The following is a 57531-nucleotide window of genomic DNA, read 5'->3' on the forward strand; positions in this document are numbered from 1 at the left end:
GGACACTGCAGTCATTCCAGGAGAAATCGAGGTGGTCCGGTGCTGTTGATGGAACAGACGCACGCGGCGCTTCTTCGGCTGGCGGCCGAGCTCGAATCGCGGTCCGTTGCCCGGTTGCCTCCCGAACGCGAACTGGCCGAGCGGCTCGGCACGTCGCGGACGACACTGCGCAAAGCGCTGGATCTCCTCGAACGCGACGGTGTCATCCGACGGACGAAGGGCAGGGCAGGCGGTGCCTTCCTGACCTCGGTGACACCGGGTTCGTCCTCGCCGGAAAGTGCGCAGTCCCTCTGTCAGAGCCGGCGACTGCTCCGAAGCCTCAACACCGTCAAGGGCGTCCCACAGATGCTGCACGAGCAGGGATTTCGAGACGGGACCAAGGTCATCTCGGCGCGCATCGCCGAGCCTAGCCCGGAGGCGGCGCAGGTCCTGGGAGACGGACCGGTGGTGTCGTTGCTACGGCTGCGCTTCGCCGATGGCGACACGCTGTCGTTGGAGCAGATGTATCTCAGCGACAGCATCTGTGGCCGAGTTCTGGAGACTCCGTTGGACTCGGTGTACGAGGCTCTGCGTACACGGCTCGGCGTATCGGTGTGTATGGCAGACGAATCCATCGAACTGGCGACGATCAGTGCGCCCGCGGGCTCGCTGCTTCGGCAACCCGAGGGAACACCCATCCTGAAACTCGAACGCATCGGATACGACCAGTCCGAACGACCCGTCGAGTACTCCGTGGACCTGTTCCGAGCCGATCGAACGCGATTGAGTGTGCGCACCTCGTCGCTGGTGAGTGCCTCGGTCACCGAGACTGCGACCTAGACGCGTAGGCCCGGAGACCGCGGTCCCCGGGCCTGGTCGCAGACAGCTACTCGTCGCAGCAATGCCCGGCGGGCTTCGGCGTCTCCGGTGCCAGATCCAGCATCGGATTGCCGTCGAAGAATCCCGTGGGCTTGAGGTGCAGACTCACATGACTGACCGGCATGACCGGCCAATCCTCGGGGCGCACCACGTGATGTGCAGCGATCGTGGGCCAGATGACCAGGTCGGCGTTCTCCAGGGAACGGTCACCGCTCGTGTACTTCACCAACCCATCGGGTCCCGGATTCTGGGCCACGTACTCACCGGCCGCATAGCGCTCACGTTCGGCGTACGGCGTCGCCCACAGGTGCTTAGTGGCAAAACCGCCTCGGCGAGCCTGCTGCGAACCGGGCTGTGCGAGAGGCAGAGCGACCGCACCGGACGGTTCGATCTTGTACCCGATGTGCCCACCGAGCTTGTTCTTCTTGTCCGCGTTTGCAATCAACCAGGAGCGGGCCCGGAGTGGATCGGCGAGGCGTTGCGCTTCCGACTCGCTGGTGAGGTGTCTTTTGGTCTGACGCCACGCGTTGCCGTGCGGGTTCTCGGGGCCTGCGGGCACTGCCTCGGCTTCGAGCTCGTACAGGTTGTTGCGTGCCCCATCCACGTTCATGTCCAGACGAACACTGAAGAAGTGTTGATGATGCGGCCCATAGAGACCGGGCGCGACAAGAGTGCCGAACTCGGGGACCGTGCCCGGCTCGATCGCACCGGTGGAGATGATGCCGGTCAGCTTGATCTCGAACTCGATGGACCCGTCGAGATACAGATGCCAGTAGAAGCCGTAGTCGTAATTGCCCACGGTGGCGAAGAACGAGACGACGAGACGACGGTTGCGTCGGACCTGTCCCACGTTGTCGCGAAAGTCGGTGTGCTTCCAGCCGATGCTGTAGTCCTCCTCGTGCATGCAGATCGCGTTCGGTAGCTCGATCGGCTGACCGTCCTGATCGTTGACGTACGCGTCGAAATAATGGATCTCGCCGAGGCAATCACAGCCCAGCTGAAGCGAATTGGCGAGAACGCCCAAACCGTACTCGCCCTCGTCGAACACGTTCTTGTTCCACTGGCTGTCGCCCGGATCGCCGTAGGGTACATACATCTCCGACAGGGATGCTCGATGGATGACCGGGCGTAGGGTTCCGCGATCGACGTATCCGACATCGTGCAGCACGAGACCCTCCCGCGGCGTGAAGCCGACGCGCAAGCGCCAATTCGCCCACTCGACGTAATGGCCGTCCACCGTGAACGACGGACCGTCGGGTTGAGTGATGTCGATCTTCTTCATCGGTGCCCGCTGGTGCGCGAACTCCGGGACGTTGCCGGGACGTTCGTAGAATCCGGGCAGATAGTTCCCGGGCGTGTCTGGGATGGGGACGACGCCGGTGTCTGCGACGTCGACGACCTCCATCGTGTCCATATCGACCGTCACGACGAGGTTCTCGACGGGCCGCGCGTAGCCGTTCTCCTGCGCTTCGCTTCGTACGAACGTCAGTGGCCGGGCGAGGCGTCGACCGCCGGGGTTGTCGCCCGCCATCGTGTGGCCGCTGGCCCACTTGTCCACCATTGCCAGCGAGAAATCGGTGACGCCGCGTGCAGTCATCGCCGCCTGCCAGCGCGGGTCGGCCTTGATGACATCCTCGCAGCGAAGGAATTCCTCCAACGTGATGGGCGGCTGGGCGTCGAAGATCTCGGTGTAGCTGATCAGGGCGTCGTGGGTGAGCGAGACAACGGCCTCGAAAGTGGCATGGGCGTCACGGTCACGCAGGACGACGAATGCTCGACGGTCCGTATCCGAATGCTGGAGATCCGTTTTCGTCGACTCCAGCAGTTCGATGTAGACGAAGCGTGCAGCGGAGGTCAGGTTCCGCTCGCGAACGACTATCGCCGACGTCCTCGAAATCTCCTGCGGGCTCAGCGGTTCGAGGGGATGAACTACAACGGGCGCAAAGGTATCGGTCATCGAGGCTCCTGCAGTCGGTGATGGAGAAGTTCCGGCGGAATGCCGCGCGTGCGAACGAAAACCACGACGGCGGCGAGCGTGAGTTCGACCGCCGCGAGAATCGAGGCCGCGGAGGCACCGCTGACAGCGTCGGTCACCAACATGCCCGACGCGCCGCCGACGCCCATTCTCAGATGCAGAACGGCCGACATCACCGCGAGTGCCGATGCACAACGGTTGATCAACACAGTTCGCCACTTCCCGCCGTCGCTGTCCGTTACGACGCTAGGGGTAGACCATTACTGGTATTCGCAGTTCGCGTGAGGAACGTGTAACTCACCGAACGGATCAGACCAGCTCGATGACCTCCAATGCACCGTCGGCATGGGAGCTCCGCAGCCTCTTCTTGTCGTATTTGCCGACACTGGTTTTCGGGACCTCGTCGATGAATGTCCACCGCTCCGGCAGCTGCCAGTGCGCCACTCGGCTGTCGAGGAATTCCTTGAGTTCCTCGGCAGTGACCGATGCCCCCTCGCGAACGACGACGGCTACCAAGGGCCGCTCGTCCCACTTCGGGTCGGGCACGCCGATGACCGCGGCCTCCCGCACGGCCGGATGTCCCATCACCTGGTTCTCGAGCTCGACCGAGGAGATCCATTCGCCACCGGACTTGATGATGTCCTTGGAGCGATCGGTCAGGCGCAGGTACCCGCCCTCGGAGATCGTTCCCACGTCACCGGTGCGCAGCCAACCGTCGTCGAACTTGTCGTCGGCGTCGGCGCGGTAGTAGCTGCCGGTGATCCACGGGCCACGCACTTCGAGTTCCCCGACGGTCGCACCGTCCCATGGCAACACCGTGCCTGCATCGTCGACGAGTCGCGCCCGGACTCCGGCGACGAATCTGCCTTGAGTACAGCGCAAGTCGAATTCGTCCTCCGGCGACAGGCCCGCATCGGGCTTGCCCGAGGTGCCCAGTGGGGAGGTTTCGGTCATGCCCCACGCCTGAGAGATGTGCACTCCGTACTTCTCGTGGAACGCCCGCATCAGGCTCGGGGGGCACGCGGCACCGCCGACCACCACGTCACGCAGGCTCGACAGATCCGCCGGGTGCTCGTCGAGATGAGCGAGCAGGGCCTGCCAGATGGTCGGAACCGCTGCTGCGGCTGTCGGACGCAGCGTCGACATCATCTCCGCCAGCGGTGCCGGCTGCAGAAACCTGTCGGGCATGATCAGCGACGCACCGACCATCAGCGCCGCATACGGCAAGCCCCACGACATCGCGTGGAACATCGGCACGATGGCCAACACCTTGTCGGACTGCGCAATCGCCATCGCGTCGGTCATACACGCTTGCATCGAGTGCAGGTAGATGGAGCGGTGCGAGTACACCACGCCCTTGGGATCACCGGTGGTGCCCGACGTGTAACACATTGCGGCAGCTGATCGTTCGTCGAGTTCGGGCCAGTCGAACTCCTCCGGCTTGCCTCCGAGCAGGTCCTCGTAGCCGAGCACCTCGATGCCGTCGGGTGCGGTGACCTGTGCCGGGTCGACGCCGACGACGATGAGGTGCCGCACGGTCTCGAACGTCGGCAGCAACGGCGTCAACAGGGGGAGCAGACTTGCGTCGGCGATGATGACCTGGTCCTCGGCATGGTTGACGATGTAGGTGAGCTGCTCGGGAAAGAGCCGAATGTTCAGTGTGTGCAGCACAGCGCCCATCGCTGGAATCGCCATGTAGGCCTCCATGTGCGGGGCGTTGTTCCACATGAACGTTCCGACGCGCTGATCGTCGTCGATGCCGATCGACCGCAGACCGTGCGCCAGTTGCGCTGCCCGCCTGCCCAATTCCCCGAAGGTCACCGTGGTCGGACCGGTGTCGGTCCAGGTGGTGATCTCGGCCGAGGAGTGAATGGACGTCCCGAATCGAACCAGCTGGCCGATGGACAATGGGGTGTCCTGCATGGTGCTCTTCATCGATCTCGCTCCTGAAGTCTCGGCATACACATCGTTGTGCTGCGCGTCACACCATGCACGATACGGACTTACTCGGACGCGTGGTCTCGGGTACCTCGGATTCGTGCGTCGACCTCGCGAACGATGTCCTGAAAGATCTCCGACGCGGGGTCGATGACGGCGAAATGGCCCCCAGGTCCTTCGATCGAGGCGACCGAATCCGGGCCGGCCGACGCGGCGGCGTAGTACGCCCGGCTGATCTCGAGCAGATTGGGGTCGTCGTCGAGTGCACTCACCACAAGCTGCGGGACGCCGAGCGGAAGCCTCGAGATGGGCGACGATTTCTCGTACGTCTCCTGCGCACCGGCGAATCGTGCGCCGATCGCGTTCGACACTGCCCCTTCGCCGAGCCACCGCTCGTCCCCGACCCGCAGATCGAGTACCCCGGCCAGACTCACTGCGAGAGCGGGTGTCCCTGGCTTTCCTGAGGAATCGGCCGCGGCTCGCAGTGCGAGTTGACCGCCCGCCGAATGGCCGAACAGAACTACCTGAGACAGATCCAGATCGCCGGGTGCCGTCTCCAACGCTGCGAGCGCGGACGCGACATCGTCGGTCATCACATCCCAGCCGTGTTCGTCGGGTCGACGGTATTCGATGTTCCAGGTGGCATAGCCACGTGCCGTCAGATCGACGGCTATCGCGTCCATCAGATCGAATTCCCATCGCGAACGCCAATACCCACCGTGGATCAGCACGGCGACAGGGAACGGACCGTCGCTCTCGGGCACCCGCAGCTCGACGCGTTGTTCCGGGTGATCCCCGTAGGACAGGATCGTTCCGGGGTGGAAGCGGTGGAAATACACGCTGTCGATCGCGAATCGCAGACCGTCGAGTCCACGGCCGCGAATATGAGTGCGTATGCCCGGTGATCTGTCCGGAGTGCACTGACCCAGATCGACCCGAACTGCACTGCTGTACGGCGACGTATCGATCGGGATTCCGTCACCTGGAACGACGATCGCCTCGTCGGAACTGGTTGCGGCATCGACGATTTCACCGGTCAGGCCACGAGCAGCGAGAGCCCTGTTCGCCAGTTCCTCCGCCGTCGCTAGATCGGCGAAGACTCCGGGAGCGGCAACGATATGGATGTGTCTCGAAACGTCGGTCATGGGTTCACGCTACCCAGAACGGCGTCGACCGAGCCCGGGACGGTGCGTCCGGACTCGGTCGAAGAACGTGCAGTCGAAGAATGCGGATCAGTTGTCGACGGCCTCGTTCAGTTCGCGCAGGCGGGGGAGTGCGCGGTTGGTGAGCAGGTCCTCGCGGGTCGCGGCGGAGACGGCCATGCTGTCCTTCCACAGTGACCGGCCGGCCATCGCGCCGCGCGCGCCGTTCGCTACAGCGACGCGTACCTGCTCGATGAACGTCTCGTGGTCGACGCCTGCGGAGAGCACTGCCCACGGAACACCCTGTGCCGCTTCGGTAACGGCGGCGCAGGCCTCGGCGGAGCCGGGGTAGGGGAGCTTGAGGACCTTGGCACCGCATTCGACCGAGATGCGGGTGGAGTCGGCGATGATCTTGCCGAAGCCTGCCTTGTAGTCCTCGTCCGATTCGCCCTCGAGCTTGTAGGTCAGGATTTCGACGATGAGCAGCAGGCCTTCGGCGGAGCACGCCTTGACGAGGTCGCGAATCTCCTCGGCGACACGGGAATCGACGCCCTGCCGTTCGGGACGCATGTAGAAGAGCATCTTGGCGACATCGCCACCCAGGTCGCGTACGACGCGCGGGGTGACGCCGTCGACGTACCGGGTGTAGCGCAGGCCGTCGGTCTCCTCGAAGCCCGAGGCGTCCATGCCGACCACCAGCGCAGTGCCCCGCGAGAGCACACCCTCGTCGACGATCTTGGGCAGTGCGACCTCCGGGTCGAGCAGGATCGCCGGGGCGTGATTGCCGAGGTAGCGAACCAGATCGGCCTTGGCGTCGGCGAGCTGCTCGAACGTGACCGAACCGGGCCCGTCGGGAGCGTCCGTCATGACCGCCTTCATGCCGTTGCGTTGATCTCCTGCGACGATGAGCATGTTGCCGTCGGCGGTGGAGATGGCGGCCATTCCGCGACGTTCGAGTGTGGTCAGTTCGTTCATTGTTTTCTCCTGGTGCTGGGTTGGGGTCGAGAGCGAGCGAGACAACGTTGTCTCAATGCAGAAATGTGGGCTCAGATCTCTATGAGCGTCAGTAGTCGCGCCGCGAACAACGCTGCGCCGTAGGCGGTGTCCTGGGCGCGGGTGGAGACCGAGACATCGGGGAGCACTTGCGCGCGGGCATCTCGAACGCTGGCCATGCTCGCCCAGCCGCCGGTGAGCAGCGTGGAACGGGCCGGGGCAACCTCCGCGTCGAGGGCGGCGATGAGCCGCGCGATCTCGTCGTTGCCGTGCAACAGAATCGAACGGAACAACTCCGCCGCGTTCACCCCGTCCGTCCGCACGGTGATCGACAGAACCCCGTCGTCGTTGCGGGCTCCGGCGATGTCGATACCGCCGTCGGTGGACGGTCCGCCGGCAGGCAATGCGCACACCCGCTGATCGAGCAGGTCACGCCCGGCGCGGTCGGTGATGTCGCACAACTGCAACGCCCGTCGCATCAACAGCCCGGTCTTGACTCCGGCGACGAGTACGTGTTGGCCCGGAACCACATGCCGCACCGAATTGATCAGATGATCGGCCAGACGGCTTCGTGCATCGGGCGTCAGCGGAGCGTCGAGCACTCGCAGCAGCACCTCGGCGGTTCCCATCGACACGTGATAGCGGTCGTTGGGGATTGCCCCACCCGATACGGCGGAGACGAGGTGGTCATGGCCGGCCACGGTCAACCGTGCCCCCGCGATGGCGTCGGGGAGGGCGGGTCCGGTTGCCGTTCCCAGATCCGTGCCCGCATCGACGAGAGGCGGGATGAATTCGGCCCCGACGCCCAAGTGCGTCAACATTTCCGACCACGGCTCGCCGGTGTCCTGATCGAGCAGGCCGGTTCGGGAACCGAGCGAGTAATCGGCCACCGCGCGGCCACCGAGGGACAGCACGACGAACTCGGGAAGGTTGAACCATCGCAGTCCGGCCAGCTTCAGTCCGTTGTCGCGCAGGTGCGCGATCTTGACCACCGACACCTGGACACCGACGGGAAGGCCTGTCTTCCCGGCGAACCGGTCACGTAGATCCTGGGGTAGTGCGTCGACCTGCTGTTGCCCTCGGGGATCGAACCACGCGAAGGCCGGCGCTCGGACAACGTTGTCTTGATCCAGAAGGAAACCCGTCTCACCCATTCCGGACACTGCGATCGCATCGATGCGCGACGCGGGATCGCCGGTCACCTCGGGCAGTCGGCGCGCGACGGCCTCGAGTAGATTCGCGATGGTGGCGAGCAGGTCCTCGGCCGCGAGGTCGGTGGTACCGCCCGGGCCGTGACGCCACGGTGTCGGACTCTGCTCGATGAGCATTTCGGTGCCGGCATCGTCGGTGACGAGTACTTTGACGCCGGTGCTCCCGAGGTCCAGTCCCGCAACAAGTCTGGGGTTCACGGAGTTGGTCTCATTTCTGTACGGGTAGGGGGAGTGCATGCGAGAGTCTTTCCACCAACGTGGTGGGCGCGACCTGTTGCTCCGGTTCGAGGTAGGGATCGTCGAAACGCTGCACCAGCCGATCGAACGCGAGTGTGCCGATGCGATACGGGTCTTGGTCGATGCACGTCACCGATGGACTGACGGCATCGGCGAGCGAGAAATTACCGAACGAGACCATCGCCACGTCGGTGCGATCCATCTCGTGCAGCACCGATACCACGGCCGTCGCATGACGTGCGTTGGCGACGAAGAAGGCGGTCGGCGGATTGCGTAGTGCCAGTAGCTTCTTCACCACGGGCCGTACCGAATCGGCGGCGTGCGACACCGGGGGAGCAAGTGCCACGTCCGGCTTCTGGCCGAGGTTCGCGAGAACATCGAAATACGCCTCACGGCGCAACTGCGCGGTCTGCAGTCGATCGTCGAAGCCGAGCAACGCAATTCGGGTGTGCCCGCCCTCCACCAGTTTCTCGACGGCTCGTTTGGCAGCGCCGTAATCGTCGACGATGACCGAATCGAATCCCGGGATGGAACGGTCGATGGTCACCGTGGGCAATGTTCGACGCCGAGGCACGAGGAAGTCGCTGTGATCGCCGACCGGCGCGAGAATGATGCCGCGCACGTGTTGACCGGCCAGCAGTGCCAGCTGGTCACGTTCGCGCTGGGCGTCGAACCCGGTGCTGCCGACGATGACGGCGAGTCCGTGTTCGAGTGCCCGATCCTCGACGGCACTGACCAGGGAAGCGAAGAACACGTCGTCGATGGAGTCGACGACGATGCCGATGGTGTTGCCCGATCCCGATTTCAACGAGCGCGCAGCCGAATTGGGGACGTAGTTCAGCGTCTGCACCGCGGCCTCGACGCGTTCGCGCAACTCGGGCAAGACGGTGTCCACGCCGTTGACGACGCGGGAGACGGTCTTGAAGCTGACGCCTGCCAATGCGGCGACGTCTTTGATGCTTGCGCGCTCGGTCACGTGAACTCTCGATCGGAGGGATTGCGTTTCGCTGTAGCAAGGTGCGAGACAACGTTGTCTTGTATGATTCCTGCTATGCCTCATGTCTGTCAAGACGTTTCCGTGATCGATCGGGATCAGCTGCCGGTCCTGCTCGTCGCGGGTGCTGCCGGGAGTGGAAAGACCACCCTGGGACGCGAGCTGGCGCGCCGTTTCCGCATCCCCTTGCTCGACCTCGACACCCTGACCAATCCGCTTCTCGATCAGCTGGATTCGGTGTCGGTCGGCCCGCACTGGAACAGTCCAGGGCCGCACTCGGAGCAGATCCGAGCCGGCCGATATGCAGTGTTGCTCGCCGCTGCCACCGACCTCGTGGGCATCGGTCAGCGGCCGGTCCTCGTGGCTCCGTTCACCCGTGAGCTGACCGGTGGCGCGGAATGGGAGCAGCTGATCGCGCAATTGGCACCGGCCGCAACGTCGGTCGTGCACGTGGACGGCTCGCCGGAACTGCTCGCGCGTCGACGGGCCGCCCGTGGGGCAGAGCGCGACGCACATCGGCCGTCGGATACTCCGGCGGAGAAGCCGCGTGTTCCTCATCTACGGGTCGATGCCGAGCTGTCCACCGAGCAGCAGGTCGAGCTGGTCGCGGGAACTCTCGAGGGCTACGTGCAGCGGTGATCGCTTCCGGGCGTGCACGATCGACGTTCGATCAGCTCGACCCCGAGTATGTTGCGCCGCTTGAAGCGCTTGCCGGGATTCTCGATTCGGCCCAGTAGTCGCTCGATGGCCAACCGGCCCAGCCGAGCAGGATTCTGGTCGATCACCGTCACCGGTGGCATCACGGCATCGGCAAGGGGAAAGTCGCCGAATCCGACGAACGCCAGATGCAGCAAGTTCATCTGCTGCAGAACGGGGACACATGCCATGGCCACGCGTGCGTTGGAGAGAAACAGCGCTGTCGGTGGATCGTCGAGCGCGGTCAGTGCGGTCAGGGCGCTGCGTGCATCGTCGCGGCCCATGACGCCGAGCGCAACGAGGGATTCGTCGAACTCGATTCCTCGGGCCTGCAACGACTCTCGATACCCCTTCAGCCGATTTCGGCTGGTAGGAATGTTGGCACTGTCGCCGATGACCGCGATCCGAGTGTGGCCGAGTCGCAGCAGATGATCAGTGGCCAGCACTGCCCCACCGTGATCGTCGTCGACGAAGCTGTCGGCCTTGAGGCCATCGGGTCCGCGATCGACGAAGACCGTGGGAGTCTTGTCGATCCACCGCTCCAGATAGCCGTGGTCGGCACCCGTGGGTGCAATGATCAAGCCGCTCAACTGCCTCCGCAGCAGTGACTCGACCAGCGCCTGCTCCTGATCACCGTCGTGGCCCAGGCTGGTGACCAGCACGGCCATGTCGTCCTCACGGGCACGCTCCTCCACCGCGCGTGCGATGGAGGAGAAGAACGGATCGTCGATGTCGGGCACGGCCACACCGATTGCCGCGGCTTGACCGTTGCGAAACGACGTCGCCATCGTGTTCGGAACGTAATTGAGCGAGTTCAGGGCATCGGTGACGCGAGCGCGCGTGTCGGGGTCGACGTGCGGGTCGTTGTTGTACACCCGTGAGACGGTCTTGGCGCTGACTCTGGCCAGCGCCGCGACATCCTGCATCGTGGTCATGATCTACCCCCGTCTGCTCGTCGTCCGCTCGTCATCGACTGGTGTAGCCGCCGTCCACCGGCAACGACACTCCCGTCACCATGGAAGCATCATCGCTCAACAAGAAGGCAATCGGCGCGGCAATCTCGTCCTCGGTGGCCCAGCGACCCAACGGCATCTGTGCCAGGAACGGCTCCTCGATCTCCGGACGACCCCAGTAGAACGCGGACATCTCCGTCATCACGACGGTCGGATTGACTCCGTTGACCCGGATTCCGTGGCGGCCGAGTTCGAGGGCCGAGACGCGAGTGATGTTGTCCAGGGCTGCTTTCGAGGAACCGTAGGAGACGTGTCCTGTCAGCGCGACGAGACTGGCCTGGCTCGAGACGTTGACGATCGATCCGACACCGGCGGCGATCATCGCGGGGACGGTGTACTTGATGACGAGCAGAGCGCCGCGCGCGTTGATGGCGATGACCTTGTCGAAGATCGAGATGTCGGTGTCCTGAGGCGTCGCGATCTCGCCGCCGAAGCCCGCGCAGTTCACCACCCCGTACAGCTCCAAGCCGGAGACGGCGTCACGCACGCTGTCTTCCGACGTCAGGTCGAAGGCCAGGGGTTGTGCGCCGGTCTCGTCGGCGAGCTTGTCCAATGCATCCACCGACTGGCCCGCGGCAACGACATCGGCACCGTCGGCCACGAGCCGTCGCACCGTCGCCGAGCCGATGCCTCCGCTGGCACCGGTCACCAAGATCGTCCGGCCGTCGAACTTCGCCATGGGGTCTACCTCTGCTGTTCCGAATGGATATGTCATCGATGTCATCGGCTCGCTGAGCGCACGCGATGTCATCGGTGTCATGGACGGTACCTCAGCACACCTCCGACGGCTCGAAAATCGAACAGATCGAGTATTTCTGCAGCTGGGAGACGGTACCGTGCGGTCCGATAGTGGTTCGACAGTGCGCTACCTTCCATGTGCATCGTTTGTGTCATGTCACCGGTGACATGAATTTTCGCGAAACACGTGACAACGCGGGTTGCGTGGGTCACACTCGTTTACACAACGAGCCCCGCGGGGAGCTCGACCCGCCTCGCAGATCACGTTCACCGACCGAGCTGCACGGGCACCGGTGGGGGTGTCCATCCCGCACCCGAAGGTTTTCGATCCGACCTAGGAGTATCCATGGCCAGCGTTGCACCTGTTGCGACACCGATCCTCGAAGCGAGGGGATTGTCGAGGAGCTTCGGAAACGTGCGCGCCCTCGACGACGCCGATTTCGACATCTACCCCGGCGAGGTCGTCGCCCTCATCGGCGACAACGGTGCCGGCAAGTCGACGTTGGTCAAGGCGCTCTCGGGAAGCCTTGCCGTCGACACCGGAGAGATCCTGTTCGACGGCACCGCCGTCGATCTCGACAGCCCAACGGTGGCAGCGGAACTCGGCATCGAGACGGTGTTCCAGGATCTCGCGCTCGCGCCGCACCTCAACGCCCAGCAGAACATGTTCCTCGGCCGGGAGCTGCCGGCGAGAGGCCCGCTCGGCCGACTCGGTTTCCTCGACGTGTCCACGATGCGCAAGCAATCGCAGGCCGCTCTCGACGAACTGGGAGCCACCGTTCGCAGTCTGACCGTCCCGGTCGGCTCGATGTCCGGTGGACAGCAGCAGGCCATCGCCATCGCACGTGCCGTCGCATGGGCCAAGGGCGTGGTGTTCCTCGACGAACCGACCGCTGCGCTCGGCGTGGTGCAGACCCGCAACGTACTCGACACCATTCGTCGGGTGGCAGATCGGGGAGTGGCAGTGGTCTTCATCAGTCACTCGATGCCACACGTCATCGAGGTCGCGGACCGCGTGCAAGTGCTGCGGATGGGCAGACGCGTCGCCACTCTCGACGCCAAGAACACGACCATGGAAGAACTCGTCGGTGCGATGACCGGCGCGACCACCGGAGCCACACGATGAGCAATCAGATCATCACCCCATCCATCGAACCGTTGCCGCCGAGCGAGAAGCCGTCGAAGCACACGTTCGACCTCGTCGAATCGCTCCGTAACCTCGCTCGCGTCCAGGTCTTCCAGATCGTCCTGGTGTTGGCAGCCATCTGCATCGTGTTCTCGATCATGGCTCCCGGGAGTTTCCCCGAGTGGGGCAACATTCGGCAGATCATCCAGAACGTCTCCATCCTGGCCGTCCTCGGGATCGGCATGACGTTCGTGATCGTCACCAGCGGCATCGACCTTTCCGTCGGGTCGGTTCTCGTCTTCTCCGGTGTCGTCTCGGCCAAGACCATGGCAGCCATCGGTGGCGACGGATGGGGAGTCGCCGCCGTCGGGATCGTGGTGGCCCTGGGATGCGGCCTCTGCTGGGGATTGCTCAACGGATTTCTGATCGGCAAGGCCAATGTACCTCCACTGATCGTCACGCTCGGTACCCTGGGCGGCGCACTCGGGCTCTCGCAGGTCATCACCGGCGGCGTCGACATCCGAGACGTTCCACCGGTACTGGTCGACACGATCGGGTACGGAAATCTACCGGCCACCACCATCCCGCTGATCTCGAGCATCGCCCTGGTGCTGGTGGTCATCTTCGGAATCGTGCTGCATCGCACCAAGTTCGGTCTCTACACGTTTGCCGTCGGCTCGAAGGAACAGTCCGCTCGTCGAGTCGGCATCAAGGTGGACATGCACCTGGTCAAGATCTACGCACTCTCGGGCACCCTCGCCGGACTCGCAGGAATTCTGTCGCTCTCGCAGTACGGCACCACCGCCATCGCGGGTCAGTCGCAGACCAACCTCAATGTCATTGCGGCCGTTGTCATCGGCGGAACGAGCCTGTTCGGTGGCATCGGCACGATGTTCGGCACCGTCGTCGGACTCTTCATTCCCGCAGTGCTGCAGAACGGATTCGTCATCGTCGGCGTTCAGCCGTTCTGGCAGCAGGTCGCCGTCGGCGCCGTCCTCATCGCCGCCGTGTACTTCGATCAGCGTCGTCGTGACGCAGCGAGTCGAGGTCAGTCGCCCAGCTCGCTCAAGAAACTCTGGTCCCGAAGTCCGTAGCTCGGGCCGGCCCACAACTCCCTCCCGCACAGTCCCTTACAAGAAAGTCGACCATGATCACATCACGCACCGCCGTCGTTGCACTGAGTGTCGCTTCGGTCTCCGCCATGTTTCTGGCGGGCTGCTCGTCCGACTCCGGAAGCGGTGACGGCAGCGGCAAGATCGCCTTCATCCAGGGCGTGAGCGGCGACGAGTTCTACATCAGCATGCAGTGCGGAATCGAAGCTGCAGCCGAGGCCGCCGGCGTCACCGTCGCCACTCAGGGCCCGGTCAAGTTCGATCCCACGCTGCAGAAGCCGATCGTCGATTCCGTCGTCGCATCGCGGCCGTCGGCCATCCTGATCGCGCCCACCGACGTCGCGGCGATGCAGGCACCGTTGGCGGCTGCGGCGAACGCGGGCATCAAGGTCGTCCTAGTCGACACCACCCTCGAAGATCCGTCCATCGCGGTGTCGTCGATCTCCTCGGACAACAAGGGCGGTGGAGCGGAAGCATTCAACGCCATCCAGGAGCTCAACCCCTCCGGCGGCAAGGTTCTGGTCATCTCCACCGACCCCGGTATCTCCACCGCCGATGCGCGTGTCGAAGGCTTCGAAGAGGCCGTAGGAGCCAATTCGGCATTCGACTACCTCGGAGTGCAGTACAGCCACAACGACCCGGCCGAAGCTGCCCGTCTGGTCTCGGCCGCTCTGGCCAAGGACCCCGACATCGTCGGCATCTTCGCCGCCAACACCTTTGCAGCCGAGGGCACCGCGACGGGTGTCCGGCAGGCAGGCAAGCAGGACCAGGTCAAGATCGTCGGATTCGATGCCGGTCCCGCACAGGTCAAGCAGCTGCGTGAAGGAACAGTGCAGGCACTGATCGCCCAGCAGCCCGACACGATCGGCACCGACGGCGTCGAGCAGGCCATGGCTGCGATCGACAACAAGCCGGTCACGTCCGAAATCTCCACCGGCTTCCACGTCATCACCGCCGACAACATCGACGGCGACGGTGCGCAGTACGTCTACAAGTCGTCCTGCTGACCTGTAGCACCTCGAACTGCGGTGGTGCTCCTGGTGGCAGCACATGCCCGGGAGCGCCACCGCTCACCAATTCCACCCGAATCGTTCGACCCGAGGAACCTGTCATGACCATGCTTCGCCGCGCGACGTTGGAAGAGCTGCCCGCGACCGTCACGAAGCCGGCCTACGACTTGGACGAACTGCATTGCGGTGTGGTGCATTTCGGCGTCGGCGCGTTCCATCGCGCACATCAGGCGGTGTACTTCGATCGGCTGCTCGCGGCCGGACATCTCGACTGGGCTCTGTGCGGAGTGGGAGTGTTGTCGGGAGACAGGAAGATCGGGGACGTCCTCGACTCGCAGGACCACCTCTACACCCTCGTCACAGTGGATCCGGACGGTCGACGGGACGCCCGGGTGATCGGCTCGGTCGCCGACTTCGTCTACGCGCCCGACGATCCGCAGGGCGTACTCGATGTGCTCAGCTCACCCGCCACGATGATCGTGTCCTTGACCATCACCGAGTCCGGTTACGGCGTCGACGACGCCACCGGAGCGTTCGCGCCCACCGATCCTGCAGTGCTGCACGACCTGGCGGATATCTCGGTACCGTCGAGTGTCTTCGGCTTTCTCACCGTTGCCCTCGCCACCCGCCGGTACCACGGGATTCCGCCCTTCACCGTGATGTCGTGCGACAACATCGTTCACAACGGGTCGGTGACCCGAACGGCGTTGACCTCGTTCGCCCGTCATCACGACGCCGATCTCGCCGACTGGATCGACGCAACGGTGGCGTTTCCCAACTCGATGGTCGACCGCATCACCCCTGCTACGACGGCCGCCGTCATCGAGGACGTGCGCAGCGACTTCGGAATCGACGACGGCTGGCCGGTACGGTCGGAATCGTTCTCGCAGTGGGTGGTCGAAGACATGTTCTCGTTCGGGCGGCCGCCCTTCGACGAGGTCGGAGTGCAACTCGTCGCCGACGTCGCGCCGTACGAACACATGAAACTGCGGCTGCTCAACGGCTCCCATCAGGCGATGAGCTACCTCGGCATACTCGCCGAGTACACCCACGTGCACGAGGTGATGGCCAGCCCCGACCTGCACGAATTCGTGGCGTCGTACATGCGGAACGAGGCCGCACCCACCCTCGCCCCTGTACCGGGAATCGACATCGAGGGCTACATAGACCAACTGCTGCAACGCTTTTCCAGCCTTGCCGTTCGCGACACGCTCGAACGGCAGATCGTCGACGCGTCCGCCCGCATTCCGAAGTTCGTACTGCCGGTGATCCGCGACCTGCTGGCCCGGGATCGATGCGTCGACCACTGCGCGTTGATACTCGCAGCGTGGTGCGGTGTCTACGAGCGCGGAGACGTGCCGATGCTCGACGCCAATGCCGAACATCTTCAGCGGCTGTCCTGGGAAGACCACGACAACCCCGGTGCCTTCGTGGCGAATCCTGCTGTGTTCGGTGACCTCTCGACGAGTCCTCGACTGCGCGGCGCGTACCAGAGGGCCAAACGGTCGCTTCAGGACAGCGGAGCGCGCGGAGCCGTACGGCGCGTGCTGGAACAGTCGGTCGGTCAGGCCTTGTAATAGACCACCTGGTGACTCGTCGCCAGCAATGTCCCGCCCTCGGTCCACAGTTCGGCCGTCTGGTCGAAGTAACCTCGGTGGAAGCGGCGCGCTCGGGCAGTGCCGAGGATGTACCCGTCGGAGTGGCTGACGAGATCCTCGGGCGTCGCGAAGAAGTGGGTCGTCAGTGAGATGGTGCCCGCCGGAACGTAGCGACCGAGACGCTGAAAGATCCTGGGATAGAACACATCGCTGAGCGATGTCAGTGCCGGGAAGTCCAACGGACGCGGCGGTGTGTCTCGAATCCACAGGGTTTCGGTCGAGTCCGCGGATTCCTGGTCGCTCAGAGCGCCTGCCAGGAAACGCATCTCGTAGTTCTGTGCCCAGGCGATCGCATCGGGAAAGGTGCCTCGGGGCGTCTCGGCGGGGGAGGGAACGGTCGGTGCCACTGCCTCGATGGTGTCCCACGTCTCGCGCCTCGTACCGAACACTGCTGTTGCGGTGGTGGCGACGTCGCCACCCTGAGTCAGTTCGAGATACCAGTGTTGATTGCTTCGGTTGGTGCGCACGGCACGCGCCGAGATATCGAACTCACCCTCGGCGACGGGGCCGGCGAAGTTCACCGTCAGCGAGACCGGTGAACCCAGACATTCGGGATGCAGCTCGATGGCACGGACGAACGTTGCGGCGGTGAGACCACCGAACGGGCCGACCATGTTGTTGTACGGTGCCGACGTCCTACCGCGGTAAGTGCCGTCGGAAACGGTCTCGAGTGCCACTGCTGTGTCGAACGGATGCATTGTTCTCCCGTAGGTCTCGATCGGCGTTGGTGCCGATTCAAACTATCCGGCTCACCTACACGGCACGCAGGGTGGCTCCTCACGGAATGATTCGCCGGCTGCGTAGCTCGGCGAAGATCCCGGCGAACATGGCCTCGGTGTCGACGAAGCGGTGAAATCCCATGCGACGGGCCTTGGAACCGTCGGCGATGACGTCGTAATCCCAGGAGAAGACGAAATCACCGAATGCCCAGGAAGAGACGTCGGAATACGGAGTCGACTGCAGTCCGTGTTCGGCGACGATGGAATCCCACAGCGGCTCCTTGTCTGCCATGACGTCCGCCAGGGACATCGGTAACGGAGTTGAGGTGTCGAGGTCGAACAGACCCGCGATGCGCGGCCACATCTCGCTCCAGCGAAACAGGTCGCCGTTGGTGATGTTGAACGCCTGATTGGCGCAGGTCGGCGTGGTGGCCGCCCATACCGTCGCCTCGGCGAGCAACGATGCGTCGGTCATCTCGAGCAGCGCGCCGAAGGCACGGGGCTTTCCCGGAAACCGCATGGGGACGCCCAGTTTCGCGCACATGGTGGCGTACACGGCGATGACGGTGGCCAGGTTCATCGGGTTCCCGAGAGCGACACCGCACACCACCGATGGCCGGATGGCCGACCAGGTCCACCGCTTGCCGAATTGCCGCGCCTCGAGAAACTGTTGCTGATCGACGTTGAACTCGGGCGGCATGTGGGGCGGATCGGATTCTCGCGCCGGGGTTTTGAAGGGCCCCAGGTGTGCGCCGTACACCTTGTATCCCTGCATCAGGCTCACGTGCTCGAGGTCCGGTGAACTGTCCTCGATGGCCGTGACCACGTTGACGAGCATCGAGAGATTGGGGGCGACGAGTTCGGCCCAGCTCGGTCTCTCCTGATACGCGGCGTAGAAGATGTGCGTGACGTCGGTGAGCTCGGCCAGTCTGCGGTGCGTCTCGTCGGCGTCGAGCAGATCCACCGCGATGTGACGGACGCGTCCGTCGTCGATACCGCCGCGGCGTGAGAGCCCGACGATGTCCCAATCACCTGTTCGCTGCAGGTGATCGACCAAGTTACCGCCGATCACTCCGTTGGCTCCCGCTACGACTGCTACGCGTGACATGACCTACTCCTATCTGGATATCGCGATATTACGATGTCCCTAGTAGACCACATATCGGGATATTGCGATATTGGAGTACGCTTCGAAGGTGGCTGACGAACTGGACCCCGCAGAGCTCGCGGCGGTGTTCGGTGCGCTGAGCAATCCCGCGCGATTGGCGATCATGCGGTGGCTCAAGGATCCCAACGACTTTCCGCCCCAGCTCGAGCCCGCCGAGGACGTGGGAGTCTGCCTCAAGCACATTCGATCGCGGGCGGGTGTTTCGCAGTCCACAGCCTCGCAGTACATGGCCGTGCTGCAACGCGCGCAGCTGGTGACAAGCACCAAGATCGGCCCCTGGGTGCACTACAAACGCAACGACGAATTCCTCGACCGACTGGCCGAGACGATCAAGTCCGATCTGTGAAGTCGTCGATCGCCTGATCGATCGAGTTGCTGTCCGTGTGCACATCTCGCGCCCGGTCCCGCAGTGTGTGCCGGTCGGTTGCACGTGCGATGGCCCGTAGGTCGATGCGCTGCAACAGCTTCTTCGTCACCGGTCGCTTGCTGTCCCAGAATGCGAGGGCCGCGATGAGATCAGTCGCTTCCGGTCCGGTCAACAGTGCATGGGCGACGGCGCATGCCGCTGGGTCCTCGAATGGCAGTAGATAGGTGGCGTCGTCGAACACCGCAGGTTTTCCGTCGTAGGGGCCGACCATCCTGAACTGCGGAATCTTGTGGAATCCGGAGATCGCGATCTTGTAGGGCGCAAACGTGTACGGCCCGACACCGAAGATGCAGAACTGGGCGCGATTTCGGTAGATCGACGACTTCCGGCCATCGAGAGCTGTCGCGTTGTCGGTCAGGTACTTCCACAACTTCGGTGCGCTGTCCGCCAACTGTGCGGTGTCGTCACCGGTGTGGGATTGCGGCACGATCATCCATCGCGAGACCACGCTCAACTTGTCGCGATAGACGTCGGTGCATTTGAACAGGGGAAACAGGAAGTCTGTCTCGACGTCGACCGTAGCTCCGAGTTTGGTTCGTGGGCCGTCGTTCTCGGCCAGTTCCATGACGGCAGACGCATCGTGTTTGATGCCCTGACGCCACATCAATGGACTGATGCCATCGAACTGCTTGCTTCGCTCGTAGGCGTCGACGTCCGCGACGAGTTGTCCGTCGACCACTCCGATCCTGCTGCTGGGGTGCAGTGCGTCCATGCTCGAATACATCTGCGCGGTGTGGTCGGTTGCACCGGTTCCGAGTTCGACCACGAACCAGCAGGCATCGACTCCGGCGTCGAACCACTTCTTGGCGTCGATGGGGCGCAGACTCGAACCGGTGATCGGAAGGCCGTGCCGAGCGCAGTGCAACAGGACGTTTCGAGCTACCTGGGTTTTGCAGATCATCGCAACGGTGACCGGGCGATCTGCGAACTCGGTGAGCAACTTGATCCAAATGAACTCCGCAACATCGAAATTCGAGCTTCCGGTGATCGCATCGATGCCGCGCACGTTCCCCGTGTTCGCACGAGCCGGTCTGTTGTTGGAACCCAGAACCGACAGCTGTGAGTTGGTCACCCACGGTGGGTTGCCGACGACGAGGGTCGGGCCCGACTCCGACGTCCATGCGATGTCGCGCGCCAGGTCGAAATCGAAGATCGATGCTGTGATCACCCTGCCGAATATCGATGCTGCCGCGGCGTACTCGGGCTGCACTTCGATTCCGACGCGTTCTGTGTCGGGGTGACGCTCACCGATGACCGACAAGAAGTTCCCGACACCACACGTGGGTTCCAGGACACGAGTCCACTGCCGTCGAGGCAGGGTGTTCACCAACGCACGTGCCAACTCGATCGGGGTCTGGAAGTCCCCGAACTCGTTGTTGGGCATCGATGCCTCCGGCGGTGGTGCGAACAAGTTCCTTCTACGGCACTCAACCACACCACTGCCGAAGGCATTAAAGTCGACTGGGATGAAGCTCTCGCGTGCGGCCCTACTGCTGTCAACTCTGGCGTTCATCGTCGCTCTGATCTGGGTCGCCGTCACTGCGGGGGATCAAGTGCCCGCGCACTTCGACGGGTCCGGTCAGGTCGATCGCATGGACTCGAAGCTGTCCTTCCTGCTCACGATGGGCGGCATCGGATTCGCGATCATCGGGTTGTTCGCGAGCATCGGGTGGTGGTTCCCCAAGGTTCCGGGGTCCATGGTGAATCTGCCGAGCCGGACGATGCACGAGTATTGGACTGCCGCCGAGAACCGACCCGAGCTGAACCGAAAGATGGCCGAGGACCTCGAGTGGATCGGTGCGGCAACGGCATTGCTGTTCGCCTGGATCACCGGCGTTGCGGGTGCAACGACGGGCGACTCGGTCGGCGTCTGGGTTCTCGCCGTCCCGACGGCGCTGTACCTGCTGGCCGTTCTGGGATACGTGGTGTTCGTCGTCAAAGGCGGCCGGTACCGCGTATCGAAGAACTGAATCAGGGGAGTGGTTGCAGCATCGCCAATTTCGATCCGGACTGCACCAGATATCCGCCCTCGGTTGCGTCGACCAACAGCTCGAAGCTCATCGACTCGTCGTCCGGAAACATCATCGACGTCGATGCAGTCCACTCGGTCCCACCGGTGGTCACGTCGACCGCGGAGAGATCTGTTCCGGCCGAGGTCAACACCAGATCGTTGTCGCGCCCGATGATGCTGCCGTTCAGCTCGGCCTGCCACAGGTGCTCGCCGTCTCGCAGGTCGATCGCGGTGGTGCCATTGGATGCCTGCAGCAACCCGACATGGCCGATGACATGCGTCAGGGTGGCGTACGTGCGGGGCTCGTTGAGTTCGTCGCCGGGAAAGTCGTACGACAGGGCGTCGTCGCGCCACAGTTCCTCGCCGGTGTTGCGGTCGAAGGCCGTTTCACCGAGAACGATCGGTATCGCCGTGTCGGTGGGCTCGTCCAGCGAAGGTTGTTGTACCACAGGGCTGTCCGATCGTGCGAGGACCGTGCCGTCCGAACGGAAGGCGGCGGACCCTTTCGATTCCGTACTCGTACCCTCACAATCTCTCAACGACGCAATGGCCAGGTCGCCTGCGGTGCGTCCCACGGCTCCGAGACAATCCTCTAGGCTGTCCGTCTTCCAGAGCTGCCGTCCGGTCGAGGCGTCGAACGTGGAGAAGTCGCCCCCGACGTCGAAGGTTCCGATGTCGTCATCCACCTTCAATGCGGTGGCGTAATCGTCCTCCCATCCGGCCCACGCATGCAGTGGAACCGTCCAGTCGGCGCTCGGATTCTCCAGCGTTCCGCGGTGCAACAGTACGTCGTCGTCCTCGAGGTTGCCCGACGTCGTGTAGATGCGGTCGTTCGCGACAGTGACGGCGAAAAGATCGAGATCAGTGGGGTAGTTTCGTGATTCGCCGGTCTCCGGATCGAAGGTGACGTAGCCCGGCGTCGCACCCCAGATCGGTTGATGGCACACGAGTCGGCCGCCGAGCGGCTGGTCGGCGCACGCGGCCAGGTCCGGAGCGGGCGTCTTCCACAGAACGCTGCCGTCCGCGGTGTCGATTCCGACCATGACTGCCTCGTCGTTGCCGGATTCCGAGGACACGACGGCCAGTGTGAGAGCGGTGTGATCGATCAGAATCGAGCCGGCCTGCCATGCGTACATCGAACCTGTCCTCGGAGAGGCGAAGGTGGCTCCCTCCAGTCCGATGTCCGCCGCATCGACGGACCACGCCAACCCCGGTGCGTCGTCCGAGGAGTCGGTGATCTTCTTGATGGTCGTCGATCGGTCCTGGGTCACAACGGCTATCGCGGCACCGACCGACAGTGTTGCGACGATCGTCGCAACGACCAGTGTGGTGTTCTGGTTCCATCGCATCATCGAAGGTCCAATCCTGCTGTGTTCGCCAGGTTCTCGAGCAGTGCCGGATCCTGCACCGGTTGTGTCGTAGACACCGTGATCTCGAGCCCCGACGGCGTGACGACGGAGACCGAGGAACCCGGCCCATATTCGTCCGGTGAGACGAGCTGGGGCTCCTCCGTTGTCGTCGAATCGGATTGGATGTCAGGCGTGGCCCGGACAACGCTGATCATGAGTTGCCCGGCAATGCTGTTCACCGTCTGACAAAGCCCCGAACCGAATTCACTGGTGTGCAACGCACCCAACGGTGGTGTCGGAGCGAGCGCCGCCGCGTCTGCCCGCCGGAGAGCGTCGTTGAGCATTCGAATCTCTTCGCGAGAGAACGACGGCGTCGGTGAGTCGTCCCAGCCGACACCCCAGCCTGCGTAGCAGTCGGCAGCATTGCCCGGTGTTCCGGCAGGGATGGGAGCAGTGATCCTGAGGGCAGGGTCGGCGGCTATTCGGACCAGTTCGTCGAGCGTCAGTTTCAACGTGGCCGGGTCGTCCCCGCCGGAGACCGAGGCAGAGACGAGGGATCCGTCCGGCGTGTACGCGGTGGCCGTCCGGGAGTAGGATCTCTGACCGTTGGTTTCGCGCCACGTGTCGTCGGTGTCCAGCACCGTTCCGTCCGAGAGACTGCGTCGCTCGTCCACTTGTCCTGCCACACACGGTGGTGGTGCGGCCGAGTCTGCCGGGCCGACACCGACACTGAGATAGTCGGACTCGCTACCCGAGGCCAGTGGGGTGGATGCGTGCGCCGAGTCGAGGACAAAATCCTCGGATTCGCTCGACGCGGGTATCGGGCCGAAGTACATGGACGTGGTCGACGAGATCGCGGAGGGAAGCGCTGCCATCAACGCGACGGACATGAGGTGCGCTCGGGGTCCGCTGTACCAGGGGGCCGCAGGATTGTCGTACGACTCGTCGCCCGTGGTCAAGAAGGCGAGGGATGAGGATTCGCTCGGAGGCTCGACGGTGTCGCACCCCGGAATGCTTGCCGACGCGTCGACCTCCGGGGTGACCACCACGTATTCCTGCTGCGGAGGCTCCGGAACGGGTGTCGCCGATGTCGTTGGTAACGAGGTCAATTCGGGCTCCTCGGCCGGAGCGGTCAGTCCCGCTGCGACTACACCGAGTGCCACTATCGATACGAGGACGAGTGTGTTCAGCAGCGCGGAACGATTGCGTTCGGTGGGCTGCGTGTCCCCGTTCATGACCCTCGCTTCGTTCGCCGCATTCGCGACGAATGTCGCGCAACATTCATACCATTCGTTTTGCTAATCGTGCCGGGTGTAGCAGCCAGATGACATCCTGGCAGCCCCCGATCACCTCGCCGGCGGGATCCGGCGTTCGATGACACACGGCCGGTCGATGCTCAGTGCGTACCGAGTCCGTCGAGGAGAAGTTCACCGACGAACGTCGCGTTGTCCTGTGGGCTGTTCTGTCGTCGGGTGAAGCATCGCATCAGCAGAGTGTTGGTGATTCCGGCAGCGAGATCCACTGGGCTCGAGCTCGTTCGGAAGACGCCGGTGTCCTGTCCTCGCGCGATGACCGGTGCAATGATCGCCGGCAGGTTGAGCTTCTCCTTGATCGAGATCAGCCCCTCCGGCTCGCCGTAGGTGTCGTGTGCGACGGCGACGAGGAGAGCGTCCATGAACTCGAGTTCGTCGGCGGCGAGTTGCGCGCACCGCAGCATGTGATTCCGCAGAATCGTGAGCTCGTCGAGGCCCAGCAACTGGTCGTCGGCCACCGACTCGCGAAGACGATCGACTCGACTCTGCAGTGCTGCAACGATGACGGACGGTTTGGTCGGAAACAGTGTCTTGCACGCCGCCCTCGGCACTCCCGCGATATCGGCGACGTCGTCCATTCGCGTCATGAAGTAGCCACGCTTTCCGAACTCGTCGCGCGCAGCGGTGACGATCGCAGCACGCGGATCGCGGGGCAGCGGCCGCTCCTCGCCCGAGACACCGACTTCCCCCACGACGTCATCGAGGTGCTGATGATGCCCCGACGTGTCGACGACGGCCCCGAGGAAGGCGAGCAGCGCATCGGACAACACATCGGCCGATACGGAAGCGGCGTCGACCTGACTGCGGATGCGAAAGCCGTCCACGACGGCATTGACCGTCACGGCGAACGATCGGGCCGTGAAGGGACGGCGAAAGGCTCCACCGTCGGGAGCGAACAGCACCTCGAATGCGTCGAGCACGGCGTCGTCACGCAGGCGGTACTCAGCGGCGAGTGCCGCGGAAGCGGGTCCGCGGAAAACATGGTCGAGAAGAGACGCGGTGGTGCTCTTCCGGTCGACGATTGCCGGGAAGTGGTCCGCGACGAGCGCCGACACCGATGCGCGAATCGACGCGCCGCTGTTCGTCATCTGCGCGCGAACGATGTCGTGGATGGCGACCGGTGGAGGAGTACGGGACAAATGTTCGACGACCGCGGCGAGGAAGTCGGATTTGGTCTTGAACTTGCGGAAGAACGTCGCCGTCGACGACTCGGTCTCGTGGACGACGTCCTCGATGCGCAGTCCGCGTTCGAGGATCTTGCGCGGATGTGCGATCAGCAATGACACACCCGCCTCGACGAAGTGGGCGGCGGTCGCGTCGAGCTCGGTCATAGAGCCGGACTTTACCCAGGTGGGGCCAAGATCGAGGTCGCGGGCGACAGTATTCACTCTCAGGTGAGAGCGACCTCGGTCATTCCTCGGAGTGACCCAGCGGAGCGGTTGCGGTGTCATTGGCCGTGTTCGCGCCACCGGGACAGCGGCGGTGCCCGACACCAAGGACCTCCATGACAGTGCTCGATATCCGCGTCGGCGACGCACCCGACCCCCGGCTCAGCGCTAGTGAAATCGAAGTACTCACCGCCTGGCTGATCTCGGATTCCAAAGCGGAGGCGTCGCGTTCGCTCTATCTGTCGACGGGAACCGTCAACACACATCTGACTCGCATCAGAGCGAAATACACGGCGGTGGGGCGAACTGCACCGACCAAGGCGACGTTGCTGGTGCGTGCGCTGCAGGACGGGTTCATCGACATCGACGATCTGTAAGCGGCTATTGCACCTCGACGCGTCTGGACTTGATCTTCTTCACCACGAACCAGGCGATCAGCGCGACGACTACGCCGATGACGACGTACTGGAACACCGAGGCGTAGTTCTCCACGTAATGCCAGTTCTCGCCGAGGAAGTAGCCGGCGAGTACGAAGATCGAGTTCCAGATCAGGCTGCCGAGAGTGGTGTACAGGGTGAATTGCAGAATCGGCATCCGGGACACGCCGGCCGGGATGGATATGCCCGAACGGACGACCGGGATCATGCGGCCGAAGAACACTGCCGACCGACCGTGACGGGTGAACCAGTCCTCTGCCTTGGTCAGATCCTCGGTGCCGACGAACGGCATCTTCTCGACGATGGCATACATCCGATCGCGGCCGAGCTTGATGCCGAGCCAGTACAGGACGAGTGCGCCGATCACCGAGCCTGCCGTCGTCCAGAACAACGCACTCAGCAGCGTCATGCCGCCCTGCGACGCGGTGAACCCGGCGAGAGGGAGGATGATCTCGCTGGGAAGGGGCGGGAAGAAGTTCTCCGCGGCGACGGCGATTCCGGCCCCAGGGCCGCCGATGGCCTCCATCAAACTCACTGCCCATCCGGCGATCCCTCCGAGGTCGCTGTCGGCTGCGGCAAGGGAGGAAAGGGCACTCATGGCAACGACTGTACGAAACCGACGCCAGGAAAATCTGCTCACCAGGACAAATGCCCGAGAATTGAGACATATGGAACACTCGACGGTGTGAACCGAGTCTCCCGAGTAGTCCCCGCTGTTGCCGTTGCCACACTCCTGCTGAGTGCCTGCGGGTCCTCGGATTCGGCCGAGCCGGCACCGAGCACCCCGAGCGGTTCCTCCTCGTCGGCGGCAACGCCATCGAGTTCGAGCACCGCAACGGTCTACGACCTGCCCGGTAGCGGAGTGTTCCCCGAGGGCATCACCGCCGCGGACGACACGTTCTACGTGACGTCGACGTCCGACGGAGCGGTGTTCCGCGGAACCGTCGGATCTCCCGATGTGTCGGTGTTCCTACCCGGCGGCGCGGACGGACGCACCGGTGCTGCGGGTATCGATGTGACCGATGACGACGATCGCGCCGACTACCTGGTGATCGCCGGTGGAGCCACCGGCAAGGTGTGGGTGTACGACGCCGAATCCGGTGACCTGGTGGCCACGTTCACCAACGGTCTCGGTGCAGACGCGACATTCCTCAACGACGTCGCCATTGCCGACAACGGCGATGCCTACGTCACGGACTCGCGCAGCCCGGCGTTGTACCGCATTCCCGCCGAACAGATGACCGCCGGAACGCAGGACGGACCGTTGGAAACGTTCGTGAGCTTCGACGGCACTCCGTTCGCGTACGGGGAGGGGTTCAACGCCAACGGCATCGTGGAGAACGACGACGAATCTGCGTTGATCGTCGTGCAGTCGAGCACCGGCAACCTGTATCGGATCGACAAGACTTCCAAGGAGGTCACACAGGTCGATCTCGGGGGAGCGACACTCATGAACGGCGACGGGATGGAGATGGACGACGACACGCTGTACGTCGTTCGCAATCGCGACGGTCTCATCGCGAAGGTGGATCTCGACGACGACGGAAGAACCGGCGCGGTCACCGGCGAGATCACCGACGCATCGTTCGCGTATCCGACAACCGTTGCAGCGATGGACGATCGGCTGTACGTGGTGAACAGTCAGTTCGACAAGCGTGGGGGAGAGCCCGTCGAGCCGTTCACCGTCAGCTCGGTTCCGGAGTAGAGCGGCTGCGCCGCACGTGCACGGAAACTCGTCGCCGAGTCCGAGTTTCCGTGCACAACGATCAGTCGGCGACGATGGCGTCGATCTGACCGAGTGCCAGGGCCATACCCTCGTCCATGCCCATCTCGACGAGTTCTTCGAGCTGGCTGAGGCTGTCGAATCGCGAACGTATGGTCATACGTGTTGTGCCACCGACGTCTTCGAGGGTCGCGGTGGCGTGGGTGACGGGCATCGTCGACAACGGATTGCCGGAGTCGTCGGCGAAACCGTCGTCGAAGGACAGTGTGGTCGGCGCGGAGATCTCGGTGAAAAGCCACCAGCCGGCGGCTTTTTCGCCCTCGGGTCCGGTCATGTAGTACGACGCTTTTCCGCCCGGAACGAAGTCGTGGCTCTCGAAGGTCGCGGGCCACGTCGGCGGTCCCCACCAGCGCTCGAGTTGTCGAGGGTCCTCCCAGATCTGCCACACCCGTTCGACTTTTGCGTCGAACTCGGCGACCATCGTCATGGTCAACGTCTCCGCATCCTTGTGGGAGCTGATGAACGGCATGGATTCAGCCTTTCTCGTCGTGGGAAAGTAGTTCGTCGATCCGGTCGACTCGACGTCGCCAGATCTCTTCGTATGCGTCGAGCAGTGCGCGGGCTCGTGCGATGGTGTCCAATCGAACTCGCACGATCTGCTCCCTGCCACGCTTGTGTTTCGTGATCACGTCGGCGCGTTCGAGAACGGCGACGTGCTTCTGCACAGCGGCAAAACTCATGGCGTAGTGAGCCGCCAATTCCGACACCGACTGTTCGCCGACAGTGACCCTCGCGACGATGTCACGCCGGGTCTTGTCGGCGAACGCCTGGAACAGGCGATCGACCTCGTCGTCACTCAACTCATCTACAACCATTTGGTTGTAGGTTATGCCCGCCTTTCTCTCGGGTCAAGGGGGTACGCCCGAACCTTCAGGCAACATGGAGTGCGGGACGGCGATCGACGCCGTGCGAGAGGGGAGGCGTTGTGCCGATTGGACCGGCCATGATCGGCGCATTGACGATGGTGCTGGGCGCACTCGTGGTGCTGGTTCTCGATATCCACACTGCATGGCATACGCCCTCCCATCTGCGCCGAACGATCAGCGAATACGGACTCGGCGCGCAGCAGTGGGTGTTCTCGATCGGCGTCGTACTGCTCGCATTCGGTTCTGCACTCACCCTCGCGTCCGCGATTCGACATCGTCTCACTCGGCCTGGTGCAGCCGCCTCGATCTTCCTCACGCTGTGGACCGTGGGGCTCATTGCCGTCGTCGCTGTGCCGAAGCAGGACTGGTCGAACGACGCCTCCCTGAGCCTCGGCGGGACGATCCACAGGTTGGGGGCTGCCGTGGCGTTCGTCAGCATCCCGGTCGCGGTGTTCGCGTTCTCGCGGCCCTGGCTTCGGGACACCGTGTGGGCAGTGCGCGCCCGCGTGACCATGGGACTCAGCGCGCTCTCCCTCGTGACTCTGATGCCCATCGCCTACGCGCTGGCAGTGGGAGCAACCGGCTCGCGGCCTTGGTACCGCGTAGTCACACTCGGCTACGTGGAGCGGGTGCTCGTCGTCGCCGAAGTGATCGCATTGATATCGCTGGCGCTGTGGGTGTGGGCGGCAGAACGAAGGAGCCTCACCTCGAAGGCGACTCGGGAGCTGCGAGCCTCTCAGCCTGTCTGAGGGAACCGATCGAGCACGCGTCGCGTCCAACCGTTCAGTGACGTCTGTGTCGAGAGGTTGAACAAATGCGGCTGGTGGGTGGGCGTCTGCTCGCGGTGGTCTGTGCGCCGGCGCTGGTGCTGACAGGGTGTGGGGGCCCGACGCAGGGCAGCCCGATCGCGAGTGGAGACGCCTCGACGAAATCGACGACGGTGGCGGCCGGTCCGGAGCCATTCGATCCATGCACCATTCCGAAATCTGCCGTGACGGCAAGTGGATTGGACGTGAGTACCGAGAGACCGGACTTTGCGGGAATCGGGACTTACCCCGGCTGGAAGAACTGCACGTGGGACGGGCCGTCTGGAAAACCTTGGTACTACTTGGCGGTTATGTCATCGAAGAACTCAATCGACGAGTACCTGAACAGCCCGCAAAACGACCGACAGGTTCCCGTACGCGTCGGTTCACGCGATGCCGTTCGATACCACGCTCCTTACCAGAGCGACTTGCCTGACGGGTGCGACATTGCGCTCGACGCAGGCGGCAACTTGATCATCTTCAAGCTCGACACAATCGGATCTGAAGAGACCGTGGGAGACCCGTGCAGGGAAGTCAGCAGACACGCAAGTGATCTCGAAGCGTTTCTACCGAAGTGAGTTGGTGATTCTGGTGACTGGCAATACGCAGGGCTTTACGGACAATCTCCTCTACTGGCAATCGGTGCGCGACCAGGCTGCTGCGGGTGAACTGCACGTCGAGACTGAAATTGCGCAGGAATGCGACAAAGTCTGCGCGGACTACCTTGTGGATCTGAGCAAGCAACTCGAGTTCACGCAGATGCTGTCATCTCCCGAAGCATTCGGCGACTTGCCTTCGGCCCAGATGCTCGGTGCCAAGTTCCATCGTCTCGCGGTCGGCGAAGAACGCTCCGCGCGCTTCGCGATCAAGCAGCAGATCGAGATCATCAAGACGATGCGGGAGTTCTTTCGACACTATTTCGCCAGTGTCGAGGCGACCGATACAGACACCGCGTCCGCGGTCGAAGCTCTGTCACCACCGCGATAGACGCGGATTCCCGACAACCCAGGTGCTGGGTCGTCGGGAATCGCAGATCGAATTGCTCTGTCAGCGAGCGAGTTCCACGTCCGCTTCCTCGTCGACGAAGGGGTCACCGTTTCGCGGAGCGTTGTAGCGCTCGAGGTCGAGAATTCCCTCACGCTTGGCGACGATGGTCGGCACCAATGCCTGACCGGTCACGTTGACTGCGGTGCGTCCCATGTCGACGATCGGTTCCACCGCAAGCAACAGACCGACGCCGGCCAACGGCAACCCGAGTGTCGACAGCGTGAGGGTGAGCATGACCGTCGCACCCGTTGTTCCTGCCGTTGCGGCGGAACCGATCACGGACACCACGATGATCAGCAGGTAATCGGTGATGGTGAGATCGATGCCGTAGAACTGAGCGACGAAGAGCGCTGCAATTGCGGGGTAGATTGCCGCGCAACCGTCCATCTTGGTCGTCGCCCCGAGAGGTACCGCGAACGACGCGTACTCGCGCGGAACTCCGAGGTTGCGTTCGGTGACGCGCTCGGTGAGTGGCAGGGTTCCGATCGACGAACGCGAGACGAAGCCCAGCTGGGTGGCCGGCCACACTCCCGAATAGAAGTTGCGCACCGAAAGGCCGTGCGCGCGAACGATCAACGGGTACACCACGAAGAACACCACGGCGAGGCCGACGTAGATCGACACGGTGAAGACTCCGAGTGAACCGATGGCATCCCAGCCGTAGGTCGCCACTGCGTTGCCGATGAGAGCGGCGGTGCCGATCGGTGCCAAGCGGATGATCCACCACAGCACCTTCTGCACGATGGCCAAAAGTGACGCGTTGAACTCGAGGAACGGCTCGGCCTTCTTGCCTACCTTGAGTGCAGCGATGCCGATGGCAGCAGAGATGACCAGCAACTGCAAGATGTTGAAGCTCAGCGATGTGGTTGCGGTGCCGCTGTCGGCGACCGTGGTCCTCGCACCGAGCGCGAGGAAGTTGTTCGGCACCAGCCCCGTGAGGAACGACCACCACGACCCGACGCTCGACGGATCGCCCGCCGAATCTGCGCCCGCGCTGGTACGCGAGCCGGGCTGCGCGACCAACCCGATCACGATGCCGATGATGACGGCGATGAATGCCGTGATGGCGAACCACCACAGCGTCTGGATCGCCAGACGGGCAGCATTGGTGACCTCGCGCAGGTTGGCGATGGAACTGACGATCGCCGTGAACACCAGCGGGATCACCGCGACGGTGAGAAGTTTGACGTAGCTCGAACCGATGGTCGACAGGGTGCCGACCAACCAGTTCTCGTTCCCGTCGGCGGCGTCGGGCATCGATCGGGCGATGAGTCCGAATACGACTCCGAGAATGAGTCCGGCAATGATCTGTGGACCGAATGCGGTTGCCCAGGTAGGGACACGGCGCGTTCGGGTAGCGCTGGGCGCAGACATGGATATGCCTTTCGAAAAGGAGAGGTATCGCCAGGGATGGGCGACAGAAGTGCTGTTCGGCCGATGGGCCGAACTTCAGGGGGTTGCGGTCTGGAGGACCGTCAACAGGTAGCGCTGGCTTGCAGACGCAAGTCGACATACCGTCGAGAGGTCAGCAGCGGATTCACTGATCGAACGGTACTCCGCCTCCGAACTGTGCAATCAAGCAGGGGCGGGCTCTGAGGGATCACTGTGGAATCGGTATGGGTGCGCTGCGGCGACCCTCGGTCGCCGTATTCGTGGGTTAGCTTGAGGTTTCCTGACGACGACGAAACGAGATCATGAGTACCGAATCGAAGCCCCGAGGATTGGGCCGGCGACTCGTCGGTGCCTTCTGCGCGGTCGTCGCGGCCCTGGTTGCCGTCGTTCTGGCATCGGCCGGTTGGGTGGCGTATGCGACGGCGGGGAAGGTCTACGACGTCGACGATGCGCCGGACGCGCCGGTGGCCATCGTCCTGGGTGCACAGGTGCGCGACGGCAAGCCGATGCGATTTCTGGCCGGACGGCTAGACACGGCGATTGCCTTGATGGCAGCGGGGAAGATCAAGGCAATCCTGGTCTCTGGTGACGCGGACGGCAACTCCGGCAACGAGATTCAAGCCATGACCGACTACCTGATCGAGCACGGAATCGACCCCAGTGTGATCATCGGAGACGATCACGGCATCGACACCTACGACACCTGCGCCCGCGCAAAGGAGACGTTCGGCGTCGAACGGGGACTGATCATCAGCCAACCCCTCCACGTGTCGCGAGCAGTAGCGTTGTGTGAGGACATGGACCTCGACATCGACGGAGTCACGGCCGAGTGCATCGACTGCAATACCCTTGCGGTGGTGCGTAACTACGCGCGAGAGTTGCTGGCGCGCCCCAAAGCGGTACTGGATCTGTGGTCGGGTCGCGACCCCGTGGTGGTGTCTCCGCCCGTCGATTCTCTTGCGAACATCACCGATCGATGAGTGTGCCCGACGGCGACATCACAGTCCCGACCGTGGTGCGAGACTTGGCGGGACCTGACGATATCGAGCCGGTGTGGTCGAATGAACTGGGCGGGTTGACTTTTCGTCTCGGCACAGGACGCTACGTCAAGTGGACGCCGGTCGCGGCCTCGATCGACTTGGAGGAGGAGAGGCGTCGTCTGCAGTGGGTGATTCGATACAGCCCGGTGCCCGAGGTCCTCGACACCGGTTCCGATGACTCGGGCTCCTGGATGGTGACCGGGGCCTTGCCGTGGGGGAACGCGGTAGCCGATCGGTGGAAGACCGACCCGGCTGTCGCAGTTCGAGGGGCGGCGACCGGCCTTCGGGCGTTTCATGATGCTGTCCCCGTCGCACAATGCCCGTTCGATTGGTCGGTGATCTCTCGCATCGGCGATCGCGACCTGCCGGTCGAACCGCCGCCGATCGATCGACTCGTCGTGTGCCACGGTGACGCTTGCATGCCCAACACCCTGATCACCGACGACGGATCCTGGGCAGCACACGTCGACATGGGCACCATGGGCGTCGCCGATCGATGGGCAGACCTGGCACCGGCAATCTGGAGCACCGAGTACAACTTCGGACGCGACTACTGCGCGGCCTTCTTGGACGCGTACGGCATCGACCTCGACAGTGAGCGCCTCGCTTACTACCTGTGGTTGTGGGAGTCCACGTGAGCAGCAGAATCGAACGGAGCCGCGCGCGGCTAGAGTGAGCGAGCCCGGTTCGACTACTCAGCGGACCCGTGTATTCAGGAGAAGTGGACGCTTGAGCTGGATTCGCTTGAACGACGTTGCCAAGGGATACGACCAGAAGGTGATGCTGCGCGAGGTGTTCTTTCGTCTCGCCGACGGTGATCGCATCGGGCTGATCGGGCGCAACGGAACGGGCAAGACCACCCTGCTGCAGCTTCTTCTCGGGCGTGAGACACCCGATTCCGGAACCGTCGACGTCACCGAGGGCGCACGAATCGGATACTTCTCTCAGTTCTCCGAACTGGACGGCGATCGCAGCATTCAAGCGGAGCTCGAATCGCTGTTCGGCGCTGTCCACGCGATCGAGACCGAATTGGCCGAGGTCGAGGCCGCATTGGGCGGTGACCTGGACGAGAAGCAGATGTACAAGCTCGTCGACCGCCAAGCCGAACTGCTCGACGCCATGGAGAACAGCGGCGGTTGGACCTACCACCAGCAGATCGACACGGTGCTGTCGATGCTCGGATTCAACGCCGAACGACGTGAGCTTCCTGTCGATCGACTGTCCGGTGGTTGGCGCAACCGCGCAGCGTTGGCCAAGATCCTCATCGAAGCGCCCGACGTTCTGCTACTCGACGAGCCGACGAACTTCCTCGATGTTGCCGGAATCGCGTGGCTCGAGCGCTGGCTGCGCGATTTCCGCGGCGCGCTTCTCGTTGTCTCGCACGACCGCGCATTCCTCGAGCAGGTCGTCACCAGCATCGTCGAAATCGAGAACCATCACCTGCAGACGTACGACGGTAGTTATTCGGAATACGTTCAGCAGAAACAGTTTCGACTCAAGAACCTCGAACGTGAGTTCAGCAACGAGCAACAGTTGCTGGCCTACGAGCAGGAGGCGATCAGCGATCGCAAGGAAGCGGTGAAGAACCCCAGCGGGGTGCTCAAGCGTCGGCTCGCGAACATCAAGAAGAGCAAGAGTCCGCGTCCGGTCGATACGGTGGTCACTGCGATCTACGGCGGACTGCACGTCCACGACAACCTGGCCGAGATCACGGGCATCTCCAAAAGCTATGGCGAGCAACGACTTTTCGAGAACATCTCGTTCACCGTCCATCGCGGCGACCGTATCGCCATCACCGGACCGAACGGATGCGGCAAGACGACCCTCGTCGACATCCTCGTCGGTGCCGAGCAACCGGACAGCGGCAAGATCAAATGGAAGACCAAAGCGCCCTCGTTCATCTACTACAACCAGGTGCTCGCCGATCTCGATCTCGATGACACGGTGTCGCACTCGGTGAACGCGATGCCGGGTAGTCTCGCTCTGACGGCGACGAAGAAGGAAGTCCACCGCTTTCTCACGTTGCTGCAGTTCTCCGAGATGGACCTCAAATCGAAGATCGGCGTTCTGTCCGGTGGCCAGAAGGCGCGAGTGGCTCTGGCTCAGTGCCTACTGTTCGGCGCAGGGGTCATTGTTCTCGACGAGCCCACCAACCACCTCGACCTGCAGAGCACCCAGGTTCTCGAACGTGCCCTGATGGCGTTTCCGGGCGCGGTGATCCTGGTGAGCCACGACAGATTCTTCGTCGAAAAAGTAGCGTTCCGGCAGCTGTCGTTCGACGGCAAGGGCGGCGTCACCGAAATCGCGGGCGTGCAGATGGCGTAACGGTGTTGGCTACCCGTTGATCTTCGACGCGGACGTGCCCCACTCGGCGTCGCGCAGCTCCTTTTTTCTGATCTTGCCGGTCGATGTCTTCGGCAGGTCGACGATGAATTCGACGTTGCGCGGGGCTTTGTACGAGGCGATGGCAGATTTCACGTGTGCCACGAGCTCGGCCTCGGAGGCGTCCGCGCCCGGCGCCAGCACCACGAATGCCTTCGGTCGCTCTCCCCACTTGTCGTCGGGTACCCCGATCACTGCGACGTCGGCGACGGCGGGGTGGCTGGCAAGTGCCTGTTCCACCTCGATCGTCGAAATGTTCTCGCCGCCGGATATGACGACATCCTTGGCTCGATCGAGTAACTGAACATAGCCGTCCGGATGCATCACCCCGAGGTCGCCGGAATGGAACCAGCCGCCGGCGAAAGCCTTTGTCGTGCCGGCGGTGTCGTTGTAGTACCCCTTCATGACGTTGTTGCCGCGCATGACGATCTCACCCATCTCCACGCCGTCGGGTTCCACGTCGATGAGCGTTCCGCCGACACCAGCTTTGTCGCGTACTACACGCAAACGGTCGGCCGTGAGCATGCCGACTCCCTGCCGAGCCAAGCGTCGAGCCTGCTCGTCGCCGTCCAGTTCGAGCCATTCCTGCTTCGCCTCGCACACTGAGTACGGACCGTAGGTCTCGGTGAGTCCATAGACGTGCACGAGCGTTGCGCCCAACGCACGAATCTTGCCGATGATCGTCGGGCTCGGGGGAGCACCGGCCGTGACGATGGTCAGGGGGCGATCCAGCGAATGTGCCTGCGCTGCAGTGGCAAGAGTGGTCAGCACGGTCGGCGCACCGGCAAGGTGATCGACGCCGTTGTCGATGGCGGACCAGATCGCATCGCCGCGGACGCCGCGAAGACAGACGTGCGTGCCCGACGCGGCAGTGACCGCCCACGTTGTGCACCATCCGTTGCAGTGGAACATCGGCAGTGTCCACAAGTAACGGGTGTCGATGTCGAACCCCTGGTGGTGCAGTTCTCCCAGCGAATTGAGGTAGGCGCCGCGGTGGGTGTACATCACGCCCTTGGGCCGACCGGTGGTGCCCGAGGTGTAGTTGATCGTGATCGTCGAGGTCTCGTCGTCGACCTCCCACTCCAGCGAATCGTCCGAGCCTCGCTCCAGGAAAGCGTCGTAACGAGTGGTGTGCGGCAGCTTCGCGTACGTGCCGTCGACGGCGGGTGTTTCGACGATCTCACGGACCGAGTCGGCGATCGGATCCGTTCCGAGTCCGGTCAGCAGCTCCGAATCACCTACCAGCAGAACCGAACCGGAGTGATCGCAGATATAGCGAACCTCGTCCGGTGAGAGTCGTGTGTTGATCGCGACCAGAACGGCACCGGCCAGCGGTACCGCATAGTGCGCGAACAGTAGCTCCGCCGAGTTCGATGCGATGTACGCCACCCGATCTCCATGGCCGACACCCGACGCGCGCAGTGCGTGCGCGAGCCGAGTGACAGTGGCGGCGAACTCCTCGTAGGTGAATGTCCTCGGCCCGTCCACCACGGCGGTCTTGTGGGGGTGGACCTCCGTTGCGCGTTCGAGAAAGCGCAGGGGCGTCAAGGGAGTATCGAGACCGGTCATGGCAGTCAATGTAGCGCGCACTACGAGGCCAGATCGGATTTGTCGATACGTTCGCGCCCACCGGTAAGGTCGGCGCGTTCGGCGGCAGCGCGGCCGGCATACGATCCCGCCGCATTGTTGCTGCTGAACCTGATCGTTTTCGTCGCCGGGTACCGGGCGGCGTACACACGATTCACGGCATCGGATCGCTTCGCCAGGATGGGCACCAGTGCAGAACCGTGTTGCTGTGTTGCCGCCGCCGTGGCTCGCTTGCGTGCGTCCTGGAGTCGTTCGCCGACTCGATGGGCGTATGCGATCAAGAATGCGTTGCGGAAGCTGCGTGTGCGCGTAGTCGGAGATCCGGCGACCTCGTCGAGTGCACGTGCCGACTGGACCAGCAGCGAGGTGTACAGCAGCTCGCACAGATCGAGATCGACGGGCATGCCGATGACGCTGGCGAGCAAGTACTTCTTCTTCCATAGCGTCCTGGTGCCATTTGCATGACATACGCAGTGCAGCAGAAGCAGTTTGGCTTTCGAGTACGGATTGCTCACCATGATGCGACGGGTGACGACATCGTCGATCAGGCTGCGATGGTTCCCCGCGTCGAGAAGCGCACTGTCGATCGCGTAGCGGGTCATCAAATCCTGGGCCTTGGCCGATAATGCCTCGGCCTCAGCGGGGAATTGCGTCGACTCGGCTTTGGCCAGCAGCCCTCGTATTCTGCCGAGCATCTTCGAGTCCGTGGCTTGTCCGGGGCCGCTCGCAGCCGACTGTGAGGTCCATCGAGCCGGAGGGGGCAGGAGCTTCTCGAGGGGCAACAGCCACGTCGCGCAACCGAGTACGAGCAACAGCGTGTACCAGGACTGCGCCGACGATCGTCGGTTGTACGACCGCCACCGCCGAAGGCGCTCGGCCGTCGTGCCCCCTGCGTACTCGATGTGCAGCTCGGACAATTGATCACGCCAGGAACCCGGAGCGAGGCGCTCCGCCGAGCTTCGCGCCGCGTGTGCGCCGATAGCCTCGACCATGACCACTGTGGCGTCGCCTCCGGCGCACTGGCGGGTTACGTGCACCAGTTCGGCCGGCTGCCAACCATTCTCGAAAGCAGCGTCGAGAGCCTCGTCGAGTGTTCGCGCTGCGCGGTCGTGCACCGGACGACTCTGTTGCTCGCCCACAGCGGCCAAGCGTTCTGCAACCAGCCGGACCCTGTCTCTCCCGGCTGATCCGAGTTGGGCGAAACCGATTCCGCTGGCGAGCAATTCGCTCGGGTCGGCATCCTCCCAGGCGTTCGTCGCGCGCGTGTACTTGAAAAAACTGTCCAGATCGATACGACTCATCGTCGTCCCCTCCACGTCCCCCGGTGTGGTCCCCGAACTGTTCGGTGAGACGCAGAGTAAGGGAGGGGTCCGACAAACTATTCGAACGTGTCAGCGAGGAGCGAGCATCTGCAGTAGTTCCTCGACGGACGGCAGTCCGGGTATCACGGGAAGGTTCGGAACAGTAGCGGCGGCGGGCGGTGCCGTCAATTCGATGCCGCCGAGGCCCGCCATGACGTCGTCGGTATTGGATCGGGTCGGTCCGTATGTATTGGATGCAATGACGAAGTCATCGCCGATCGACGCGGACGCCACCACACTCGATCGGTCGTCGGCCCATCCCCACTTGGTTCCGGTCACGCCGGGCAATTGCTCGGTGCCCCAGTCCTGAACCATTCCGTCGCGTGCCACAGGAGCCGCGGTGTTCATCCATGCGAGGACGGGGCTGGCGGGATCGGTGCGCTTCTTCGCCGCCAGGAATCGCACCGTGTCGGCTGTGCTCGTGGACGAGTTGCCCCAGAAACCGCCCCGCGAGGTAGAGGTGAGTCCGAATTCCGCGGCGGTTGCCGAGATCGCCTGTGGGTACTTGTTGTCGAGCGTCGAAGCGGCACCGTCGTCGCTGACTTGGACCATCCTGGCTGCCAGGTCGAGGTCTCTGGGCGAACCGTCGCCGAAGCGGACGACGTAGTCGGCCATGTAGAGCTTGACCGTGGACAGTCCCGGGCGCGCCGAGTTGTCCTCCGCGCTGCCCACGTAGGTCCCCGTCGGGATGTGTTCGTACGAGATCGAGGTTCGGGCCGGGACATTTGCGAGGTCACCGGGCGTCGGCAGAGCCTGGGCCGGTACTGCGCACACCAACGCCACGGCAATACCGACAATTGGGACAGCAGTCCTGGTAAAGATGCGTCGCAGGGCCGTCATCTCGTACTCCTCGAGGTGTTGGCCCGCCGCGAATCGGTGGCCGATGCCTTGGGTTACCCCGATGGTCGACGCTTCAACCTCGACACTGCTTCCCTGGTTCTGCGGCCTTCGTCACCCGGATGAATGTGGCTTTGCAGTTGGAGTGACGGAAAGGCGCATTGATCCCAACCGAGGTGAGCAATCAGGAGCGGCGCAGAGCAAGCAGCCTGTCTTTCGAGCGTCGTAGCGTGCCCCGGTTCGCCCCGGTCGGCCAGGTGTCGGGCAGCTCGATCGGATCCGGCAGGCGACCGGCGTTGAAGTCGTCGACCAAATGGCCGACGGTTTCCTGAGCGCAGGATTTGTTGGTGCCGATGAATCCCGAGGGACCCCGCTTGATCCACCCGGTGACGTAGCTGCCGACTGCAGTCTGCCCGCCGGATTCCTCCAGCACACGGCCGCCGGTGTTGGGAATGATGCCCGCCCGGTCGTCGAACGGAACTCCGGGAAGCGCGACACCGCGGTAGCCGATGGAGGTGAGGACGAGTCCGGCCTCGATGCTCTCCACGTCGCCGGTCGAAGTGCTGCGAACCACGTCGTCGCCGTCCGCGGAGAGGCCCATTCGGTCGAACTCGATTCCCGTCACGCGGTCGGTGCCCAGGATTCTGGTGGGAGAGAGAAGGTAGCGCAGAGTGATTCGCTTGCGGCCGTCGCTGTGCTCGGGGGATTCGTCGACGTGGCGAAGCAGTTGCAGCTTCTGTGCCACGGCGTGGGGTAGGTCGTCGGTCGCGGCGAGTCGGACGGTGACGGGATCGAGTGCGAGTTCGCTGCGATCGATGGCCAGGTCGATATCGGGGACGGTCAACAATCCGGCGAACTCGGGCACCGTGAAGGCGGACTGAGCCACTCCGCGTCTGCCGACGACGACAACTTCACGAACTGCGCTGTGGCGCAGGGCGTCCAAGGCATACGGTGCGATGTCGGTCTGGGCGAGCGCATCCGGATTCATCGTCAGAATGCGCGCGACGTCGAGTGCAACGTTGCCATTACCGATGACGACGGCACGTTCGTGCGAAAGGTCGAAGGTGCGGTGCGCGTGATCGGGGTGGCCGTTATACCAGGCGACGAAGTCGGTCGCCGAACTGCGCCCGGGCAATTCGGCTCCTGGAATGCGGAGCTCGCGATCCGATGATGCCCCGACGGCGTAGATCACGGCATGGTGGGTGTCCATCAACTCGTCGTGGGTGACGTCCTTGCCGACCTCCACGCCGAGGTGGTAGGTGAATCCCTCTTGCGCGGAGATGGTTTCGAACAACCGGGACACCTGACGTGTCTTCTGATGATCGGGTGCGACGCCGAGTCGGGCGAGGCCGTGAGGCCGCGGAAGTCGATCGTAGACATCGACGCGAACGCCGGGTTGGGTGAGCAGCTCGTCCGCTGCGTACATGGCCGACGGTCCCGATCCGACGATTGCGACTCGTAGCGGCTGACGATCCCTCGATACCGAGGCTGCAGGTGTGACCGGTGCCAGGATGGGCCGCGGCGGGCGCTCCTGCTTGTAGAAATCTGCATTGATCGTCAGGAACGGCAGTTGTGCCTCGGTCAGTTTCGCCTGCGGCACAATGGCGTCGACCGGGCAGGCCGAGACACATGCGCCACAATCGACACACGATTGCGGGTCGATGTGCAACATTTCTGCCGTCAGGAAGTCCGGCTCGTCTGGAGTGGGATGAATGCAGTTGACGGGACACGCGTAGACGCATGACGCGTCGCTGCAACATGACTGGGTGACGACGTGGGGCATGAGGGGTTCCTGACGGCAGGGGCAAGAATGGCTGAGCGGCGAGAGGGCTATGCGGCGAACTGGCTCGAGCTGCGGTCGGGTTCGCTACGGAAACGCGACGCTTTGCCGTCGATTCCGCACAGCTTCCACACCAGGCGAGCAGCGCGGTTCATCATGCCGGTGTCGGTGGCCAGCATGCGCACATCTCCGAAGTAGTCCTGGAGCGCGTGCTGTGATTCCTCGGTGCCCCAGAACAGGTCCTTCTTCACCTGCTTGGGAATGTCGAACTTGGTCCAGAACTTCTTCGGCGGAATGACGATGACGTCGCACAGGATGCGCATCGTGACCGGGAAGGCCAGCGAGAGCAGGAACCGCCCGGCCTTGGACATCTTGGGAACGCGACGTCGCAGCAACTGGTGCGCGAACGAGATGTGTCGTGCCTCCTCGGCGACGTGAATTGCCATGACGCTCTGCATGATCGGATGGATGTCTTCACCGGACCGCAGGACCGACTTCTGAATGTGGTCGATGGGTTCCTCGCCTGCGAGAACGCCGACGAAGAACAGTTCGGGCAGCAGCGTGGCGAACAGGGGAATGAACGGCGAGAGCATCTTCATGGGCCGACTCATGCCGGGGGCGTCGGAATCGACGCGGTTGACCATCTCCTGGAACATCAGGGTGTGGTTGCACTCTTCGATGGATTCGTGAGTGCAGTAGCGTGCCTCGGCCGAGCCGTTGGGCAGCGAGAACACGTACTGCATCATGCCGCGGATCAGGATGTTCTCGAACTGAAGACCGACCTTGGCGACGTTGGCCTGGCGCCACATGCCGATCTCGATCTGCTTCTCGAGCGGTAGTGCGCGGTACCAGTCGTGGCCGCCGATCGGGTCCGTCTTGGCGGGGAGTACCCAGCGGGGATCGTTCGCAGGTACCGCGAACTTCTCGGACTCCCAGTCGATGTCGACGTACGGATCGAAGTGCTTGTGCACAGAACCCTCGGACAGCAAAGTGAGTGTCTCGTTGTACTGCTGTTCGTCCGTGGTGTCGGTATCGACCGAAACGGACGTGGTGCCTGTCGTCAGTGTCATGGCTTCTCCAAACGAGGTGCGAACATAGGGTTAATGTAACCCCAGTTAACACGAAAGGGAAGCGCGTAGAAGAAATCCTGTTGGGTCGCCGCCTACTGTTCGTCCGAACGCTCGTCGGAGATCTCTGCCACCTCGTCGGTCTCGAACAGCTGCAACTGGATCGCCGACGGATCGACCACCGGCGTGACCTGCTCGGGCGTGCTGCGCAGTACCTCGCGCAGAGCGGTAACCGCGCGGCCCCACTTGCCGGCTTCTCGGTCTGCCTCGTCGACATCGCAGTGCTCGTCACCGAGGTCTGCAGCGACCGCGATACCCCGCCACGACGCCTCCTGCTCGGCGCTGATGCGCAGGTAGGAGACGACGACATCGCGATCGGAGGAGCAACGACCGAGGACGGTGTCGAGGTCGAGGGATTCGTCGGACCGGTCGAGAAGCTCGACCAGTTCGAGCAGCCCGTCCGGAAAGTCGTCCGCGTCGATCGACGGCGGAGTCGGTTCCCCGAGTGCGCCGCCGAAATCCTCGGCGAACTTCTCGTCGACCTGCTCCCACACGTGGCTGAGCATCCGCACCGCCCACAGCAGGTGATCGGCAACGAAGGGGGACCCGCTCACTCGCACCTGCGCGACGATGCAGTCCTGCACCAGGTGCAGCATCACGTCGGGGAGTTGAAGATTGAGATCGACCAGCAACTCGGCTGCGCGGGTTCGTCCGGATACGGCGTGCACCAGCGTCGAATTGATCTCGACCACAGGTTCGGTGGGCTTGACCGACACGTACGCGGTACCGCCCGCGAACCGCAGGGGGATGTCGCCGTCGGGGTCGTGATCCGGCGGGAAGCCGAACCATGGCTCGAGGGCGCGGTCGACGAGTTGCTGTAGGTGCTCCTTGCCCTTCGGTTGCACGCACAGTGGGACGACGGCCGTGTCGGTCTCGGCGGTGGTGGCGTCGAAACTCGGGACGTCGTAGCGACCGGTGGCGCGTGAGCCCAGGAAGGACGGGTGGGGCAGACCCCAGATGTCGCGAAACACCGCGACGGTCTTCTTCGCCAGATCATCGGACCACGAGCGATTTCGGTCGACGTGTGGTGCCGTGGGCTCCGAATCGACCGACGTGCGAAATCCGATATGGCTGAGCGCATCTCGCTGCTCGACGGTGATGGCACGGCTACTGTGCAGATGCTCGTTCGCGGGAATTTCGCAGCGGACCATATCCAGATCCCAGGCATAGAACTGCACACAGGCGGCGGTGTCGGGCACGCCGTCGGTGGTGTCGTAACGCGACTCGATCACCAGCGCATCGCCGTCGCGCATCGCGCTGACGTAATCGCCGAGCTTGCGCTGGAAGTGCATCCAGGCAGCATCGACGTCGAAGTCGAACTCGAGTGAATCGCTCATGTCGGCTCCTTACCCAGATCGCGTCGACGTAACGCGCAGTCGGTGACGCTAGCGGCGACCACCGACAGGGTCTCGGCGCTCGCGTGGGCTGTCACGACGATGCCGAATCCTCGACCGAGCCGTAGAGCGGGTCGTCCTGCGACTCCTCGTCGATCACACCGAACGGCTGCGCCTCGGCCACACCGTCCAGCACTGCCGGACGCAACGCGTGCGGAACGGCGAGTACTTCCTCGATCCTGACGAGGATGCCCTGCTCGATGAGGGATCGAACGCGGTGGTCGATCAGCTGTGCCGTACGCAGATCCTCACCTTCGAGCTCGGCGTAGTCCTCGCCCTCGTTGTTGATCGGCAGCTCGTCGGTCATGGCAGCCAGCAGCGTCTGCACCGCGAACGTGTTGGCCAGCGACCGTGACACGTCGGGGTCGTCGGCGTCTCCCGACAGCTGCACGCGAACGTGTTCGGCAACCAGCTCGTGCACGGTCTCGGCTCCACGGCCGGCCAGCGAATGGGCGTTGTCTCCCGGACGGGCGGTGTCTCCGTCGATGCGAATCAATTCGGTGGCGATGGCCGTCGACCAGTAATCGACCGCGGCACCCACATCGAGTCGGGCGGGATCGACCAGGGCCGAGCCGACGGCCTCCTGCAGGTCGGCGTTGTCGGCCACCGCCAATCCATCGGCCACACGCGCGACGATGTCATCGAGGGCGGGCAGCAGGGGAAGCGCCGAGATCGCGGCGAGTTCCTGGGCCAGGGAAACGTCTGGCAGGTCGATGTCGTCGGCATCGAGCATGTCGGGCTCGTCGCCCTCGAGGAAGTCCGAGAGGTCTTCCATGCAGTGCGCGTAGTCCTCGGGGCTGCCGTCCCAGAGATCGGTCTCGTCGAGGAATGTCAGGTATTGCAGCGAGGTGAGAACGAGATTGACCGCGGTGTCCTCCGCAGTGTCGGACTCTTCCTGCAGGATCCGTTCGGCCGCATCCACCAGCAGGTGCGCGTCTGCGGGAAGCCAGGCGCTGGGCGAGAATCCCTGACGCGCCCCGGCCAGTTGGGTCAGTGTCGACGACACGAGCCGAGAGATGGCCTCCGACTGTTCCGACATCTCGCTCTCGTCGAGCCATTCGACGAAACCGTCGATCAGGTCGGCGATGCGTTCGGTGGCGGCACCGGTCGGGGCCGGTCGGGATTGCTGGTGACGCCGTTGCCGGGCCTTGGTCTTTTCTGCGCGTTTCTGTCCGCGGTTGGCAGGCCGCTTCGATCCCATGACTCCCAGCTTATCTGTTGGCATGTCCGGTTTCGTCGATCCGTGCCCTCAGCGAAGAAGGAACGATCCCGCAGCCGCGGGAAGAGCTGGATCCGCGGCACGGCGATACAGCTCTGCGGGGCGGCCGCCACCTGCGGTCGAGGTTGCGCCCGTCCCTTGCAACGAGCCGATGACGTGGCGTCGGAAAGTGTCTTTCGGCAGCGGGCGATCGAACACGATCTCGTACAGCTCACGGAGTTCGAGAAGGGTGAATCGAGCGTCCGTCAACAGCGCGGGATCGACCTCACGCGCGTAGCGATGACGGAGGTCGAGCACCGCCTCGGTCACCATGTCGCCGTGATCGAAGGCCAGCGACGAGACCGGTTCCGAGCCGTCGATCGGCATCGATTCTGTTGTGGGAGCAAGTGATCGAGCCGATATCGCTGCGCTGTGCGCCATCGACAGTACCCATCCGCGGTCGTCGCGATCAGGACCGTCGAACATCCTCAGCTGATGGAAGGAGAGATCGATCAGGCCTGCCTTTGTCCTCAACGCGCGGTCGGCCGCGTCGGCGAGAGTCTCCGACGGCCGCAGGAAAGTGCCCGGTAACGCGAGGCCGCGGTCCGACCGAACGACGACGACGTGCAGTCGCCGTTCGCGGATGGTCAGTACTGCGACGTCGACGGCCACCGAGGGGCGCGGATAGTCGGTCAGAGCCTTGCCGTCTTTGTCTCGCCACGTCATGCCTTGCATCTTAGCGCCGATGTGATCTATGTTTAGCGCAATATCAATCTAAGGGGTAGAGATGCGGTTGACCGACATTCAGCACGATCGGGCGCGAGGGGTTCTGCTCGGAACCGCGGTGGGCGATGCGTTGGGCGCAGGATACGAATTCGGGTATCCCACGTCCGAGGAGACCATCGCCATGATCGGCGGCGGATCATTCGACTGGGCTCCGGGCGAATGGACCGACGACACCTCGATGGCGCTTTGCATCGCGCGCGCACTCGAGCAGGGCGGCGACGTCGACGAGATCGCCGGGTACTTTCGCGACTGGTTCGACCAGAACCCTCCGGACGTGGGGAACCAGACTCGGCTGGTGCTGTCGCAGCCGACACTCGACGGTGCCGATATGACTGCGGTGGCAGCGTCGTTGGCCGGTAGAACCGGCGGCAACGGATCACTCATGCGAACGGCACCGGTTGCCCTGGCCTACCTCGACGACCCGGCCGGTTGTCGAGATGCTGCGGCGCGGATCAGTGCCCTCACCCACTCCGATCCCCGTGCCGGTCAAGCGTGTCAATTGTGGAGTCACGCAATTCGATACGCGATTGTGAACTCCACCTACGACGGCGTGACCGAGTTCGTGAACGAGGCCGAAGCCGACGTCCGCGAGTTCTGGAAGCCCCTGCTTCGTCAGGCACAGGAGGGGCAGCCGTCCGACTTCCCAAACAACGGCTGGGTGGTCCACGCTCTGCAAACGGCGTGGTGGGCAATCCACCGATCTGCCGACGCGGAGCAGCCCCTGCCCGCCGCTCTGGAACTGTGCGTCCGCGCCGGCGGCGACACCGACACCACGGCGGCCATAGCCGGAGGACTCCTCGGAGCGAGTTGGGGCGCATCGGCGGTGCCGAGCGAATGGCGCGACATCGTCCACGGCTACCCGGGATTGCGCGCCGACGACCTCGACCGAATCACCTCGAACATCATTGCAGCGAAGGAGCTTTCATGACAGTCATCGACGTCGTCCAGGGCGACATCACGGACGTGGCGGCAGACGCGATCGTCAACGCGGCCAACACGCGATTGCTCGGCGGCGGGGGAGTGGACGGTGCCATCCATCGAGCCGGTGGACCCGAGATCCTCGCAGAATGCAAGGCGCTGCGGGCCACCACCCTGCCCCACGGCCTCGACATCGGGGCAGCCGTCGCCACCACTGCGGGCCGACTTCGAGCCGGCTGTGTCATCCACACCGTCGGCCCGCGCTACTCCCCGCACGAGGACAGATCGGAGCTGCTGCGACTGTGCTACGCCCGGAGTCTGGCGCTGGCAGCGTCGATGAACATGAAGTCCATCGCATTTCCACTGGTTTCCGGCGGCTCCTATGGGTGGCCGATGCAGGATGCAGTCACCCAACAAGTCCTGGCAGTCAAAGCTGCCCGGCCGTCGGTCGACCTCGTCATGCTGGTCGCCTACTCCCACGAAGCCGCAGACCTGACGCGGCGGTTGGTGGGTTGACTGTCGAGGACCGCCCGATCAGTAGAGCTCGCGAAAGCCGCCGATGGCAGTGATGGAATTGCCGTCGGGATCGGAGATCGTCGACAGTCTGACTCCTTTGTTCGCGTCGACGATGGTGCCGAAGTCGATGCCGCGGGAACGAGCGGCATCGACGAACACCTCGATGTCTCCGACGGCAACGTTGAACAACGACGAGCCTGCCCGCTCGGGATCGACGGTCACCTGCAGCCACGCAGCCGAAGCAAGCCGCCACTCCACCAGGCTCGGCATCGGATTGTTGTCGGGGCGGCGGTCGAACAGCTGCTCGTACCACTGTCGTGCCGAATCGATATCGCGCACCGCCACCACGGCAAGCACATGTTCGATCATTGCGTTCTCCTCACAATCGTTCGGGTTCGCAGATATGGACCGGATCCGGCGGCCCGACTCATCGCGCAGAATCTGTCGGTGGCTCGAGTAGGGTCGTCACGAGTCCGAAATCGGGCACCGATACGAGCAGGCAGGGGACCGCAACGGTGTTGACGCTCCACCGCGCCGAACGCGCCGGAACACTCGCGGCTGCACTCGCCGAGATCTTGTCCGTTCCGTTGGACGATCCGTTCGTACCCGAGATCGTGTCGGTCCCGGCCAAGGGCGTCGAGCGTTGGCTCACCCAGCGACTGTCGAGCACCCTGGGCGGTTCGCACGGCGACGGCATCGCCGCGAACATCGACTTCCCGAGCCCGACGCGATTGGTATCGCGCGCCATCGCGGCGGTCGACGACATCGACCCCGACGAAGATCCGTGGGCCCCTGGCCGGGTTCTCTGGACGGCGCTGGAGGTGATCGACGAGTGCCGAACCGAACCCTGGGCGGCCGTTCTGTTCAAGCACCTCGGTGCCGGTTCCGAGGATCACCGGGTGGGACGCCGCTGGTCGACGGCTTCGCATGTGGCAGAACTGTTTCGCACTTACGGATCACAACGTCCCCAGATGCTGCGCGACTGGTTCGACGGGCGTTTCACCGACGGCCACGGCGGCGATCTCGACGAGGACCTGCTGTGGCAACCGCGAGTGTGGGCCGCGATGCGCGAGCGGATCGGCAGCCCGAGCCCAGCCGAACGACTGCCGCAGACCTGCGCGCGACTCAGGGATGCACCGGAGTCTGTGGACCTACCGAGCCGGTTGTCGGTGTTCGGTCCGACCCGGCTGGCCACCGATCAGCTCGAGATACTGAGTGCACTGTCGCAGGCTCGGGATGTGCACGTCTGGGTTCCGCATCCCAGCCCGTCGATGTGGCGCACCCTCGCCGAGATTCCGGCGGTGACGCGCCGACGAGACGATACGACGGCTCTGGCCGTCGAGCACCCACTGCTGGCCGGCCTCTCGCGAGACGTGCGAGAACTCCAGGCCACCATCGCGTCGGTGGCGACGAACACCGTGCATCACCAGGGCCCGGAAACGGCGAACACCCTGCTCGGTCGAATTCAAGACGACATCACCGCCGATTCGCCTCCGTCTCCCGAATTCGACGACGGCACAACGTTCGTCGACGGATCGGTGCAGATTCACGCCTGTCACGGACCTGCTCGACAGGTCGAAGTGCTGCGCGAGTCGTTGTTGCATCTGTTCGCCGGCGACCCGACGCTCGAACCACGGGACGTGCTGGTCATGTGTCCGGATGTCGAGACCTATGCGCCGCTGATCCGTGCGAACTTCGGGCAGGCGGCGCTGGTGCATCCTGGACACCGGTTGCGGGTGCGCCTGGCCGATCGAGGCCTGCGCCGCACCAACCCCGTCCTCGATGTCATCGCCACGGTGCTGGATTTCTCGGAGGGGCGGGTGACGGCGAGCGAGCTGTTGGACTTCGCTGCGAGCGGCCCGGTGCGGGAGAAGTTCTCGTTCACCGACGACGATCTCGAGCGCCTGCGCGAGTGGGTGGCGAGCTCCGGTGCTCGCTGGGGACTGACGGTTCGGCAACGAGAAGCATACGGCTTGAACGGTTTTCGCCAGAACACATTCAAATCTGCGCTCGACCGCATCCTGCTGGGAGTGGCCGCGGACGAGACTCGTAACGAATACCTCGACCTCGCGCTGCCTCTCGACGACGTCGACAGCAACGACATCACCCTCGCCGGCCGCTTCGCCGAGCTCGTCGATCGGCTTGCCTCGGTGCTCCGCGCACTTGCCGGTCCGGCATCGGTGACCGAATGGACGCGGCAGCTGGGACGCGCCCTCGATCTCCTCGCAGACGTGCCCACCGCCGACGAATGGCAACTGGCACAGGCACATCGAGAGATCTCCGACGCCACCGAACACGGCGGCACCGCCGAGCTACGGCTCGCGGACGTGCGCGCCATGTTGGCCGGCAGACTGACCGGTCGACCCACCCGTGCGAACTTTCGCACCGGCGAACTGACCGTGTGCACCATGGTGCCGATGCGCTCGGTGCCGCACCGAGTGGTGGTGTTGCTCGGGCTCGACGACGAGGTGTTCCCCCGAGTGGGCAGTACCGACGGAGACGACATCCTCGCCCGTGATCCGGCCGTCGGCGAACGAGATATCCGCAGTGAGGACCGACAACTCCTCCTCGACGCGGTGATGTCCGCCGAGGAGAAGCTGCTCTTGTTCTACACCGGAGCAGACCCCGTCGACGGGTCCGCCAAGCCGCCCGCGATCCCGCTGCGAGAGTTGATGGACGTGCTCGAGGTGACGGCGGGCGCAAGCGTCGAACACCGGCATCCGCTGCAGCCGTTCGATCCGCACAACTTCGAGGCCGAACACCCGTTCAGCTTCGACACCGTTGCACTGGCCGGAGCGGTCTCCCAGCAGCGGACGCCCGATCCGGTGGCACCGTTTCTGCTCCACGCACTACCTCCGACCGATCGTGGGGACGTCGAGCTCGCCGAACTGATCGCCTTCGTCGAGAACCCGGTGCAGGCCTTTCTGCGGCAACGGCTCGGATTTCGAGTTCCGGAGCTCGAGGACGACCTGGCGGACAGTCTGGACATCGAGCTGGATCCGTTGTCTAGGTGGAACATCGGTGATCGGATGCTCGCGGCAGTGCTCGCCGGTGGGGACATCGGGGAATTCGCGGACGCCGAGTGGCGGCGCGGCACCCTTCCTCCGTTCCATCAGGGCCGCAGAGAGATGTCCGACATCCGGCAGATCGTCGGAATCATCGCCGACGCGGCCGCTCCCTTCCACGAGGGTCCGGCCGAGACCGTCGACGTCGCGGTCGATCTCGGTGACGGACGCCGCCTGACCGGCACCGTCACCGGAATTCACGGCCGTACGCTGGCGAGATCGTCCTACTCGCGCCTGGCCGCCAAACATCGACTGGCCGCGTGGGTGCGGTTGCTGGCCGTGGCCGCATCCCAGCCAGGGGAGTGGAGCGCCGTCACCATCGGCCGAGCGAGCGGGATGCGCCCGCCTCGTCGCTCTCGGTTGAGCGCCCCGCGGGACCCCGCAGCCGTGCTGAGTGACCTGGTGGACCTGCGTGATCGCGGAATGACCTCGCCGCTGCCGATATCGACCGGTACCGCGTCGGCCTACGCGGAGAAGCGCTTCGGTGGCGGAACCATCGAGGACGGCTACGACTCGGCCACGTGGGCGTGGCGGGGCGACTTCGGCGACGGGACCGACCGGTCGCTGCGCTACGTCCATGGGTCGACACTGTCGTTCCAGACGTTGCTCGCCGCGAGCCCGCATGCCGACGAGACCGAGCCGTCGAACGAGAAGAGCCGCTTCGGAATTCTCGCTCGAAAGCTGTGGGACCCGTTGCTGACCGCCGAGAACATGGGGAACGCATGACTGCCACCCGCGGATTCGACCTGCTCGGTCCGATGCCGACCGGAACTACCGTCCTCGAAGCCAGCGCCGGGACCGGCAAGACGTACGCGATCGTGGGATTGGCCGCGCGCTACATCGCCGAAGGGATCGCCGAGATCTCGGACCTGCTCCTGGTGACGTTCAGTCGGGCCGCGACCCAGGAACTCCGAGACCGCACCCGCAGCAGGTTCGCCTCGATCGCCCGGGACCTGGCAGAGCCGGACACCGCTCGCGCATCTCGGGATCCACTCGTGGCGTTTCTGGCAACCGTCGACGACGCCGAAGTGGACCGGCGGCGTCGCCGGTTGCGACGGGCACTGTCGGACTTCGACGCCGGAACCATCGTCACCACTCACAGTTTCTGCCAGCGCATGCTCGACGGGCTCGGCATCGCGGGCGAACGCGAACCGGAATCGGCCTTCGTCGAATCGGTTTCGGACCTGCTCGAACAGGTCGTGGACGACCTGTATCTGCAGATGTTCAGCGGTGACGACGAGGCGCCGGCATTCGGTAGGCGGGACGCTCAGCAGTTGGCGTTGGCGGCCGTGGGTGACCCGCAGTCGATTCTGTACCCCGACATCGAGGACCTGGACGACAGCAACCGCGAGCCTGGACTGCGTGTGCGGTTCGCCAGGGAAGCGCGCCGGGAAATCGAACGTCGCAAACGCCTGCTCGGGGTGCGTGACTACAACGATCTGCTGGGACTTCTGCATTCGGTGTTGTCCGACCCCGTCCACGGCGAGGCCGCTTGCGCCCGAGTGAGAGACCGATTCCGCGTCGTGCTCATCGACGAATTCCAGGACACCGACCCCATGCAATGGGACATTCTGCGGCGGGCGTTTCACGGATTCACCACGCTCATCCTCGTCGGCGATCCGAAGCAGGCCATCTACGCGTTCCGTGGAGCCGAGGTACTGAGTTACCTCGACGCGGTGCAGACCGCAGACCACCTCTACGAGCTCACTGCCAACTGGCGTAGTGATTCGGGGCTGCTCGACGCCCTGCATCATCTGTACGGGGGCGCGGCCCTCGGTCACGACGACATCGTGGTGCACCGAGTCGAGGCTCGAAACCCTCCCTCGCGCATGGTCGGACATCCTCCCCTGCGGCTGCGCTATCTTCCCCGAACCGGCGCTGGTCCACTGCGGCAGGGTTTTCCCGCGGTCGACCGCCTCCGATCCCGGGTTGCGGCGGACGTTGCGGCGGACATCGTCGAGCTGCTGTCCGGACATGCCGTGATCGAGCGTCCCGACGGCCCTCGGGTGATCGAACCGCGGGACATTGCCGTGTTGACCCGAACGACCAAGCAGGTGGCGTTGATTCGGGACGCACTCGACGCGGTCGGGGTGCCGTCCGTCGTATCGAGCAGCACCAGCGTGTTCGGCACCGAGAGTGCCCGACACTGGCTGTGGTTGCTGCAGGCGATCGAGCAACCTCATCGCACCGATCGCGTACGTCTGGCCGCTTTGACTCCGCTGCTCGGGTGGACCGCCGCGCAACTCGACTCCGGAGCCGAGGACGCGCTGTCCCAGGTCAGCAGTCGTCTGCGCGAGTATTCGGTGCTGTTCGACGAGGCCGGGTTCGCAGCAGTCTTCGAGCGCGTGTCGGCCCAGTCCGGACTCGATGCGAGGCTGCTCGCGGTCGAATCCGGTGAGCGCACGATGACCGATCTGCGACACATCGCCCAATTGCTCAATCGCGCAGCGGTATCCGAGTCCTACGGAATCACCGCCCTCACTCGCTGGCTGACCGACCGCATCAAGGAACCGGCAGCGGGCGGGTCGACCGACCGGAGCCGTCGACTGGACAGTGATTCTGCAGCGGTGCAGATCATGACGACACACGGAAGCAAAGGGCTCGAATTCCCGGTCGTTTACCTGCCTTACGCCTGGGACACGTTGTTCTTCAGCAAGCCGTCGACGCTGTTGCTGCACGAGAACGGCAAGCGAATCCGAGACGTCGGCGGACCGTCCGGGGCGGGGTATGCGGCCAGGAAGATCCTCAACGATCAGGAGGAGGCAGGCGAGGAACTGCGATTGCTCTACGTCGGTCTCACCCGCGCCGAGTGCCGGATCGTGCTGTGGTGGGCACCGTGCCGAAACACCGCGACCTCATCGCTGCACCGCATGCTGTTCGGACGCATTCCCGGAATCGCTCTGCCCGAGCCGTCGTACAAGGTTCTCGACGACGCGACGACTGCGAACCGGCTCCAATCCTGGGTCGGGTCGGCAGCCGGGCTCATCTCGGTCGAACCGGTGGGGCCCGGTGAGCCGTCCACTGCACACTGGATTCGTCCCGAGCAACCGCACCTCGACGTTGCCGCCGCACGCTTCGATCGAACCCTCGACCTACTGTGGCGTCGGACGTCGTACTCCGCGTTGACAGCTCATGCTCACGACGCCGCGCCCGGCCGGCTCGAAGTAGGAGTGACCAGCGAGGCCGAGCATCCCGAGAAGACGGACGAGCCCGCCGAGACGTCGGTCGGCGGCGACTATCCAGGAAGCGAGTACATCGACGAACAGCTGGACGGAATCGCGTCACCGATGAACGGCATGCCTGCCGGTGCGGCGTTCGGAACGCTCGTCCACGAGGCTCTCGAACACGTCGACACGTCCGCACCGGACCTGCTCGCGGAACTCGAAGGTCGCTGCGCTGCGGCGGTCGCGTCGCGAATGGCGGAGGTCGATCCGATGGCGTTGGCCCAGGCTCTGTTGCCGGTGATGCAGACGCCGTTGGGTTTCGGGACGCTGGCCGACGTAGCGCCGTGCGACCATCTGGCCGAGCTCGACTTCGAGCTGCCCTTGGCCGGCGGAGACGATCCGGTGGCGGACACGGTCACGCTGAAGTCCGTGGCGCGCCTGTTGCGTCGCCATCTCGAACCGACGGACGTGCTCGCGTCCTACGCAGATCTGCTCGACGATCTCGAGGCAACACCGCTTCGCGGCTTCCTCACCGGGAGCATCGATTCGGTTCTGCGCGTGGCCGGACCTCGATACGTCGTGGTGGACTACAAGACGAATCGAATCGCGAGAGGCGATCTGACCACCGGCAACTTCACCCGCGAGAAGATGGCCCAGGAAATGATCCGCTCGCATTATCCGCTGCAGGCAATCCTGTATGCCGTTGCGCTGCACCGATATCTACGATGGCGTCAATCGAACTACGACCCGCAACTACATCTCGGCGGCATCCGATACCTGTTCGTGCGGGGCATGGTCGGACCGCAGACTCCCGCCGGATGCGGAGTGTTCGACTGGGATCCGCCCGCAGCTCTGGTGGTCGAGCTGTCGGATCTGCTCGCGGGCAGGGTGAGCCGATGACCGGTGTCTCGATTGCGCTGCGCGGCAGTGGAATTCTACGTACGTTCAACGACGTGGGTGTGCTGTCGGCATCCGACGTACACGTTGCGTTGCGCCTCGGTGCCCTGGCCGGGGAATCGTCGGAGCACGTGCTGCTCGCCACCGCTCTGACGGTGCGCTCGGTGCGATCCGGCTCGGTGTGCCTGGATCTGCGACGACTGCAAGACGTCACCGTCGACGAGGATTCGGACGTCGATCCGAGCGCACTCCCGTGGCCCGAGCTCGACGACGTGCTCCGAGCGCTGAGGGTCAGTCCACTGGTGGTCGGCAGCTCGAATGGGCCGTTGAGGCCGCTGAAACTGGTCGACACCGATCAGGGTGAGCTGCTGTATCTGGACCGATACCATCTGCAGGAGAGCACCGTTCGGGATCTCCTCGACGTGCGTTCGCAATCCCACCCGCCCGCCGATGCCGTCGAGATCGGCGAGGCCTTGGCCGCGCTGTTCGTGGACGGATCGGGTGCACCCACGGCCGCCCCCGATCGGCAGCGAATAGCGGCGGCGCTGGCAGCGACGCAATGGACCACGGTCATCGCCGGCGGACCCGGAACCGGAAAGACCCACACCGTAGCGAGAATTCTGGCGCTCCTCGTACGCGAACACGGCAGCGATCTGCGCATCGGACTGGCCGCACCCACCGGTAAGGCCGCAGCCCGACTGCAGGAATCCGTGTCCGAACAAGCCGGGCTCCTCGGACTTCCTGCGGACCTGAAAGCAATGACGCTGCACCGACTTCTGGGATGGAAGCCCGGAAGCAAGACGCGGTTCCGGCACGATGCGGAGAATCGACTGCCCTACGACGTCGTCGTCGTCGACGAAACCTCGATGGTGTCTCTGACGATGATGTGTCGGCTGCTCGAAGCCGTACGTCCCGAGTCTCGGTTGATTCTCGTCGGCGACCCGGACCAGCTGACGTCGGTCGATGCAGGCGCGGTGCTGGCCGATCTGGTGGCCAGGCCCGTCACCGGCAGGGAGAACCCGGTTCTGGCTCAGCTCGTCGACGCGGACTTCGCCGCCGCCGAGGATCCCGAAGAAGCGGCGCTGAGCGCGTTCGAGCGAGACCGATTGCGCGGCGGCGTCGTTCGGCTCAGTCGTGGCCGACGCTTCGGCGGAGCCATCGCTCGCTTGGCCGTGGCCGTCAGGGACGGTCGGGCCGACGATGTGATGGCGTTGCTCGAATCCGGCGCGGAGGAGATTTCGTTTCAGAGCCCCGACGACGTCGACGCTCTACGTTCGGACGTGATCGACACCGCAGCCGAGGTCACCGCCGCCGCCGTACGCGGGGATGCCACCGAAGCACTGCTCGGGCTCGAGAAACATCGCCTCCTGTGCGCGCACCGCGAGGGTCGATGGGGAGTCTCGCGGTGGGACCGGCAAGCGATGGAGTGGGTAGGAGAAGGCACCGGAACATTTCTCGACCCTTCGCTGTGGTATCCCGGTCAGCCGTTGTTGGTTACGGCCAACGACCACGAGGCGAGGATCTACAACGGAGATACCGGCGTTGTGGTGTTGGGAGACAACGGGACTCCGATGGCGGCGTTCGCTCGAGGTCGCGGCCACGTGTTGATTCACCCGAATGTGCTCTCCTCGGTACACACCGTGTACGCAATGACGATCCACCGCAGCCAAGGCAGTCAGTACGACACGGTCTCGGTTCTGCTGCCGGCCGAGGCATCGACGCTGTTGACGCGAGAACTGCTGTACACCGCCATCACCCGCGCACGATCGCACGTTCGAGTGATCGGTACCGAGGAGGCCATCCGCGCGGGCGTCGAACGTCAGGTGCTGCGGGCGAGCGGGCTGCGCCGAAAGATCCTGTAGCTCGTTCGATCGTGTTCGTCACCGGCACGCATGCCGGTCTGCCCTCGTCACGACGTCCATGCTGTGTGCGACCAGAAGCCATGTGCGGGCCAGGTTCTTCCATACCCCGACGTTGTTGCCAGTCGCGTCGGCGGAGGGGCGAGCCCGAACGGCGGCCGATCGATGCAGCGACAGTGCTCGCGCTTTCAGCGCGTCGATATCGCCGTCGGCGCACACCGATCGAACGGTGTGCGCATCGACGCGTCGACCGACCAACTGGCACAACGCTTGCAGTGACCTCAGCTCGGCAGGCACGTCCTCGGATGTCTCCGACGGGCTTTCGGTCGTTGTGCCGGACGTGCGACCGACGAACCCGCGCTGCAGGTCTACCGGTCCCGACGACGCAGCGTCGGCTGCGACGCTCCACACGCTCAGGAACGATGGATGTGGGACGTTCCAGAGCTCCCGGAACGCGCGAGTGATCATCTCCGCGACGAGCGCTGCATCTGCTCGGGTGTCGGTGCGCGTGAGATCGATGATCGACCCGTCTGCGACCGGCTTGCCTCGATCCAGCCAACCGAAGTCGAGGAGCTGCACATCCATGGCCGTTGCGTCCGGGGCATCCGGGTACAGCAGTGACGGCAGCGCTGCCACCGACACCAGCACGCCGCCGTCCGTCGCTGCCACGTCGATGTACGGCCGCAATCCGCGCTCGCCGGGGCTCGCCTGGGCAGCGGAAACCGTGATGTAGTCCCGTCTCGGCAGGGTCCGAAGACGGGCGTGCAGATTTTCGGTGAACGTGGCCCACGCGAGCGCGGTGGCGGAGTCGAAATGGCCGTTCTGCAATGCGGTCACGATGCGAACCCTCTTCTCGGACGAGAACTGATGCCTGTATCCGAGACCGTAGCGAGAGGGTCCGACAAGAACCTGGGTCAGTAGACGTCGCGAAGGTAGCGCTTGGATCGCTTGAGGTCGTTGACGTAGTCCTCGGCGGCGTCGGGGGAGCGGCCACCGTGCTCGGCGACGATCTCGTGCAGTGCCTCGTCGACACTCTTGGCCATCCGAGCCGCATCGCCGCACACGTAGATCAGCGCACCCGCTTCGAGCCACCCGTACAGCTCCTTGCCTGCCGCACGCATGCGGTGCTGAACGTAGATCTTCTGGGGCTGGTCGCGGGAGAAGGCCAGATCGAGTCGAGTCAGCAGACCGTCGCGCTCGAAATCGACCAGTTCGTCCTCGTACAGGAAGTCGCTCGCTCGATGCTGATCGCCGAAGAACAGCCAGTTCTCGCCTGTTGCGCCCCGGGCTCGACGCTCGTGCAGAAAAGCTCGGAACGGTGCCACTCCGGTTCCCGGCCCGATCATGATGATCGGGGTGTCGTCGGATGGAAGGCGGAACGATTTGTTGGCCGACAGGAACACCCCGGCTTGCTGTTGCTCCCCGACGCGGTCGGCCAGATACGTCGAGCAGACGCCGCCGCGATCACGCTCGGCGGACCGATATCGGACCGTGGACACGGTCAGATGCACTGTGCCCTCGTGCGCGATCGGGGACGAGGAAATCGAGTACACCCGGTGTTGCAGTGGTCGCAGCAGTCCGAGGAACTCGGCTGGATCGAACGCTCCCGACCGATCGAGGTCGAGAACGTCCACGACGTCCCGACCCCACGTCCAGGCGTCGAACGACGCGCGGTCGCCGTTCTGCAGAACGTGATCGAGCTCGGCGTCACCGGCGCGTTCGGCCACGGCCTCGATCAGATCCATGGACGGGATGCCGATCTCGTAGTCCGTGGTCAAGGCATCCGCCAGGGTGATCTCACCGGATTTGGTGTGGACAGCGGTGTCGGCAGGCACTCCGAGACGCTCGATCACGGCCGAGACCAGCGCCGCGTCGTTGACGGGTTTGACGCCGAATCCGTCGCCGGCCTCGTAGGCGATGCCGCTCTCGCCGAGCGCGATCGAGAAGTGTCGAACTTCCTTGGCCGACGTGGGGCCGGAGAGACGTCGGTTGCCCAGAATCTGCGCGCGATAGGGATTCTTCCGATTCCACGGTGAGCGCTTCGATGCGGTCTTGGTGGCGCCGAGATCGCCGGTTCGAGCGTCGATGTCCTGTACCTGCCTTGCGGTAGTCGTCTTGTGAGCCGACTGGGAGGTCGACTCGTTCGAACACTAATCGGGGCCACTCACTCGCGGTGCAGGACCTCGATTCCGTCGACGGAGAAGACGACGTCG

General features: G+C 64.0%; 51 protein-coding genes and 1 pseudogene (1 of these 52 running past the window's edge). 21 read left to right on the forward strand and 31 right to left on the reverse strand.

The features are described from left to right. Positions 1-48: 48 nt before the first annotated feature. The gene (locus CH306_RS16980; protein ID WP_045199458.1) at positions 49-819 is read left to right on the forward strand and encodes a GntR family transcriptional regulator; all 771 of its coding nucleotides are present in this window, start codon (positions 49-51) and stop codon (positions 817-819) included. A gap of 46 nt (positions 820-865) precedes the next feature. Here CH306_RS16980 and CH306_RS16985 read toward each other — a convergent pair whose 3' ends face one another. The 7 genes from CH306_RS16985 to CH306_RS17015 form a co-directional block, all read right to left on the reverse strand. Continuing rightward, positions 866-2815, reverse strand: coding sequence for a primary-amine oxidase (locus CH306_RS16985; protein ID WP_094647271.1), 1950 nt, complete (start codon positions 2813-2815; stop codon positions 866-868). After that, positions 2812-3042: a hypothetical protein gene (locus CH306_RS16990; protein WP_094647272.1), complete on the reverse strand. Its 231-nt coding sequence runs from the start codon at positions 3040-3042 to the stop codon at positions 2812-2814. The genes CH306_RS16985 and CH306_RS16990 overlap by 4 nt, the downstream gene beginning before the upstream one ends. A gap of 100 nt (positions 3043-3142) precedes the next feature. After that, entirely contained in the window at positions 3143-4768 is a 1626-nt protein-coding gene (locus CH306_RS16995) for a long-chain fatty acid--CoA ligase (protein WP_094647274.1), read from the reverse strand. Between the two features lie 68 nt (positions 4769-4836). Further along, positions 4837-5916 carry an alpha/beta hydrolase family protein gene (locus CH306_RS17000; protein WP_094647276.1) on the reverse strand — a complete coding sequence of 360 codons (1080 nt, stop codon included), beginning with the start codon at positions 5914-5916 and terminating at the stop codon, positions 4837-4839. An 87-nt stretch (positions 5917-6003) separates the two neighbouring features. Then, on the reverse strand, positions 6004-6888 hold the full coding sequence (locus CH306_RS17005) for a tagatose-bisphosphate aldolase (protein ID WP_094630728.1): 885 nt from the start codon (positions 6886-6888) through the stop codon (positions 6004-6006). A 71-nt stretch (positions 6889-6959) separates the two neighbouring features. Next, on the reverse strand, positions 6960-8315 hold the full coding sequence (locus CH306_RS17010) for an FGGY-family carbohydrate kinase (RefSeq protein ID WP_052683681.1): 1356 nt from the start codon (positions 8313-8315) through the stop codon (positions 6960-6962). A gap of 10 nt (positions 8316-8325) precedes the next feature. Further along, the gene (locus tag CH306_RS17015; RefSeq protein ID WP_032395043.1) at positions 8326-9330 is read right to left on the reverse strand and encodes a LacI family DNA-binding transcriptional regulator; all 1005 of its coding nucleotides are present in this window, start codon (positions 9328-9330) and stop codon (positions 8326-8328) included. Between the two features lie 102 nt (positions 9331-9432). Here CH306_RS17015 and CH306_RS17020 point away from each other — a divergent pair, with 102 nt between their 5' ends. After that, on the forward strand, positions 9433-9987 hold the full coding sequence (locus CH306_RS17020) for an AAA family ATPase (RefSeq protein WP_179272876.1): 555 nt from the start codon (positions 9433-9435) through the stop codon (positions 9985-9987). Here the strand turns inward: CH306_RS17020 and CH306_RS17025 are convergent. Together CH306_RS17025 and CH306_RS17030 are read right to left on the reverse strand one after the other, a co-directional pair. Continuing rightward, positions 9972-10979 (reverse strand): LacI family DNA-binding transcriptional regulator, encoded by a 1008-nt coding sequence (locus CH306_RS17025; protein WP_032395044.1) that lies wholly within the window; start codon positions 10977-10979, stop codon positions 9972-9974. The genes CH306_RS17020 and CH306_RS17025 overlap by 16 nt on opposite strands. Positions 10980-11010: 31 nt before the next feature. Further along, the gene (locus CH306_RS17030) at positions 11011-11736 is read right to left on the reverse strand and encodes an SDR family oxidoreductase (protein ID WP_032395045.1); all 726 of its coding nucleotides are present in this window, start codon (positions 11734-11736) and stop codon (positions 11011-11013) included. A gap of 405 nt (positions 11737-12141) precedes the next feature. Here CH306_RS17030 and CH306_RS17035 point away from each other — a divergent pair, with 405 nt between their 5' ends. The 4 genes from CH306_RS17035 (at position 12142) to CH306_RS17050 (ending at position 16620) form a co-directional block, all read left to right on the forward strand. After that, a complete protein-coding gene (locus CH306_RS17035; protein ID WP_032395046.1) occupies positions 12142-12921 on the forward strand; it encodes an ATP-binding cassette domain-containing protein in 780 nt (259 codons plus the stop codon). Beyond that, positions 12918-14015: an ABC transporter permease gene (locus CH306_RS17040; protein ID WP_082073654.1), complete on the forward strand. Its 1098-nt coding sequence runs from the start codon at positions 12918-12920 to the stop codon at positions 14013-14015. Before CH306_RS17035 ends, CH306_RS17040 begins: the two co-directional genes overlap by 4 nt. A 53-nt stretch (positions 14016-14068) precedes the next feature. Then, positions 14069-15040 (forward strand): ABC transporter substrate-binding protein, encoded by a 972-nt coding sequence (locus tag CH306_RS17045; protein ID WP_094647282.1) that lies wholly within the window; start codon positions 14069-14071, stop codon positions 15038-15040. Between the two features lie 104 nt (positions 15041-15144). Continuing rightward, positions 15145-16620, forward strand: coding sequence for a mannitol dehydrogenase family protein (locus CH306_RS17050; protein ID WP_094647284.1), 1476 nt, complete (start codon positions 15145-15147; stop codon positions 16618-16620). Here CH306_RS17050 and CH306_RS17055 read toward each other — a convergent pair. Both CH306_RS17055 and CH306_RS17060 read right to left on the reverse strand, forming a co-directional pair. Next, positions 16608-17399, reverse strand: coding sequence for an acyl-CoA thioesterase (locus tag CH306_RS17055; RefSeq protein ID WP_094647286.1), 792 nt, complete (start codon positions 17397-17399; stop codon positions 16608-16610). The two genes, CH306_RS17050 and CH306_RS17055, sit on opposite strands and share 13 nt — an antisense overlap. A gap of 79 nt (positions 17400-17478) precedes the next feature. Next, complete coding sequence (locus CH306_RS17060; protein WP_094647287.1) at positions 17479-18528, reverse strand: SDR family oxidoreductase; 1050 nt, start codon at positions 18526-18528, stop codon at positions 17479-17481. An 88-nt stretch (positions 18529-18616) separates the two neighbouring features. Here CH306_RS17060 and CH306_RS17065 point away from each other — a divergent pair, with 88 nt between their 5' ends. Beyond that, positions 18617-18934 carry an ArsR/SmtB family transcription factor gene (locus CH306_RS17065; RefSeq protein ID WP_032395051.1) on the forward strand — a complete coding sequence of 106 codons (318 nt, stop codon included), beginning with the start codon at positions 18617-18619 and terminating at the stop codon, positions 18932-18934. Here CH306_RS17065 and CH306_RS17070 read toward each other — a convergent pair. Next, positions 18918-20399 carry an SAM-dependent methyltransferase gene (locus CH306_RS17070; protein WP_179272877.1) on the reverse strand — a complete coding sequence of 494 codons (1482 nt, stop codon included), beginning with the start codon at positions 20397-20399 and terminating at the stop codon, positions 18918-18920. The genes CH306_RS17065 and CH306_RS17070 overlap by 17 nt on opposite strands. Before the next feature lie 82 nt (positions 20400-20481). Between CH306_RS17070 and CH306_RS17075 the strand changes: the two genes are divergently transcribed. Next, positions 20482-20985, forward strand: a complete 504-nt coding sequence (locus tag CH306_RS17075; RefSeq protein ID WP_094647289.1) for a DUF1648 domain-containing protein — start codon at positions 20482-20484, stop codon at positions 20983-20985. A 1-nt stretch (position 20986) separates the two neighbouring features. Here CH306_RS17075 and CH306_RS17080 read toward each other — a convergent pair whose 3' ends face one another. The 3 genes from CH306_RS17080 to CH306_RS17090 all read right to left on the reverse strand — a co-directional run bounded on the left by CH306_RS17080 (position 20987) and on the right by CH306_RS17090 (position 25019). Next, a complete protein-coding gene (locus CH306_RS17080; RefSeq protein ID WP_094647291.1) occupies positions 20987-22378 on the reverse strand; it encodes an outer membrane protein assembly factor BamB family protein in 1392 nt (463 codons plus the stop codon). Next, positions 22375-23610 carry a hypothetical protein gene (locus CH306_RS17085; RefSeq protein WP_094647293.1) on the reverse strand — a complete coding sequence of 412 codons (1236 nt, stop codon included), beginning with the start codon at positions 23608-23610 and terminating at the stop codon, positions 22375-22377. Before CH306_RS17085 ends, CH306_RS17080 begins: the two co-directional genes overlap by 4 nt. 161 nt (positions 23611-23771) lie before the next feature. After that, a complete protein-coding gene (locus CH306_RS17090; RefSeq protein ID WP_094630718.1) occupies positions 23772-25019 on the reverse strand; it encodes a TetR family transcriptional regulator C-terminal domain-containing protein in 1248 nt (415 codons plus the stop codon). Between the two features lie 173 nt (positions 25020-25192). On the opposite strand from CH306_RS17090, the gene CH306_RS17095 reads away from it, so the two are divergent. Beyond that, complete coding sequence (locus tag CH306_RS17095; protein ID WP_094647295.1) at positions 25193-25453, forward strand: helix-turn-helix transcriptional regulator; 261 nt, start codon at positions 25193-25195, stop codon at positions 25451-25453. 4 nt (positions 25454-25457) lie between these two features. Here the strand turns inward: CH306_RS17095 and CH306_RS17100 are convergent, their stop codons facing one another. Then, positions 25458-26111: a DedA family protein gene (locus tag CH306_RS17100; RefSeq protein WP_094647297.1), complete on the reverse strand. Its 654-nt coding sequence runs from the start codon at positions 26109-26111 to the stop codon at positions 25458-25460. 87 nt (positions 26112-26198) lie between these two features. On the opposite strand from CH306_RS17100, the gene CH306_RS17105 reads away from it, so the two are divergent. Beyond that, positions 26199-27218 (forward strand): SMP-30/gluconolactonase/LRE family protein, encoded by a 1020-nt coding sequence (locus CH306_RS17105; protein WP_094647299.1) that lies wholly within the window; start codon positions 26199-26201, stop codon positions 27216-27218. Positions 27219-27279: 61 nt separating this feature from the next. Here CH306_RS17105 and CH306_RS17110 read toward each other — a convergent pair whose 3' ends face one another. Both CH306_RS17110 and CH306_RS17115 read right to left on the reverse strand, forming a co-directional pair. After that, the gene (locus CH306_RS17110; protein WP_094647301.1) at positions 27280-27765 is read right to left on the reverse strand and encodes an SRPBCC family protein; all 486 of its coding nucleotides are present in this window, start codon (positions 27763-27765) and stop codon (positions 27280-27282) included. A gap of 4 nt (positions 27766-27769) precedes the next feature. Next, positions 27770-28111, reverse strand: coding sequence for an ArsR/SmtB family transcription factor (locus CH306_RS17115; protein WP_032395060.1), 342 nt, complete (start codon positions 28109-28111; stop codon positions 27770-27772). A 110-nt stretch (positions 28112-28221) separates the two neighbouring features. On the opposite strand from CH306_RS17115, the gene CH306_RS17120 reads away from it, so the two are divergent. The 3 genes from CH306_RS17120 (at position 28222) to CH306_RS17130 (ending at position 29955) form a co-directional block, all read left to right on the forward strand. After that, complete coding sequence (locus CH306_RS17120) at positions 28222-28911, forward strand: DUF998 domain-containing protein (protein WP_256981192.1); 690 nt, start codon at positions 28222-28224, stop codon at positions 28909-28911. Between the two features lie 65 nt (positions 28912-28976). Further along, positions 28977-29546: a DUF3558 domain-containing protein gene (locus CH306_RS17125; protein ID WP_094647303.1), complete on the forward strand. Its 570-nt coding sequence runs from the start codon at positions 28977-28979 to the stop codon at positions 29544-29546. Then, positions 29518-29955: a hypothetical protein gene (locus CH306_RS17130; RefSeq protein WP_179272869.1), complete on the forward strand. Its 438-nt coding sequence runs from the start codon at positions 29518-29520 to the stop codon at positions 29953-29955. The genes CH306_RS17125 and CH306_RS17130 overlap by 29 nt, the downstream gene beginning before the upstream one ends. A 60-nt stretch (positions 29956-30015) precedes the next feature. Here the strand turns inward: CH306_RS17130 and CH306_RS17135 are convergent, their stop codons facing one another. Continuing rightward, complete coding sequence (locus CH306_RS17135; protein WP_094647305.1) at positions 30016-31389, reverse strand: dicarboxylate/amino acid:cation symporter; 1374 nt, start codon at positions 31387-31389, stop codon at positions 30016-30018. Positions 31390-31709: 320 nt separating this feature from the next. Here CH306_RS17135 and CH306_RS17140 point away from each other — a divergent pair, with 320 nt between their 5' ends. The 3 genes from CH306_RS17140 (at position 31710) to CH306_RS17150 (ending at position 34772) form a co-directional block, all read left to right on the forward strand. Beyond that, the gene (locus tag CH306_RS17140) at positions 31710-32387 is read left to right on the forward strand and encodes a SanA/YdcF family protein (protein WP_094647307.1); all 678 of its coding nucleotides are present in this window, start codon (positions 31710-31712) and stop codon (positions 32385-32387) included. Further along, positions 32384-33085 (forward strand): aminoglycoside 3'-phosphotransferase, encoded by a 702-nt coding sequence (locus CH306_RS17145; protein WP_094647308.1) that lies wholly within the window; start codon positions 32384-32386, stop codon positions 33083-33085. The genes CH306_RS17140 and CH306_RS17145 overlap by 4 nt, the downstream gene beginning before the upstream one ends. A gap of 91 nt (positions 33086-33176) precedes the next feature. Beyond that, the gene (locus CH306_RS17150; RefSeq protein ID WP_179272878.1) at positions 33177-34772 is read left to right on the forward strand and encodes an ABC-F family ATP-binding cassette domain-containing protein; all 1596 of its coding nucleotides are present in this window, start codon (positions 33177-33179) and stop codon (positions 34770-34772) included. Between the two features lie 9 nt (positions 34773-34781). Here the strand turns inward: CH306_RS17150 and CH306_RS17155 are convergent, their stop codons facing one another. The 8 genes from CH306_RS17155 to CH306_RS17190 form a co-directional block, all read right to left on the reverse strand. Beyond that, on the reverse strand, positions 34782-36398 hold the full coding sequence (locus CH306_RS17155) for an AMP-binding protein (RefSeq protein ID WP_094647310.1): 1617 nt from the start codon (positions 36396-36398) through the stop codon (positions 34782-34784). Between the two features lie 20 nt (positions 36399-36418). Next, the gene (locus CH306_RS17160) at positions 36419-37717 is read right to left on the reverse strand and encodes a DUF2786 domain-containing protein (RefSeq protein WP_143545388.1); all 1299 of its coding nucleotides are present in this window, start codon (positions 37715-37717) and stop codon (positions 36419-36421) included. A 90-nt stretch (positions 37718-37807) separates the two neighbouring features. Then, positions 37808-38617, reverse strand: coding sequence for a hypothetical protein (locus tag CH306_RS17165; protein ID WP_094647314.1), 810 nt, complete (start codon positions 38615-38617; stop codon positions 37808-37810). A gap of 181 nt (positions 38618-38798) precedes the next feature. Then, a complete protein-coding gene (locus CH306_RS17170; protein ID WP_094647316.1) occupies positions 38799-40397 on the reverse strand; it encodes an FAD-dependent oxidoreductase in 1599 nt (532 codons plus the stop codon). Positions 40398-40444: 47 nt separating this feature from the next. Further along, entirely contained in the window at positions 40445-41464 is a 1020-nt protein-coding gene (locus tag CH306_RS17175; protein WP_094630705.1) for an AurF N-oxygenase family protein, read from the reverse strand. A gap of 92 nt (positions 41465-41556) precedes the next feature. Next, on the reverse strand, positions 41557-42858 hold the full coding sequence (locus tag CH306_RS17180; protein WP_094647318.1) for a T3SS (YopN, CesT) and YbjN peptide-binding chaperone 1: 1302 nt from the start codon (positions 42856-42858) through the stop codon (positions 41557-41559). Positions 42859-42949: 91 nt separating this feature from the next. Further along, on the reverse strand, positions 42950-44116 hold the full coding sequence (locus CH306_RS17185; protein WP_094647320.1) for a hypothetical protein: 1167 nt from the start codon (positions 44114-44116) through the stop codon (positions 42950-42952). Between the two features lie 48 nt (positions 44117-44164). Next, positions 44165-44839, reverse strand: coding sequence for an NUDIX hydrolase (locus tag CH306_RS17190; protein WP_094647322.1), 675 nt, complete (start codon positions 44837-44839; stop codon positions 44165-44167). A gap of 61 nt (positions 44840-44900) precedes the next feature. On the opposite strand from CH306_RS17190, the gene CH306_RS17195 reads away from it, so the two are divergent. Then, positions 44901-45827, forward strand: a complete 927-nt coding sequence (locus CH306_RS17195; RefSeq protein WP_094647324.1) for an ADP-ribosylglycohydrolase family protein — start codon at positions 44901-44903, stop codon at positions 45825-45827. Next, complete coding sequence (locus CH306_RS17200; RefSeq protein ID WP_094647325.1) at positions 45824-46333, forward strand: O-acetyl-ADP-ribose deacetylase; 510 nt, start codon at positions 45824-45826, stop codon at positions 46331-46333. The genes CH306_RS17195 and CH306_RS17200 overlap by 4 nt, the downstream gene beginning before the upstream one ends. An 18-nt stretch (positions 46334-46351) precedes the next feature. Here the strand turns inward: CH306_RS17200 and CH306_RS17205 are convergent, their stop codons facing one another. Next, the gene (locus CH306_RS17205) at positions 46352-46702 is read right to left on the reverse strand and encodes a VOC family protein (protein ID WP_094647327.1); all 351 of its coding nucleotides are present in this window, start codon (positions 46700-46702) and stop codon (positions 46352-46354) included. 146 nt (positions 46703-46848) lie between these two features. Between CH306_RS17205 and recC the strand changes: the two genes are divergently transcribed. The 3 genes from recC to recD are packed head-to-tail and all read left to right on the forward strand — an operon-like array spanning position 46849 to position 55321. After that, positions 46849-50124 carry an exodeoxyribonuclease V subunit gamma gene (gene recC / locus CH306_RS17210; protein WP_094647329.1) on the forward strand — a complete coding sequence of 1092 codons (3276 nt, stop codon included), beginning with the start codon at positions 46849-46851 and terminating at the stop codon, positions 50122-50124. After that, complete coding sequence (locus CH306_RS17215) at positions 50121-53462, forward strand: UvrD-helicase domain-containing protein (RefSeq protein ID WP_094647331.1); 3342 nt, start codon at positions 50121-50123, stop codon at positions 53460-53462. Before recC ends, CH306_RS17215 begins: the two co-directional genes overlap by 4 nt. Continuing rightward, entirely contained in the window at positions 53459-55321 is a 1863-nt protein-coding gene (gene recD / locus CH306_RS17220) for an exodeoxyribonuclease V subunit alpha (protein ID WP_094647333.1), read from the forward strand. Before CH306_RS17215 ends, recD begins: the two co-directional genes overlap by 4 nt. Positions 55322-55339: 18 nt before the next feature. Here the strand turns inward: recD and CH306_RS17225 are convergent, their stop codons facing one another. The 3 genes and pseudogenes from CH306_RS17225 to CH306_RS17235 all read right to left on the reverse strand — a co-directional run. After that, positions 55340-56155, reverse strand: coding sequence for a TY-Chap domain-containing protein (locus CH306_RS17225; protein ID WP_094647335.1), 816 nt, complete (start codon positions 56153-56155; stop codon positions 55340-55342). A gap of 77 nt (positions 56156-56232) precedes the next feature. Beyond that, positions 56233-57426: pseudogene (locus CH306_RS17230) on the reverse strand (sulfite reductase subunit alpha); the annotation flags it as partial. Between the two features lie 56 nt (positions 57427-57482). Further along, positions 57483-57531, reverse strand: partial view of a DUF2079 domain-containing protein gene (locus CH306_RS17235; protein ID WP_094647337.1) — the end only. It continues 1421 nt past the right edge of the window; only the last 49 of its 1470 coding nucleotides appear in the window; its start codon lies beyond the right edge, outside the window; its stop codon occupies positions 57483-57485.

Source organism: Rhodococcus sp. 15-725-2-2b (assembly GCF_002259075.1).
Lineage (GTDB): Bacteria > Actinomycetota > Actinomycetes > Mycobacteriales > Mycobacteriaceae > Rhodococcoides.

Bases quoted from the DNA above. Each gene is read 5' to 3' on its own strand.
- CH306_RS17190 (WP_094647322.1), bottom strand. From the start codon at position 44,839: ATGACGTGGCGAGACAAAGACGGCAAGGCTCTGACCGACTATCCGCGC.
- CH306_RS17185 (WP_094647320.1), bottom strand. From the start codon at position 44,116: ATGGGATCGAAGCGGCCTGCCAACCGCGGACAGAAACGCGCAGAAAAG.
- CH306_RS17055 (WP_094647286.1), bottom strand. From the start codon at position 17,399: ATGCATCCGTTCGACACAGCAGTGGCACTCGAGACCGTTTCCGACGGC.
- CH306_RS17070 (WP_179272877.1), bottom strand. From the start codon at position 20,399: ATGCCCAACAACGAGTTCGGGGACTTCCAGACCCCGATCGAGTTGGCA.
- CH306_RS17075 (WP_094647289.1), top strand. From the start codon at position 20,482: ATGAAGCTCTCGCGTGCGGCCCTACTGCTGTCAACTCTGGCGTTCATC.
- CH306_RS17080 (WP_094647291.1), bottom strand. From the start codon at position 22,378: ATGATGCGATGGAACCAGAACACCACACTGGTCGTTGCGACGATCGTC.
- CH306_RS17060 (WP_094647287.1), bottom strand. From the start codon at position 18,528: ATGTCACGCGTAGCAGTCGTAGCGGGAGCCAACGGAGTGATCGGCGGT.
- CH306_RS17100 (WP_094647297.1), bottom strand. From the start codon at position 26,111: ATGAGTGCCCTTTCCTCCCTTGCCGCAGCCGACAGCGACCTCGGAGGG.
- CH306_RS16985 (WP_094647271.1), bottom strand. From the start codon at position 2,815: ATGACCGATACCTTTGCGCCCGTTGTAGTTCATCCCCTCGAACCGCTG.
- CH306_RS17025 (WP_032395044.1), bottom strand. From the start codon at position 10,979: ATGACCACGATGCAGGATGTCGCGGCGCTGGCCAGAGTCAGCGCCAAG.
- CH306_RS17205 (WP_094647327.1), bottom strand. From the start codon at position 46,702: ATGATCGAACATGTGCTTGCCGTGGTGGCGGTGCGCGATATCGATTCG.
- CH306_RS17215 (WP_094647331.1), top strand. From the start codon at position 50,121: ATGACTGCCACCCGCGGATTCGACCTGCTCGGTCCGATGCCGACCGGA.
- CH306_RS17050 (WP_094647284.1), top strand. From the start codon at position 15,145: ATGACCATGCTTCGCCGCGCGACGTTGGAAGAGCTGCCCGCGACCGTC.
- CH306_RS17045 (WP_094647282.1), top strand. From the start codon at position 14,069: ATGATCACATCACGCACCGCCGTCGTTGCACTGAGTGTCGCTTCGGTC.
- CH306_RS17200 (WP_094647325.1), top strand. From the start codon at position 45,824: ATGACAGTCATCGACGTCGTCCAGGGCGACATCACGGACGTGGCGGCA.
- CH306_RS17160 (WP_143545388.1), bottom strand. From the start codon at position 37,717: ATGAGTCGTATCGATCTGGACAGTTTTTTCAAGTACACGCGCGCGACG.
- CH306_RS17035 (WP_032395046.1), top strand. From the start codon at position 12,142: ATGGCCAGCGTTGCACCTGTTGCGACACCGATCCTCGAAGCGAGGGGA.
- CH306_RS17195 (WP_094647324.1), top strand. From the start codon at position 44,901: ATGCGGTTGACCGACATTCAGCACGATCGGGCGCGAGGGGTTCTGCTC.
- CH306_RS17175 (WP_094630705.1), bottom strand. From the start codon at position 41,464: ATGACACTGACGACAGGCACCACGTCCGTTTCGGTCGATACCGACACC.
- CH306_RS17125 (WP_094647303.1), top strand. From the start codon at position 28,977: ATGCGGCTGGTGGGTGGGCGTCTGCTCGCGGTGGTCTGTGCGCCGGCG.
- CH306_RS17180 (WP_094647318.1), bottom strand. From the start codon at position 42,858: ATGAGCGATTCACTCGAGTTCGACTTCGACGTCGATGCTGCCTGGATG.
- CH306_RS17155 (WP_094647310.1), bottom strand. From the start codon at position 36,398: ATGACCGGTCTCGATACTCCCTTGACGCCCCTGCGCTTTCTCGAACGC.
- CH306_RS17140 (WP_094647307.1), top strand. From the start codon at position 31,710: ATGAGTACCGAATCGAAGCCCCGAGGATTGGGCCGGCGACTCGTCGGT.
- CH306_RS17030 (WP_032395045.1), bottom strand. From the start codon at position 11,736: ATGGCGAAGTTCGACGGCCGGACGATCTTGGTGACCGGTGCCAGCGGA.
- CH306_RS17170 (WP_094647316.1), bottom strand. From the start codon at position 40,397: ATGCCCCACGTCGTCACCCAGTCATGTTGCAGCGACGCGTCATGCGTC.
- recD (WP_094647333.1), top strand. From the start codon at position 53,459: ATGACCGGTGTCTCGATTGCGCTGCGCGGCAGTGGAATTCTACGTACG.
- CH306_RS17135 (WP_094647305.1), bottom strand. From the start codon at position 31,389: ATGTCTGCGCCCAGCGCTACCCGAACGCGCCGTGTCCCTACCTGGGCA.
- CH306_RS17165 (WP_094647314.1), bottom strand. From the start codon at position 38,617: ATGACGGCCCTGCGACGCATCTTTACCAGGACTGCTGTCCCAATTGTC.
- CH306_RS17090 (WP_094630718.1), bottom strand. From the start codon at position 25,019: ATGACCGAGCTCGACGCGACCGCCGCCCACTTCGTCGAGGCGGGTGTG.
- CH306_RS16980 (WP_045199458.1), top strand. From the start codon at position 49: ATGGAACAGACGCACGCGGCGCTTCTTCGGCTGGCGGCCGAGCTCGAA.
- CH306_RS17040 (WP_082073654.1), top strand. From the start codon at position 12,918: ATGAGCAATCAGATCATCACCCCATCCATCGAACCGTTGCCGCCGAGC.
- CH306_RS17095 (WP_094647295.1), top strand. From the start codon at position 25,193: ATGACAGTGCTCGATATCCGCGTCGGCGACGCACCCGACCCCCGGCTC.
- CH306_RS17115 (WP_032395060.1), bottom strand. From the start codon at position 28,111: ATGGTTGTAGATGAGTTGAGTGACGACGAGGTCGATCGCCTGTTCCAG.
- CH306_RS17000 (WP_094647276.1), bottom strand. From the start codon at position 5,916: ATGACCGACGTTTCGAGACACATCCATATCGTTGCCGCTCCCGGAGTC.
- CH306_RS17110 (WP_094647301.1), bottom strand. From the start codon at position 27,765: ATGCCGTTCATCAGCTCCCACAAGGATGCGGAGACGTTGACCATGACG.
- CH306_RS17145 (WP_094647308.1), top strand. From the start codon at position 32,384: ATGAGTGTGCCCGACGGCGACATCACAGTCCCGACCGTGGTGCGAGAC.
- CH306_RS16995 (WP_094647274.1), bottom strand. From the start codon at position 4,768: ATGAAGAGCACCATGCAGGACACCCCATTGTCCATCGGCCAGCTGGTT.
- CH306_RS17085 (WP_094647293.1), bottom strand. From the start codon at position 23,610: ATGAACGGGGACACGCAGCCCACCGAACGCAATCGTTCCGCGCTGCTG.
- CH306_RS17005 (WP_094630728.1), bottom strand. From the start codon at position 6,888: ATGAACGAACTGACCACACTCGAACGTCGCGGAATGGCCGCCATCTCC.